The organism is Crenobacter luteus, from assembly GCF_004345725.1.
In the GTDB taxonomy this organism is placed as follows: domain Bacteria; phylum Pseudomonadota; class Gammaproteobacteria; order Burkholderiales; family Chromobacteriaceae; genus Crenobacter; species Crenobacter luteus.
In genome coordinates this window covers 164,996-221,565 of sequence record NZ_SLXG01000001.1, presented here as the reverse complement: position 1 = coordinate 221,565, position 56,570 = coordinate 164,996, and the positions used below count along the sequence as shown (strand labels likewise).

The 56,570-nt window shown below is 67.5% G+C and carries 50 protein-coding genes (2 of these 50 running past the window's edge); 23 read left to right on the top strand and 27 right to left on the bottom strand.

The annotated features are described in order from the left end of the window. Window positions 1-418: the 3' end of a pyruvate kinase gene (gene pyk, locus EV683_RS01120; protein ID WP_279432271.1), read on the top strand. The gene continues 1,028 nt to the left of window position 1, outside the view; the window shows 418 of its 1,446 coding nt (coding positions 1,029-1,446); the start codon falls outside the window, past its left edge; it ends in the stop codon at window positions 416-418. 224 nt (window positions 419-642) lie between these two features. On the opposite strand, the gene EV683_RS01115 is transcribed toward pyk, so the two are convergent. The 4 genes from EV683_RS01115 to gcl form a co-directional block, all read right to left on the bottom strand. Beyond that, window positions 643-1,935, bottom strand: coding sequence for a glycerate kinase type-2 family protein (locus tag EV683_RS01115; RefSeq protein ID WP_066611332.1), 1,293 nt, complete (start codon window positions 1,933-1,935; stop codon window positions 643-645). Window positions 1,936-2,049: 114 nt separating this feature from the next. Continuing rightward, window positions 2,050-2,937 (bottom strand): 2-hydroxy-3-oxopropionate reductase, encoded by an 888-nt coding sequence (locus EV683_RS01110; protein WP_066611324.1) that lies wholly within the window; start codon window positions 2,935-2,937, stop codon window positions 2,050-2,052. A 35-nt stretch (window positions 2,938-2,972) separates the two neighbouring features. Further along, window positions 2,973-3,752 (bottom strand): hydroxypyruvate isomerase, encoded by a 780-nt coding sequence (gene hyi / locus EV683_RS01105; protein WP_066611323.1) that lies wholly within the window; start codon window positions 3,750-3,752, stop codon window positions 2,973-2,975. Window positions 3,753-3,825: 73 nt separating this feature from the next. After that, window positions 3,826-5,571, bottom strand: coding sequence for a glyoxylate carboligase (gene gcl / locus EV683_RS01100; RefSeq protein ID WP_066611322.1), 1,746 nt, complete (start codon window positions 5,569-5,571; stop codon window positions 3,826-3,828). A gap of 337 nt (window positions 5,572-5,908) precedes the next feature. Here gcl and iclR point away from each other — a divergent pair, with 337 nt between their 5' ends. Beyond that, window positions 5,909-6,769, top strand: a complete 861-nt coding sequence (gene iclR, locus EV683_RS01095) for a glyoxylate bypass operon transcriptional repressor IclR (RefSeq protein ID WP_066611321.1) — start codon at window positions 5,909-5,911, stop codon at window positions 6,767-6,769. Window positions 6,770-6,871: 102 nt separating this feature from the next. Here the strand turns inward: iclR and EV683_RS01090 are convergent, their stop codons facing one another. The 3 genes from EV683_RS01090 to EV683_RS01080 form a co-directional block, all read right to left on the bottom strand. Then, window positions 6,872-7,753 carry a DMT family transporter gene (locus EV683_RS01090; protein WP_131861400.1) on the bottom strand — a complete coding sequence of 294 codons (882 nt, stop codon included), beginning with the start codon at window positions 7,751-7,753 and terminating at the stop codon, window positions 6,872-6,874. An 84-nt stretch (window positions 7,754-7,837) separates the two neighbouring features. Beyond that, window positions 7,838-10,474, bottom strand: coding sequence for an aminopeptidase N (gene pepN, locus EV683_RS01085; RefSeq protein WP_131861398.1), 2,637 nt, complete (start codon window positions 10,472-10,474; stop codon window positions 7,838-7,840). A gap of 28 nt (window positions 10,475-10,502) precedes the next feature. Then, complete coding sequence (locus EV683_RS01080; RefSeq protein WP_131861396.1) at window positions 10,503-12,287, bottom strand: M61 family metallopeptidase; 1,785 nt, start codon at window positions 12,285-12,287, stop codon at window positions 10,503-10,505. Window positions 12,288-12,751: 464 nt separating this feature from the next. Here EV683_RS01080 and ccoN point away from each other — a divergent pair, with 464 nt between their 5' ends. From ccoN to EV683_RS01045, 7 genes are all read left to right on the top strand, one after another. After that, window positions 12,752-14,176, top strand: a complete 1,425-nt coding sequence (gene ccoN, locus EV683_RS01075) for a cytochrome-c oxidase, cbb3-type subunit I (RefSeq protein WP_066611313.1) — start codon at window positions 12,752-12,754, stop codon at window positions 14,174-14,176. 21 nt (window positions 14,177-14,197) lie between these two features. Further along, window positions 14,198-14,812 carry a cytochrome-c oxidase, cbb3-type subunit II gene (ccoO, locus tag EV683_RS01070; protein WP_066611308.1) on the top strand — a complete coding sequence of 205 codons (615 nt, stop codon included), beginning with the start codon at window positions 14,198-14,200 and terminating at the stop codon, window positions 14,810-14,812. A 4-nt stretch (window positions 14,813-14,816) separates the two neighbouring features. Continuing rightward, entirely contained in the window at window positions 14,817-15,005 is a 189-nt protein-coding gene (locus EV683_RS01065) for a cbb3-type cytochrome oxidase subunit 3 (protein WP_066611307.1), read from the top strand. Then, window positions 15,002-15,922: a cytochrome-c oxidase, cbb3-type subunit III gene (gene ccoP / locus EV683_RS01060; RefSeq protein ID WP_131861394.1), complete on the top strand. Its 921-nt coding sequence runs from the start codon at window positions 15,002-15,004 to the stop codon at window positions 15,920-15,922. Before EV683_RS01065 ends, ccoP begins: the two co-directional genes overlap by 4 nt. Before the next feature lie 150 nt (window positions 15,923-16,072). Further along, window positions 16,073-17,521, top strand: coding sequence for a cytochrome c oxidase accessory protein CcoG (ccoG, locus tag EV683_RS01055; protein ID WP_131861392.1), 1,449 nt, complete (start codon window positions 16,073-16,075; stop codon window positions 17,519-17,521). Then, complete coding sequence (locus EV683_RS01050) at window positions 17,518-18,063, top strand: FixH family protein (RefSeq protein WP_243694691.1); 546 nt, start codon at window positions 17,518-17,520, stop codon at window positions 18,061-18,063. Before ccoG ends, EV683_RS01050 begins: the two co-directional genes overlap by 4 nt. Before the next feature lie 4 nt (window positions 18,064-18,067). After that, window positions 18,068-18,496: a YbaY family lipoprotein gene (locus EV683_RS01045; protein WP_131861390.1), complete on the top strand. Its 429-nt coding sequence runs from the start codon at window positions 18,068-18,070 to the stop codon at window positions 18,494-18,496. A gap of 55 nt (window positions 18,497-18,551) precedes the next feature. Here the strand turns inward: EV683_RS01045 and EV683_RS01040 are convergent, their stop codons facing one another. Then, complete coding sequence (locus EV683_RS01040) at window positions 18,552-19,940, bottom strand: tryptophanase (protein WP_131861388.1); 1,389 nt, start codon at window positions 19,938-19,940, stop codon at window positions 18,552-18,554. A gap of 305 nt (window positions 19,941-20,245) precedes the next feature. Further along, a complete protein-coding gene (locus EV683_RS01035; protein ID WP_131861386.1) occupies window positions 20,246-20,908 on the bottom strand; it encodes a TIGR01621 family pseudouridine synthase in 663 nt (220 codons plus the stop codon). A gap of 233 nt (window positions 20,909-21,141) precedes the next feature. Here EV683_RS01035 and EV683_RS01030 point away from each other — a divergent pair, with 233 nt between their 5' ends. Continuing rightward, on the top strand, window positions 21,142-21,795 hold the full coding sequence (locus EV683_RS01030; RefSeq protein WP_131861384.1) for a YiaD family glycine zipper/OmpA-like lipoprotein: 654 nt from the start codon (window positions 21,142-21,144) through the stop codon (window positions 21,793-21,795). 206 nt (window positions 21,796-22,001) lie between these two features. Here EV683_RS01030 and EV683_RS01025 read toward each other — a convergent pair whose 3' ends face one another. The 3 genes from EV683_RS01025 to EV683_RS01015 form a co-directional block, all read right to left on the bottom strand. Beyond that, complete coding sequence (locus tag EV683_RS01025) at window positions 22,002-22,688, bottom strand: LrgB family protein (protein ID WP_066612656.1); 687 nt, start codon at window positions 22,686-22,688, stop codon at window positions 22,002-22,004. Beyond that, window positions 22,688-23,104: a CidA/LrgA family protein gene (locus EV683_RS01020; protein ID WP_066612655.1), complete on the bottom strand. Its 417-nt coding sequence runs from the start codon at window positions 23,102-23,104 to the stop codon at window positions 22,688-22,690. Before EV683_RS01020 ends, EV683_RS01025 begins: the two co-directional genes overlap by 1 nt. 75 nt (window positions 23,105-23,179) lie before the next feature. Beyond that, the gene (locus EV683_RS01015; RefSeq protein ID WP_066612654.1) at window positions 23,180-23,377 is read right to left on the bottom strand and encodes a hypothetical protein; all 198 of its coding nucleotides are present in this window, start codon (window positions 23,375-23,377) and stop codon (window positions 23,180-23,182) included. 108 nt (window positions 23,378-23,485) lie between these two features. Between EV683_RS01015 and EV683_RS01010 the strand changes: the two genes are divergently transcribed. The 5 genes from EV683_RS01010 to EV683_RS00990 all read left to right on the top strand — a co-directional run bounded on the left by EV683_RS01010 (window position 23,486) and on the right by EV683_RS00990 (window position 29,840). Next, window positions 23,486-24,403 carry a LysR family transcriptional regulator gene (locus EV683_RS01010; RefSeq protein WP_131861383.1) on the top strand — a complete coding sequence of 306 codons (918 nt, stop codon included), beginning with the start codon at window positions 23,486-23,488 and terminating at the stop codon, window positions 24,401-24,403. A 290-nt stretch (window positions 24,404-24,693) separates the two neighbouring features. Then, window positions 24,694-26,001: a dicarboxylate/amino acid:cation symporter gene (locus tag EV683_RS01005; RefSeq protein ID WP_066612651.1), complete on the top strand. Its 1,308-nt coding sequence runs from the start codon at window positions 24,694-24,696 to the stop codon at window positions 25,999-26,001. A 144-nt stretch (window positions 26,002-26,145) separates the two neighbouring features. Beyond that, on the top strand, window positions 26,146-27,978 hold the full coding sequence (locus EV683_RS01000) for a sensor histidine kinase (RefSeq protein ID WP_207910373.1): 1,833 nt from the start codon (window positions 26,146-26,148) through the stop codon (window positions 27,976-27,978). Then, window positions 27,968-29,290 (top strand): sigma-54-dependent transcriptional regulator, encoded by a 1,323-nt coding sequence (locus tag EV683_RS00995; protein WP_066612649.1) that lies wholly within the window; start codon window positions 27,968-27,970, stop codon window positions 29,288-29,290. Before EV683_RS01000 ends, EV683_RS00995 begins: the two co-directional genes overlap by 11 nt. A 46-nt stretch (window positions 29,291-29,336) precedes the next feature. After that, entirely contained in the window at window positions 29,337-29,840 is a 504-nt protein-coding gene (locus EV683_RS00990; RefSeq protein ID WP_131861380.1) for a DNA-deoxyinosine glycosylase, read from the top strand. Between the two features lie 177 nt (window positions 29,841-30,017). Here the strand turns inward: EV683_RS00990 and adh are convergent, their stop codons facing one another. After that, entirely contained in the window at window positions 30,018-31,538 is a 1,521-nt protein-coding gene (gene adh, locus EV683_RS00985; protein ID WP_066612645.1) for an aldehyde dehydrogenase, read from the bottom strand. Window positions 31,539-31,833: 295 nt separating this feature from the next. Here adh and EV683_RS00980 point away from each other — a divergent pair, with 295 nt between their 5' ends. After that, window positions 31,834-33,717, top strand: coding sequence for a sigma-54-dependent Fis family transcriptional regulator (locus EV683_RS00980; RefSeq protein WP_131861378.1), 1,884 nt, complete (start codon window positions 31,834-31,836; stop codon window positions 33,715-33,717). A 119-nt stretch (window positions 33,718-33,836) separates the two neighbouring features. Here the strand turns inward: EV683_RS00980 and sucD are convergent, their stop codons facing one another. The 12 genes from sucD to EV683_RS00920 all read right to left on the bottom strand — a co-directional run bounded on the left by sucD (window position 33,837) and on the right by EV683_RS00920 (window position 47,630). Beyond that, the gene (gene sucD, locus EV683_RS00975) at window positions 33,837-34,724 is read right to left on the bottom strand and encodes a succinate--CoA ligase subunit alpha (RefSeq protein WP_131861376.1); all 888 of its coding nucleotides are present in this window, start codon (window positions 34,722-34,724) and stop codon (window positions 33,837-33,839) included. A gap of 31 nt (window positions 34,725-34,755) precedes the next feature. Then, on the bottom strand, window positions 34,756-35,925 hold the full coding sequence (sucC, locus tag EV683_RS00970) for an ADP-forming succinate--CoA ligase subunit beta (protein WP_066612643.1): 1,170 nt from the start codon (window positions 35,923-35,925) through the stop codon (window positions 34,756-34,758). Between the two features lie 66 nt (window positions 35,926-35,991). Continuing rightward, entirely contained in the window at window positions 35,992-37,425 is a 1,434-nt protein-coding gene (lpdA, locus tag EV683_RS00965) for a dihydrolipoyl dehydrogenase (RefSeq protein ID WP_131861374.1), read from the bottom strand. Window positions 37,426-37,560: 135 nt separating this feature from the next. After that, window positions 37,561-38,844, bottom strand: coding sequence for a 2-oxoglutarate dehydrogenase complex dihydrolipoyllysine-residue succinyltransferase (odhB, locus tag EV683_RS00960; RefSeq protein WP_131861372.1), 1,284 nt, complete (start codon window positions 38,842-38,844; stop codon window positions 37,561-37,563). Between the two features lie 28 nt (window positions 38,845-38,872). Continuing rightward, window positions 38,873-41,701: a 2-oxoglutarate dehydrogenase E1 component gene (locus tag EV683_RS00955; RefSeq protein ID WP_066612635.1), complete on the bottom strand. Its 2,829-nt coding sequence runs from the start codon at window positions 41,699-41,701 to the stop codon at window positions 38,873-38,875. Between the two features lie 142 nt (window positions 41,702-41,843). Further along, a complete protein-coding gene (gene gltA / locus EV683_RS00950; protein ID WP_066612634.1) occupies window positions 41,844-43,133 on the bottom strand; it encodes a citrate synthase in 1,290 nt (429 codons plus the stop codon). 65 nt (window positions 43,134-43,198) lie between these two features. Beyond that, complete coding sequence (locus tag EV683_RS00945; protein ID WP_066612633.1) at window positions 43,199-43,447, bottom strand: FAD assembly factor SdhE; 249 nt, start codon at window positions 43,445-43,447, stop codon at window positions 43,199-43,201. Further along, window positions 43,444-44,154, bottom strand: coding sequence for a succinate dehydrogenase iron-sulfur subunit (locus tag EV683_RS00940; protein WP_066612632.1), 711 nt, complete (start codon window positions 44,152-44,154; stop codon window positions 43,444-43,446). The genes EV683_RS00945 and EV683_RS00940 overlap by 4 nt, the downstream gene beginning before the upstream one ends. 11 nt (window positions 44,155-44,165) lie before the next feature. Further along, entirely contained in the window at window positions 44,166-45,953 is a 1,788-nt protein-coding gene (gene sdhA / locus EV683_RS00935; protein ID WP_066612631.1) for a succinate dehydrogenase flavoprotein subunit, read from the bottom strand. Continuing rightward, window positions 45,953-46,297 (bottom strand): succinate dehydrogenase, hydrophobic membrane anchor protein, encoded by a 345-nt coding sequence (gene sdhD, locus EV683_RS00930; protein ID WP_066612629.1) that lies wholly within the window; start codon window positions 46,295-46,297, stop codon window positions 45,953-45,955. The genes sdhA and sdhD overlap by 1 nt, the downstream gene beginning before the upstream one ends. Further along, window positions 46,291-46,665 carry a succinate dehydrogenase, cytochrome b556 subunit gene (gene sdhC, locus EV683_RS00925; protein WP_131861370.1) on the bottom strand — a complete coding sequence of 125 codons (375 nt, stop codon included), beginning with the start codon at window positions 46,663-46,665 and terminating at the stop codon, window positions 46,291-46,293. The genes sdhD and sdhC overlap by 7 nt, the downstream gene beginning before the upstream one ends. 242 nt (window positions 46,666-46,907) lie before the next feature. Beyond that, window positions 46,908-47,630 carry a GntR family transcriptional regulator gene (locus EV683_RS00920; RefSeq protein ID WP_131861368.1) on the bottom strand — a complete coding sequence of 241 codons (723 nt, stop codon included), beginning with the start codon at window positions 47,628-47,630 and terminating at the stop codon, window positions 46,908-46,910. Window positions 47,631-47,820: 190 nt separating this feature from the next. Between EV683_RS00920 and EV683_RS00915 the strand changes: the two genes are divergently transcribed. The 3 genes from EV683_RS00915 to lysS all read left to right on the top strand — a co-directional run bounded on the left by EV683_RS00915 (window position 47,821) and on the right by lysS (window position 51,661). After that, the gene (locus tag EV683_RS00915; protein ID WP_066612619.1) at window positions 47,821-48,801 is read left to right on the top strand and encodes a malate dehydrogenase; all 981 of its coding nucleotides are present in this window, start codon (window positions 47,821-47,823) and stop codon (window positions 48,799-48,801) included. Window positions 48,802-48,953: 152 nt separating this feature from the next. Further along, window positions 48,954-50,058, top strand: a protein-coding gene (gene prfB / locus EV683_RS00910) for a peptide chain release factor 2 (RefSeq protein WP_131861489.1) whose coding sequence is annotated in 2 segments (ribosomal slippage) — window positions 48,954-49,034 and window positions 49,036-50,058 — 1,104 coding nt in all. Because the reading frame shifts where the segments join, the coding sequence is not laid out codon by codon here. A gap of 100 nt (window positions 50,059-50,158) precedes the next feature. Beyond that, complete coding sequence (gene lysS / locus EV683_RS00905; RefSeq protein ID WP_131861366.1) at window positions 50,159-51,661, top strand: lysine--tRNA ligase; 1,503 nt, start codon at window positions 50,159-50,161, stop codon at window positions 51,659-51,661. Window positions 51,662-51,964: 303 nt separating this feature from the next. Here the strand turns inward: lysS and EV683_RS00900 are convergent, their stop codons facing one another. Beyond that, window positions 51,965-52,543, bottom strand: a complete 579-nt coding sequence (locus tag EV683_RS00900) for a phasin family protein (RefSeq protein ID WP_066612608.1) — start codon at window positions 52,541-52,543, stop codon at window positions 51,965-51,967. A 345-nt stretch (window positions 52,544-52,888) separates the two neighbouring features. On the opposite strand from EV683_RS00900, the gene minC reads away from it, so the two are divergent. Genes minC through EV683_RS00880 form a run of 4 tightly spaced genes read left to right on the top strand, consistent with a single transcriptional unit; the run spans window position 52,889 to window position 55,655 of the window. Further along, on the top strand, window positions 52,889-53,596 hold the full coding sequence (gene minC, locus EV683_RS00895) for a septum site-determining protein MinC (RefSeq protein WP_131861364.1): 708 nt from the start codon (window positions 52,889-52,891) through the stop codon (window positions 53,594-53,596). Between the two features lie 31 nt (window positions 53,597-53,627). Further along, window positions 53,628-54,440, top strand: coding sequence for a septum site-determining protein MinD (gene minD, locus EV683_RS00890; protein ID WP_066612605.1), 813 nt, complete (start codon window positions 53,628-53,630; stop codon window positions 54,438-54,440). Window positions 54,441-54,443: 3 nt separating this feature from the next. After that, the gene (gene minE / locus EV683_RS00885; RefSeq protein WP_066612603.1) at window positions 54,444-54,701 is read left to right on the top strand and encodes a cell division topological specificity factor MinE; all 258 of its coding nucleotides are present in this window, start codon (window positions 54,444-54,446) and stop codon (window positions 54,699-54,701) included. A gap of 3 nt (window positions 54,702-54,704) precedes the next feature. Then, complete coding sequence (locus EV683_RS00880) at window positions 54,705-55,655, top strand: LysR substrate-binding domain-containing protein (protein WP_066612599.1); 951 nt, start codon at window positions 54,705-54,707, stop codon at window positions 55,653-55,655. An 84-nt stretch (window positions 55,656-55,739) separates the two neighbouring features. On the opposite strand, the gene EV683_RS00875 is transcribed toward EV683_RS00880, so the two are convergent. Next, a protein-coding gene (locus EV683_RS00875; protein WP_243694690.1) for an aminotransferase-like domain-containing protein crosses the window boundary here: on the bottom strand, window positions 55,740-56,570 show its 3' portion. 342 nt of this gene lie beyond the right edge of the window; 831 of the gene's 1,173 nt are visible here — the last part of the coding sequence; its start codon lies beyond the right edge, outside the window; it ends in the stop codon at window positions 55,740-55,742.

The following is a 56,570-nucleotide window of genomic DNA, read 5'->3' as shown; positions in this document are numbered from 1 at the left end:
GAACTCCTTCGACATCGAGCTGTTGAACCGCGAACAGCACCAGGTCGACCAGTCGATCGCGATGGCGACGCTGTTTACCGCGCAGCACATCAAGGTCAAGGCGATCGCCGCGCTGACCCAGTCCGGCTCGACCGCGCTGTGGATGAGCCGCGTCGACTCCGGCGTGCCGATCTACGCGGTGACCCCGGAAGAAACCACCCGCCGCAAGGTCAGCGTGTTCCGCGACGTGTTCCCGATGAAGACCGACGCGATCGCCACCACCCGCGAGGCGGCGCTGGCGCAGGCCGAGCGGGCGCTGCTCGACGCCGGCGCGGTCGAGAAGGGCGACCTGGTGCTGATGACCGTCGGCGAACAGATGGGCAAGCCGGGCGCGACCAACAACATGCTGATCGTCCGCGTCGGCGAACTGCAGCAATAAGCGGCGCACCGGATAAGCGCGCTTCGGGCGGGGGCTTCCCCGCCCTTTTTTGTGCCCGCCCTCCCCTGCGCCGAAGTTGGCCGAGCCAGCAGGCCTTCGCCTCGGCCAAGCTCCGCCCGGACGGAGCCGCACGCGCTACGCGCAAGAAAAAACCCCGGCCGAAGCCGGGGCAACAACAAATCAAGCACGATTCGGATGCGCTTGAATTTCAGACTGTCGACGACTCAGTTCGGCAGCACCAGGATGGCGCGGAAGTCGTTGACGTTGGTGCGAGTCGGGCCGGTGACGATCAGGTCGTCGAGCGCCTGGAAGAAGGTGTAGGCGTCGTTGTTCGCCAGACGCGCCTTGGCCGATTCGCCGATCGCCTCCGCGCGCGCCAGCGTGTCCGGCGCGGTGATGCAACCGGCGTTGTCTTCCGAGCCGTCGATGCCGTCGGTGTCGCACGCCAGCGCGTACACGCCCGCCTGACCTTCCAGCGCGATGGTCAGCTGCAACAGGAACTCGGCGCAGCGGCCGCCGCGGCCGTTGCCGCGCACGGTGACGGTGGTTTCGCCGCCGGAGATGATCACGCACGGCTTGGCCGCCGGCTCGTCGAAGCCGACGATCTGGCGCACGATGCCGGCGTGCACCAGCGCCACGTCGCGCGATTCGCCCTCGATGGTGTCGCCCAGCACGATCGGCGTCACGCCGTGCTCGCGCGCGAGGCGGGCGGCCGCCTGCAGCGCGTGCTGCGGGGTCGAGATGATGTGGCCTTCGCAACGCGCCAGACGCGGATCACCCGGCTTCGGGGTCTCGTTCTGGCCCGCCTCGAGGTAGGCCTTCACCGACGCCGGCAGCTCGATGCCGTACTTGGCGATCACCTCGCGCGCCTGCGCGAAGGTGGACGGGTCCGGCACGGTCGGGCCGGAGGCGATCACCGACGGGTCGTCTCCCGGCACGTCGGAGATCATCAGCGTCACCACGCGCGCCGGGTAGCAGGCGGCGGCCAGCTGGCCGCCCTTGATCGCCGACAGGTGCTTGCGCACGCAGTTCATCTCCGAGATCTGCGCGCCCGATTTCAGTAGCGCCTTGTTGACGGCGCGCTTCTCGTCCAGCGTGATGCCGGGCACCGGCAGCGACAGCAAGGCCGAGCCGCCGCCGGAGATCAGGCAGATCACCAGGTCGTCCTCGGTCAGGCCCTTGACCGACTCGAGCACCTCGAGCGCGGCCTTCTCGCCGGCGGCGTCCGGCACCGGGTGCGAGGCCTGTACCACGCGAATGTGCTTGGTCGGCAGGTCGTGCGCGTAACGGGTGATCACCATGCCCTCGAGCGGGCCCTGCCAGTGCTGCTCCAGCGCCTGCGCCATCGACGCGGCGCCCTTGCCGGCGCCGATCACCACGGTGCGGCCCTTGGGCGGTTCGGGCAGGTACTGCGCCAGGGTGTCGTACGGCAGCGCGGCCTTGACCGCGGCGTCGAACAGGCCGCGCAGGAAGGCGCGCGCCTCGGCCGGGTTGGCCGGAACGTGGGCGTTCGACATGTCTCCTCCAGTTTTTCTTGGCGGGGCGGCGTCGCCGTCCCCGTAAATAAACAAAGTCGCCCGACCCCGACGGGGCCCAGGCGACTTTCTGTCAGATCAGGCGATCAGGCCAGATTATTCCTGGGCCGGGATCTCGTAGTTGCCCATCACTTCCAGGGCACGCACCAGGGCGCTGTGGTCCCACGCCGCGCCGCCGTTGGCCACGCAGGTGTTGAACAGCTGCTGGCACAGCGCGGTCGCCGGCAGCGCCAGACCCAGCTTCTGCGCGTTGGACAGCGCCAGGTTCAGGTCCTTCTGGTGCAGCGCGATGCGGAAGCCCGGGTTGAAGGTGCGCTTGTACATGCGCTCGCCGTGCACTTCGAGGATCTTCGACGAGGCGAAGCCACCCAGAAGAGCCTGACGAACCTTGGCCGGGTCGGCGCCCAGCTTGGACGCGAACAGCAGCGCTTCGCCGACCGCTTCGATGGTCAGCGCGACGATCATCTGGTTGGCGACCTTGGCGGTCTGGCCGTCGCCGTTCTCGCCGACGCGGGTGATGTTCTTGCCCATCAGTTGCAGGATCGGCAGCACCTTGTCGAAGGCCGCTTCCGGGCCGCCGCACATGATCGACAGCGTGGCGGCTTTCGCGCCGACTTCGCCACCGGACACCGGAGCGTCGACGTACTGGCAGCCGAGCGCTTCGACCTTCTTGGCGAATTCCTTGGTCTCGACCGGCGAGATGGACGACATGTCGACGACGATCTTGCCGGCGGACAGGCCTTCGGCGACGCCGTTCTCGCCGAACAGCACCTTGGCCACGTCCGGGGTGTCCGGCACCATGGTGATGATCACCTCGGCAGCCTGGGCCACTTCCTTGCCCGAAGCCAGCGCCTTCACGCCTTTTTCCTGCAGGAAGGCCGGCACTTCGCCGATGGTGTTCACGAACAGCTCGTGGCCGCCGTCAACCAGATGGCCCGCCATCGGGGCGCCCATGATACCGAGGCCGATAAAACCGATTTTCATGCCTAGTCTCCTAATTCGTTTGTTGTGAGTCGTGCTTAGCCGAGGTAGGACTTGGCCCAGCCGAGGCCTTCCACGGTGGTGGTCTTCGGCTTGTACTCGCAGCCGATCCAGCCGTCGTAGCCGATCTCGTCGAGGAACGAGAACAGGAACGGGTAGTTGATCTCGCCGGTGCCCGGCTCGTTGCGGCCCGGGTTGTCGGCCAGCTGGATGTGCGCGATCTGCGGCAGCTTGGCCTTGATCGTGTTGGCCAGCTCACCTTCCATGCGCTGCATGTGGTAGATGTCGTACTGGACGAAGATGTTCTGGCTGCCCGAGGCGGCGATCAGGTCCAGCGTCTGCTGGGTGCCCGACACGTAGAAGCCCGGGATGTCGAAGGTGTTGATCGCCTCGATCAACAGCTTGATGCCTTCGGCTTCGAGTTTGTCGGCGGCGAACTTGATGTTGTTCACGAAGGTGTCGCGCACGGTGTCGGCGTCGACGCCCTGCGGCGCGATGCCGGCCAGCACGTTCAGCTGGGTGCAGCCGAGGGTCTTGGCGTAGTCGATGGCACGGCCGACGCCGTCCTGGAACTCGCTCACGCGGTCCGGCAGGCAGGCGATGCCGCGCTCGCCGCCGGCCCAGTTGCCGGCCGGCAGGTTGTGCAGAACCTGTTTCAGGCCGTGCTTGTCGAGCAGCTCGGCCAACTGGTTCTTGTCGAAATCGTAGGGGAAGAGGTACTCCACGCCCTTGAAGCCGGCTTGGGCGGCGGCTTCGAAGCGCGACAGGAAGTCCACCTCGTTGAACAGCATGGTCAGGTTGGCGGCAAACTTAGGCACGTCGGTCCCTCCTGGTTTTCGATATCGGTAAAACGCCCGGACCACTGGCTGGAGCGGTCCGGGCTCGGGTCGATCAGGCCGGCAGGTCGAGGATTTCCTCGAACTCGGTCACTTTGTCGATCTCTGTACCCATGGCGATGTTGGTCACGCGCTCGAGGATGATCTCGACCACGACCGGCACCTGGAACTCGGCCATCAGCTCGCGGGCGCGGGCGAAGGCCGGCTGGATGTCGTCCGGATTGGTGACGCGGATCGCCTTCACGCCCAGGCCCTCGGCCACTTTGACGTGGTCGACGCCGTACACGCCCAGCTCCGGCGAGTTGATGTTCTCGAACGACAGCTGCACGCAGTAGTCCATCTCGAACATGCGCTGCGACTGACGGATCAGGCCCAGGTAGGCGTTGTTCACCAGCACGTGGATGTACGGCTTCTTGAACTGCGCGGCGACGGCCAGTTCTTCGATCATGAACTGGAAGTCGTAGTCACCCGAGATCGCGACGACGTCGGCGTCCGGATTGGCGGTCTTCACGCCGATCGCGGCCGGGATGGTCCAGCCCAGCGGGCCGGCCTGGCCGCAGTTGATCCAGTGGCGCGGGCCGTACACGTGCAGGAACTGGGCCGCGGCGATCTGCGACAGACCGATGGTCGTCACGTAGGTCACGTCCTTGCCGAAGAAGGCGTTCATTTCCTGGTACACGCGCTGCGGCTTGACCGGCACGTTGTCGAAGTCCGACTTGCGGTGCATGGTGGCCTTGCGCTGCTGGCACTCGGCGACCCAGCCCTCGGTGTTCTTGAGCTTGCCGGCGGCCTTCCACTCTTTCGCCACTTCGACGAACAGCTGCAGCGCCGCCTTGGCGTCGGAGACGATGCCGTAGTCCGGGCCGAACACGCGGCCGATCTGGGTCGGCTCGATGTCGACGTGGACGAACTTGCGGCCCTTGGTGAAGGTTTCCACCGAACCGGTGTGACGGTTGGCCCAGCGGTTGCCGATACCGATCACGAAGTCGGACGCCAGCATGGTGGCGTTGCCGTAACGGTGCGAGGTCTGCAGACCGACCATGCCGGCCATCAGCGGGTGGTCGTCCGGAATGGTGCCCCAGCCCATCAGGGTCGGGATCACCGGCACGTTGACGATCTCGGCGAATTCTTGCAGCAGGTCGGCCGCGTCGGCGTTGATCACGCCGCCGCCGGAGACAATCAGCGGACGGTCGGCTTCGACCAGCATCGACAGCGCCTTTTCGACCTGGGCACGGGTCGCGGCCGGCTTGTGCAGCGGCAGCGGCTCGTAGGTGTCCGGATCGAAGTCGATCTCGGCAACCTGCACGTCGAACGGCAGGTCGATCAGCACCGGGCCCGGGCGGCCGGAACGCATCAGGTGGAAGGCTTGCTGGAACGCGCGCGGCACCTGCGCCGGCTCGCGCACGGTCACGGCCCACTTGGTCACCGGCTTGGCGATCGACTCGATGTCGACGGCCTGGAAGTCTTCCTTGTGCAGACGGGCACGCGGCGCCTGGCCGGTGATGCACAGGATCGGGATCGAGTCGGCCTGGGCCGAGTACAGACCGGTGATCATGTCGGTGCCGGCCGGGCCCGAGGTGCCGATACACAGGCCGACGTTGCCGGCCTTGGCGCGGGTGTAACCCTCGGCCATGTGCGAAGCGCCCTCGACGTGGCGCGCCAGGACGTGGCTCACGCCGCCGACTTTGCGCAGCGCGGAGTAGAACGGGTTGATCGCTGCGCCCGGCACGCCGAACGCGGTATCGACGCCTTCCTTCAGCAGCACGTGGACGGCTGCTTCAACGGCGGTCATTTTTGCCATGGTGTGTCTCCTCACTCTTGAATCTGCTGGCGGAAGCGGACGGCCAAGGCCCGGTCCCGTTTCGCGCACTATCGCCGATGGCCGACAGGCTGTCAATATTTTTTGGAAATAGATTCCATTTTTCTTGATAAGGTCGGCGCGCCGTGCCGCCGCACGGTCGCCAATCGTGCAACAGCTTCATTTCAAGCATATTTTTTCGAATTGACAAGTCGCTTAGCGCGGTGCATCAATGGCGACATGGTATACTTGTCGCCACGAAGACATGGGAACAATCGAAACCGGTTTCCAAATGGAAAACCGGTTCGCAACGAAACAAGATGGGATTGAAGGATTCGGCATGGCCATCGGCAGCAGCACCCTAGACAAGCGCGGCGGAACGCGCGCCAAGACCCCCGACAGCGGCGGCAGCAGCACCGGACAGGTGCAGTCGCTGACGCGCGGCCTGATGTTGCTCGAGCGCATCGCCGAGTCGGTCAGCGGCGTGTCGCTGACCGACCTGGCCTTGCAGGTCGGCCTGCCCAACTCGACGACGCACCGGCTGCTGACGACGATGCAGCAGGCCGGCTTCGTGCAGCAGGTCGGCGACCTCGGCCTGTGGACCATCGGCGTGCGCGCCTTCACCGTCGGCAGCGCCTTCCTCGACAGCCGCGAGCTGATCACCATCGCGCACCCGATCATGCGCCGCCTGGTCGACGCCGCCGGCGAAACCGCCAACCTGACCGTGCTCGACCGCGAGGAGGGCCTCGCGGTGCTGATCGGCCAGGTCGAATGCCGCGAGATGATGCGCATGCTCGCGCCGATCGGGAACCGCATGCCGCTGCACGCCTCGGGCGCCGGCAAGGCCTTCATCGCGACGTTGTCCGACGACGAGGTCAACGAGGTGCTGCGCAAGACCGGTCTGGTGCAGTACACGCACAGCACGATCAACACGCCGGCCAAGCTCAAGGAAGAGATCGCCCGCATCCGTCGCCAGGGTTTCTCCTTCGACGACGAGGAGCACGCCATCGGCCTGCGCTGCGTCGCCGCCTGCATCTACAACGAGTACAACGAGCCGTTCGCGGCGATCTCGGTGTCCGGCCCGAAGTCGCGCATCCCGGACGAGCGCGTCGTGCACCTCGGTTCGCTGGTCGTGCAGGCCGCACAGGACATCACGCAGGCCTTCAGCGGCATCTCGCGCCCCGGCTACCCGAAGCGCTGAGCGCCGCACGACGCCAGCCAAAGCAAAGGGGCCGCATGCGGCCCCTTTCTTGTTCCTGCACCAAGGTTGGCCGAGCCCCGACAGCGGCTCGGCCAACCCTGCTCACCCCGCCTTCGGACGCCGCAGCGTCACCGCACACAAGAGGCCGAGCGACAGCGCGATCAGCGCCATGCCCGCCGACTCGGCCGCGCTCGGGATCTCGCCGAACTGCAAGGCGGCGATGCCGACCGACAAGGCCGGCACCACCAGCGCGCCGAGCCCGGTGGCGCCGGCCGACAGGCGGCCGAGCAGCACCATCCAGATCAGCCAGCCGAGGCTGTTGGCCAGCGGCCCCAGGTACAGCAGCGCCGCGCCCAGCTCCCAGCCCCACGAGGGCGGCGGCTCGCCCATCGCCAGCGCGATCGCCAGCAGCGGCCAGAAGCCCCAGAACATCTGCCAGAAGGTCAGCGCCATCACGTCGACGCGGTGATGGCGGCGCAGCGTCTTGGCGATGATCGCCGAGCTTGCCCACACCAGACCCGCGGCGATGGCCAGCCACTCGGCTAGGCGCGCGAGCTCCAGATGCCACGGCTCGACGACGGCCATCAGGCCGGCGAAGGCGAGCGCGACGCTCGCCCACTGCGCGCGGCCGAGCCGCTCGTCGAGGAAGACGCGCGCGAGGATCAGCGTCCAGAACGGCATCGTGTACGCGAGCACCGACACCTTGCCGGCGCCGCCGCTCACCAGCGCGAAGTTGGTCAGCGCGGTGAAGCCGGCGGTCTGCGTCGCCCCGAGCCAGAAGGTCGGCCAGAACGGCGTCGGCGCAAGGCGCCTGCCGGTCGCGACCAGCAGCGCGCCCAGACCGAGCACGCCGAACAGCGTGCGGTACATCGCCAGGTCGAACGGGCCGATGTACGGCAAGGCGAGCTTGGAGACGCTCCACGCGTAACTCCACACCAGCCACAGGCCGACGAGCAGGCCGAGGCTGCCGAGATGTCGTTTCATAGGGTTCCGTGATGACAAAACGACGCGCCCCGGCAAGCGGGGCGCGTCGAGCTTGGCCGGGCCCGCCAGCGCCCGGCACGGGACTTACACCGGCTCGGCGAGGTTCTTCGAGACGATCTCGTACACGTCGCGCGACAGGCCGGGTGCGGCGAGGATGCGTTCGAGCTCGGCCTTCATCCGCGCGCGCCGCCCCGCCTCGAGCTTCCGCCAGCGGTTGAAGGCCTGCACCAGACGGCTGGCGACCTGCGGGTTGAAGGCGTCGATTTCGAGCACACGGTCGGCGACGAAGGCGTAGCCGGCGCCGTCCTCGGCGTGGAAGGCGTCGAGGTTGCGCGTGAAGGCGCCGATCAGCGCGCGCGCCTTGTTCGGGTTCTTGATCGAGAACGCCGGGTGCGCCATCGCCGCCTGCACATGCTCGAGCGTGCACGGCAGCCGGCTGCTGGCGATCAGCGCGAAGTACTTGTCCATCACCAGCGCCTCGTCGGCCCAGCGTTCGGCAAAGTCGATCAGACAGTCGGTACGCACTTCGCTGTCGCGGTGCTTGACCGCCTCGAGCGCGCCGATCTGGTCGGTCATATTGTCGGCGCCCTCGAACTGCTCGCGCACCGCGTCGAGCGGCCAGTCGTCCGGCAGCCGCGCCAGCATCGCCAGCGCGAGGTTCTTGAGCGCGCGGCGGCCGGCGTCCTGCGGACGGTAGTCGTGGGTGCGGTTCAGGTCGAAGGTTTCGTGCCAGGCGCCGCGCAAGGTCTGCGCCAGCTCGGCCAACAGCCGCTCGCGCACGCGCGAAAGGCGCGCCGGGTCGACGTCGTCGGCCAATTCGAACAACTCCGCCTCGGACGGCAGCGTCAGCATCAGCGCCTTGAACGCCGGGTCGATCGCGTGGTCGGCGAGCACGGCGGCGAAACAGTCGGCCAGCGCGCCCGGCCCCTGCCACGGCCGGCCGGCCGCGTCGTCGGCGACGCGCGCGACCAGCACGCGACGCGCCAGCGTCTGCCCGGCCTCCCAGCGCGCGAACGGGTCGGCGTCGTTCGCCATCAGGAAGGCGAGCTCCTCGTCGCTATAGGCGAAGTCGAGCGTCACCGGCGCCGAGAAGTCGCGCAGCAGCGACGGCACCGGGCGCGCCGCCACGCCGGTGAACACGAAGCGCTGCTCGGCCAAGGTCACGTCGAGCACGCGCGTCGTCGCCCCCGACGACGCCGCGGCTTCGCCTTCGAGCGTCAGCGGCAGGTCGATGCCGTCCGGGCCGACCAGACCGACCGCGAACGGGATGTGGAACGGCGCCTTCTCCGCCTGCCCCGGCGTCGCCGGGCAGCTTTGCCGCACGGTCAGCGTGTAGGTCTGCGCCGCCTCGTCGTAAGCGCCCTCGACCGCCAGATGCGGCGTGCCAGCCTGGCTGTACCACAGCGCGAACTGGTCGAGATTCACGCCGTTGGCGTCGGCCATCGCGGCGCGGAAGTCGTCGCAGGTGACCGCCTGGCCGTCGTGGCGGCGGAAGTACAGGTCCATGCCCTTCCTGAAGCCGTCGCGGCCGAGCAGGGTCTGGTACATGCGCACCACTTCGGCGCCCTTCTCGTACACCGTCATGGTGTAGAAGTTGTTCATCTCGATGTAGCTGTCCGGGCGGATCGGGTGCGCGGTCGGGCCGGCGTCCTCCGGGAACTGCATCGCGCGCAGCGAGCGCACGTCGTCGATGCGCTTGACCGCGCGGCTGGTCTGGTCGGCGGTGAATTCCTGGTCGCGGAACACCGTCAGGCCTTCCTTGAGGCTCAACTGGAACCAGTCGCGGCAGGTGACGCGGTTGCCGGTCCAGTTGTGGAAGTACTCGTGGCCGATCACCGCCTCGACCGCCTCGAAGTCGAAGTCGGTCGCGGTATCCTGGCGCGCGAGCACGTACTTGGTGTTGAAAATGTTGAGGCCCTTGTTCTCCATCGCGCCCATATTGAAGTCGCCGACCGCGACGATCATATAGGTGTCGAGGTCGTACTCGAGGCCGAAGCGCTCCTCGTCCCACTTCATCGCGCGCTTCAAGGACGCCATCGCGTGCGCGACCTTGTCCTGGTCGGACGCCTCGGTCCACACCTCGAGCTTCACCTCGCGCCCGCCGGCGGTGACGAAGCGGTCGCGCAGCGCGACCAGCTTGCCGGCCACCAGCGCGAACAGGTAGGACGGCTTCTTGTACGGGTCGACCCACTTGACCCAGTGGCGCTTCCTGTCGAGCATGCCCTCGCCGACCTTGTTGCCGTTGGACAGCAGCACCGGGTAGGCCTGCTTGTCTGCGATCAGCGTGGTGGTGAACTTGGACATCACGTCCGGGCGGTCGAGGTAGTAGGTGATCTTGCGAAAGCCCTCGGGCTCGCACTGCGTGAACAGGTTGCCGCCCGAGGCGTACAGCCCCATCAGGCTGGTGTTGGCCGCCGGCTCGACCTCGGTCTCGATCTCGAGGATGAAGCCGTCCGGCGCGTCGACGATGGTCAGCGTCTCGGCGTCGGCGTCGACCCGGTAGCGCGGCTCGGCCAACCTTTCGCCGTCGAGCGTCACCGACTTGAGCGTCGCGCTGCCGTCGAGCAGCAGGTCGGCCGCCTCGCCGCCGTTGCGCCGTACCACCAGGCGCGACCTGACGGTGGTCAGCGTGTCGCGGATGTCGAAAGTGAGGTCGACCTTGTCGATCTGGAACGCCGGCGGCGTGTAGTCCTTGCGGTATTTGATCTGTGGCGTGGCCATGGTGTCTCTCTTGTTCGGGCCGAAGAAATCAGGGGTGCTGCAGCCAGCGCGCGTCGCCGCTCAGGGCCAGACGCGCGGTGTCCCGCGGCGCGGCGCCCAGCACCAACTTGGCGCTGGACAGCTCGTCGCGGCGGAAATAGTGAACGGTCACCGTGTCGCCGGGTTCGAAGCGGGCGAGCTGACGGTCGACGTCGGCGGCCTTCAGGCGGTCGATCGCGACCAGCACGTCGCCGCCCGCAAGGCCCGCCGCCTGCGCGGCGCCGCCGTCGAGCACGTGGGTGAGCCTGACGCCGGCCGGGTCGGCCGCGGTGCGCGCGCCGAGCACCGCGCGCGGCGCGCCGACCTTGGCCGAGCCGGCGAGCCCGCCCTTGTCGGACGCCGACGCGGCCGCGTCGAAAACGAGCGACACGCCCTGCGCCTTCAAGAGCTCGGCCAGCGGCAGATCGGCGGTCGAGCGCAAGGCGGCGGCGAAGAAGTCCGCCAGCTCGACGCCGGCGACCTCGGTCGCGACGCGCTCCCACTCGTCCTCGGCCAAGCCTTTGCCGTCGGCCAGCCACTTGGCCCACAAGGCGCGCATCACGTCGTCGAGGCTGCGCGCGCCGCCCGTGCGTTCGCGTATCGTCAAATCGAGCGCCAGCGCGGCGAGCGCGCCCTTGGCGTAGTAGCTGACGATCGCGTTCGGGCTGTTCTCGTCCTGGCGGTAGTACTTGTTCCACGCGGTGAAGCTCGACTCCTCGAGCGTCTGCCTGTGGCGGCCGGCGCCGCGCTCGACCGCGGTGATCGTTTTCGCCAGCAGCGCGAGGTAGCGCTCCGCATCGATCAGGCCGGCGCGCACCAGCGTCAGGTCGTCGTAATACGAGGTCACGCCCTCGAAGGCCCACAACAGGCGGGTGTAGTTCTCGGCGGACAAATCGTAGGGCGCGAACGCCGCCGGCTTGATGCGCTTGACGTTCCAGCTGTGGAAGTATTCGTGGCTGAAGAGGCCCAACAGTTGCAGGTAGCCGTCGGAAATCCCCTTGTCGCCCTTGGCCGGCAGGTCGTCGCGGCTGGCGACCAGCGCGGTCGACGCGCGGTGTTCGAGTCCGCCGTAGATGTCGCCGCCGACGTAGAGCAGGAACACGTAGCGCGCGAACGGCGCCGGCTCGCCGAACAGCCGTATCTGGTACTCGCAGATTTTCCGGGCGTCGCGCGCGAGGCGCTTGAGGTCGCCCTTGTGGCGGCCCGAGACGACGATCTCGTGCGGCACGCCGCAGGCCTTGAACGTCACCCGTTCGAATTCGCCCAGCTCGACCGGGTGGTCGATCAGCTCGTCGTAGTCGGCGGCGCCATACCGGCCGAAGCCGGTCTTCTTCCTGACATCGAGCGGGGTCAGACTGGTCGCGACGCACCAGTCGGCGTAAGCCTTGCCGTCGGGCGGCAGGATATCGACCGAGCACGGCCGCCCTTCCTGCCCCTCGACGCGCAGGAACACGCTGGTGCCGTTGAAAAAGCCGCGAGCGGTGTCGAGGTAGGCGCCGCGCACAGACAGGTCGTAGGCGTAGACCTCGACCGTCACCGTCAGCGCCTTCCTGCACGGCTCGGCCAACCATTCGTGCTTGGACAGCTGGGTGAGCGCCACCGGGCGGCCGCCCGACTCGGCGCGGATCGCGACGATCTGGCGCGCGAAGTCGCGGATCAGGTAGCTGCCGGGAATCCACGCCGGCAGCGTGAAGCGCTGGCCGGCCGGGTCGGGCGCGTCGACGGTGACGGTCGCCTCGAACAGGTGGGCTTCGGGTCGCAGCGGTCGAAGGGCGTAGCGCACGGTCGCGGTCATCTGAGGGTCCCCGGCGAGAAAAGCGCGATTCTAGCACCCGTCGCGCCCCGGAATGACACCCGCGAGCCCCCTTTGACCAAGATCAATGGGGCAGCGGGCGATGACAATACAATTCGTTACGCCGGGAACATCCGGCATTGCGCGCCAAACGCCGTGTAACGGAATGAAACCCTGGGCGGTCCAGACCGGCCTGCGTCTGGCCCCGGGGGGGCGATTGCTTTAGAATGGCGTGTTGACATCGACGGGGCGGGTGCGCCTTGCGGATGCTGAAAACCGTTTCCAAAAGCCCGCCAGACGCAGGGGAATCCTCGCGCGTGCAAGCGGTCAGACGGTCGCTTGGCGCGCCTCGCCCGCACCGCAATAAACGGTCTTGATCCGCGTGACAAGGGATATGGGGACAGCCCGTCAGGAATCAAGCCGCACGGTTTACCACGTTCTAGTTTGCAACCTTGGAGAAACCTTAAATGGAAACGCAATCCACTTATAACTATAAGGTGGTGCGCCAGTTTGCCGTAATGACCGTAGTCTGGGGCATTGTCGGCATGCTGATGGGGGTCGTGATCGCGGCCCAGCTGGTTTGGCCCGACCTGAACCTCGGTCCGTGGTTCCACTTCGGCCGCCTGCGCCCGCTGCACACCAACGCCGTGATCTTCGCCTTCGGCGGCTGCGGCCTGTTCGCCACCTCGTACTACGTCGTGCAGCGCACGTGTAATGTGCGCCTGATCTCCGACAAGCTGGCCGCCTTCACCTTCTGGGGCTGGCAGGCGGTGATCGTCGCCGCGGCCATTACCCTGCCGCTGGGCTACACGCAGAGCAAGGAATACGCCGAGCTCGAGTGGCCGATCGACATCCTGATCGCGCTGGTGTGGGTCGCCTACGCCTACGTGTTCTTCGGCACGATCGCGAAGCGCAAGATCAAGCACATCTACGTCGCGAACTGGTTCTACGGCGCCTTCATCCTGACCGTCGCGCTCTTGCACATCGTCAACAACCTGGCCGTCCCGGCCGGCTTCATGAAGTCCTACTCGATCTACGCCGGCGCCGTCGACGCGATGGTGCAGTGGTGGTACGGCCACAACGCCGTGGGCTTCTTCCTGACCGCCGCCTTCCTCGGCATGATGTACTACTTCGTGCCGAAGCAGGCCGGCCGTCCGGTGTACTCCTACCGCCTGTCGGTGGTGCACTTCTGGGCGCTGATCTTCACCTATATGTGGGCGGGTCCGCACCACCTGCACTACACCGCGCTGCCGGACTGGACCCAGTCGCTCGGCATGGTGTTCTCGCTGATCCTGCTGGCGCCGAGCTGGGGTGGCATGATCAACGGCATCATGACCCTGTCGGGCGCCTGGCATAAGCTGCGCACCGACCCGATCCTGAAGTTCCTCGTCGTGTCGCTGTCGTTCTACGGCATGTCGACCTTCGAAGGCCCGATGATGGCGATCAAGACCGTCAACGCGCTGTCCCACTACACCGACTGGACCATCGGCCACGTGCACTCCGGCGCGCTGGGCTGGGTGGGCTTCATCACCATGGGTTCGCTCTACTACCTGATCCCGCGCCTGTGGGGCCGCGAGGAAATGTACAGCGTCAAGCTGATCGAGGCGCACTTCTGGCTCGCCACCATCGGCGTCGTGCTCTACATCGCCGCGCTGTGGATCTCGGGCGTGATGCAGGGCCTGATGTGGCGCGCGCTGAACCCGGACGGTACGCTGACCTACGCCTTCGCCGAGGTCGTGAAAGCCACCTACCCGTACCACTTCGTCCGCTTCCTGGGCGGCGCGTTCTACCTGACCGGCATGTTCCTGATGGCCTACAACACCTACCGCACCGTGTTCGTCGGTCGTGCTGTCGACGCCAAGATCCCGGCGGTCTCCGCTCACGCGCACTAAACGGAAGGTCGAAAGAACAAGATGGAAAAGATCCAGAAACTGATCGAAGAACGCGTCGGCTACCTGATCGTGTTCACGCTGATCGTGATCAGCTTTGCCGGCCTCGTCGAAATCGTGCCGCTGATGTTCCAGAAGTCGACCACCGAGCCGGTGGCGGGCGTCAAGCCCTTCACCGCGCTGCAGCTGGCCGGCCGCGACGTCTACCAGCGCGAAGGCTGCTTCAACTGCCACTCGCAGATGATCCGCCCGTTCCGTTCCGAAACCGAACGCTACGGCCACTACTCGGTCGCCGGCGAGTCGGTGTACGACCACCCCTTCCTGTGGGGCTCGAAGCGCACCGGTCCGGACCTGGCGCGCGTCGGCGGCCGCTACTCCGACGAATGGCACCGCGTGCACCTGATCAACCCGCGCGACGTGGTGCCCGAGTCCAACATGCCGAGCTTCCCGTGGCTGGCGCGCAACCTGGTCGACGCCGATGCGATTCCGAAACACATGGAAGCGCTGCGCAAAGTGGGCGTCCCCTATACCGACAAGGAAATCGCCGAGGCCAAGGCCGAGGTCGAGGGCAAGTCGGAAATGGACGCGATCATCGCCTACCTGCAGGGCCTCGGCCTTGCGCTGAAGAACGTGCGCTAAGCCTATGGACTGGTCCAGTTACGGGCACTCGGCGTTCACGGTGTTCTGCCTCGTCAGCTTCGCCGTGATCCTGATCGGTGCCTACAGCAAACGTGCCAAGACCCGTTACGACGAGGCGGCCAACCTGCCCTTCCTCGGCGACGAGGACGAGGCGGCCCAATTCCGCGCAGCAGCCAACGGAGCGAAAGAATGAGTGATTTTGTAAGTGATTTCTGGAGTGTCTACATCTCCGTGATCGTGATCGCCGGCGTGGTCGGCCTCGGCTACCTGCTGTTCAGCCAGGGCAAGGCGGTGGCGCCCAAGCAGGGCGGCGAGAAGGTCGACATCACCGGCCACGTGTGGGACGGCGACCTGGTCGAGTACAACAACCCGCTGCCGCGCTGGTGGATGTGGATGTTCTACATCACGCTGGCCTTCGGCGCCGGCTACCTGGCGCTCTACCCGGGTCTGGGCAAGTTCCAGGGCCTGTTCGGCTGGAGCTCGGTCGGCCAGTACACCAAGGAGCGCAACGACGCCGAGGCGAAGTTCCAGCCGCTGTACGACCAGTTCCTGAAGCAGGACGTCAAGGCGGTCGCCGCCGATCCGAAGGCGCAGGAAATGGGCAAGCGCCTGTTCCAGACCTACTGTGTGCAGTGCCACGGCGCGGACGCGCGCGGCGCCAAGGGTTTCCCGAACCTGACCGACAACGACTGGCTGTACGGCGGCGACCCGGCCACCATCAAGACCACGATCGAGGCCGGTCGCCACGGCCAGATGCCGCCGTTCGGCGCCGCCTTCGGCGAGGAGAAGGTCAAGGACGTCGCCCACTACGTGATGTCGCTGTCGGGCAAGAAGCACGACGCCGACCGCGCGCAGCGCGGCACCGAGACCTTCAAGGCGGTCTGCGCGGCCTGCCACGGTCCGGACGGCAAGGGCAACCAGGGCGTCGGCGCGCCGAACCTGACCGACAACGTCTGGCTGTACGGCGGCACCGAGAAAACCATCATCGAGACCGTCACCAACGGCCGCAACAACCAGATGCCGGCCTGGAAAGACTTCCTCGGCGACGGCAAGGTCCACCTGCTGACCGCCTACGTCTGGGGTCTGTCCAACAATCCCAAGGCTCAGTAATCCTTGAGCCAGATCAAACTGCCCGCAGCGATGCGGGCAGTTTGCTTATCTCCCTACACTTTACAATTTGATAAAATGAAACCGCGATGCTTGCGGACAGGCCGGACGGCAACGGCGGCCTGTCCGGAACCATCTCTCCAGGGAATCCTCATGTCCGACTCGCTCAAAGACATCCCGATCAAGGTCGAACGCACCGCTCCGGGCCACAAGCCCGCGGCCGGCGAAACCGTCGCGCTCTACGAGGCGCACAAGAAAGTCTATCCGCGCGCCGTCAAGGGCGTGTTCAACAACTGGCGCGTGCTGTTCGTGCTCGGTACCCAGCTCGTCTACTTCGCGCTGCCGTGGCTGACCTGGAACGGCCGCCAGGCGGTGCTGTTCGACCTCGTCAACCGCAAGTTCTTCCTGTTCGGCCTGACCATCTGGCCGCAGGACTTCGTCTACCTCGCCGCCCTCTTGATGTGCTGCGCCTTCGGCCTGTTCGCGTGGACCACCGTCGCCGGCCGGCTGTGGTGCGGCTACTCCTGTCCGCAGACGGTCTACACCGAGATCATGCTGTGGATCGAAGCCTGGGTCGAGGGCGACCGCAACAAGCGCATCAAGCTCGACAAGGCGCCGATGAGCCTCGCCAAGCTGCGCATCAAGACCACCAAGCACGCGCTGATGATCGCCTTCTCGCTCGTCACCGGCTTCACGCTGGTCGGCTACTTCACGCCGATCCGCGAACTGGTCGCCGCCATCCCGAGCTTCGGCTTCGGCCCGTGGGAGACGTTCTGGATCTTCTTCTACGCCGGCTTCACCTACCTGTTCGCCGGCTTCCTGCGCGAGCAGATGTGCAAGTACATGTGCCCGTACGCGCGCTTCCAGAGCGTGATGTTCGACGCCGACACGCTGATCATTTCCTACGACGAGGCGCGCGGCGAGCCGCGCGGCTCGCGCAAGAAGGGCACCAAGCCGCGCGAGGCGGGGCTGGGCGACTGCGTCGACTGCACGCTGTGCGTGCAGGTCTGCCCGACCGGCATCGACATCCGCAACGGCCTGCAGATCGAGTGCATCGGCTGCGCCGCCTGCATCGATGCCTGCGACGACGTGATGGACAAGATGGGCTATCCTCGCGGTCTGATCCGCTACACGACCGAGAACGCGCTCAAGGGCGTCTACCCGGAAAGCCAGATCGTCTCGCGGCTCAAGCGTCCGCGCGTGGTGCTCTACACGCTGGTGCTGATCGCGGTGATCGCCGCGTCGGTCGGCTCCTTCGCGCTGCGCCAGCCGTTCAAGGTCGACGTGCTGCGCGACCGCGCGTCGCTGGTGCGCGAAACCGACGACGGCTGGCTCGAGAACGGCTACAGCCTGAAGATCATCAACACCTCGGAACAAAGCCAGCGCTTCCGTCTCTCAGTGAAAGGGCTGCCCGGCATCAAGCTGTCGACCGACACGCCGCAGATCACCGTCGCCGGCGGCATGAACGAGACGGTCGGCGTGCGCGTGCAGGCCGACCCGCAGTACGCGACGCGCGGCAGCCACGAGATCCATTTCGTCATCGAATCGCTCGACGACCCGTCCAAGGTGGTCGAGGAGAAATCCAGTTTCATCGGAGAATGAGCAGCATGCAGCAGGACAAGCACGCCAGGCGCCCCTGGTACAAGGAACCGTGGCCGTGGTTGCTGGCCCTCGGCCCGGTCGCCGTCGTGATCGCCGGCGTCTACACCTTCAAGCTCGCCGCCGACACCGACGACGCACTGGTGGTCGACGACTATTACAAGGCCGGCAAGGAAATCAACCTGCAGCTCAAGCGCGACGAGAAGGCCGCTGCGCTCGGGCTGGAGGCGCAGGCGCTGTTCGCGCCCGACCTGCGCACCGTGCGGCTGATGGTCAAGGGCAGCGCGCCGACGCTGGCGCTGCCCGATGCGCTGACGCTACGGCTCTTGCACCCGACGCTGTCGGAACGCGACGCGACCGTCATCGCCCGCCGCATCGCCCCGGGCGTTTACGAAAGCCCGGTCAAGATCGCCGCGGCCGAGCACTGGTACGTGCGGCTCGAGGACCCGGCCGCCGGCTGGCGCATCCAGGGAGAGTGGAAACCCAAGGCCGGGCCCGTCGCGCACCTCGACCCGATGCTGCCGGCCAGCGACGCCAAACGCTGAGTCCATGACCCGCCCCCGCCTGCCCCGCCGCGGCGCGCTCGCGCTCCTGAGCTGCGTCGTCCTCTCCGCCTGCGCCGGCCTCGGCCAACCGGTTTATACGCCGCGCACGCTCGAAGGCCGCGTGCTGCCGGCCGACCCGTCGGCGCCGCTCGCCGCCGGCAGCCATGTCAGCGTGCGTCTGCTCGACGTCGGCCGCGCCGGCGCGCCGTCGACGGTGTTGGCCGAGCAGATCGTCGAATCGCCGCGCGCCTTCCCGGTCCGCTTCTCGCTGTGCTACGACCGGGCAGCGCTGCAAGGCGACGGCCGTTACGCGCTCGACGCGCGCGTCTTCGTCGACGGCGAACTGCGCATGATCGGCGAGCGCGCGCTCGCCGCCCCCGCAGCCGACCCGCCGCCGCACCCCGACGTCGTCGTCACCGCCCTGCCGCGCTGAGCCGGGGCGAAAAAAACGGGGCCGTCGGCCCCGTTCTTTTCGTGCGCGGACAGGCTCACGCCGGCTTCAGCCGCGCGGTGAAGTGGCGCAGCACCGGCGGCTCGTAGTCGAAGGCCAGCCCGCGCACCGTGGCCGCGCGCTCCTTGACCGCGATCAGGCAGTCGGCGACGTAGTCCATATGGTCGTTGGTATAGACGCGGCGCGGGATGGTCAGCCGCATCAGTTCGAACGGCGATGGCTCCTGCGCGCCGGACTGCGGATTGCGCCCCAACAGCAACGAGCCGATCTCGACCGCCCTCACCCCGCCTTCCAGATACAGCTCGCACGCCAGCGCGTGCGCCGGGAACTGCTCGGGCGGAATGTGCGGCAGCAGCTTTTTCGCGTCGACGAACACCGCGTGGCCGCCGGTCGGCGTCTGGATCGGCACACCGCCGTCGGCCAACCTTTGGCCGAGGTAGGCGACCTGGCCGATCCGGTAGGCCAGATAATCCTCGTCGAGCCCTTCCCTCAGCCCCACCGCCAGCGCCGCCATGTCGCGGCCGGCCAGGCCCCCATAGGTGACGAAGCCTTCCATCGGCACGCAGCGCACCTGCACCGCGCGGAACAGCTCCTCGTCGCCCTTGAAGGCGCACAGGCCGCCGATGTTGACGAGGCCGTCCTTCTTGGCCGACATGGTGAACATGTCGCCGCAGGCGAACTGCGCGCGCACGATCTCGGCCAACGTGGCGTCGCGCCAGGCCGGCTCGCGCTGTTTGATGAACCAGGCGTTCTCGGCGAAGCGCGCGGCGTCGATCACCACCGGCACGCCGTGCTTTTTTGCCAGCGCGCTGGCGCGCTGCAGGTTCTCCAGCGATACCGGCTGGCCGCCGGCGCTGTTGCAGGTGACGGTCAGGATCAGCGCCGCGACGTTCTTGCCGTGCGTCTCGAGCGCGCCGGCCAGGCCTTCGAGGTCGACGTTGCCCTTCCACGGGTGGGGCGTCGTCGTGTCGAGCGCCGCCGGCGTCAACAGATTGATCGCGCGCGCGCCGGCGAGCTCGACGTGCGCCTTGGTGGTATCGAAATGGTAGTTGGACAGGAACACCGGCTGCCCGTCCCCCTTCACCCGCTTGACGAGCTCGGGGAACAGGATCTGCTCGGCGCCGCGCCCCTGGTGGGTCGGGATCACGTGCGGATAGCCGGTGACGTCGCGCACTGCGTCGACCAGCTGGTAGAAGTTGCGGCTGCCGGCGTAGGCCTCGTCGCCGGTCAACAGCGCGCCCCATTGGGCGTCGCTCATCGCGCCGGTGCCGCTGTCGGTCAGAAGGTCGATGTAGACGTCGTCGGCGCGCAACAGGAAGGGGTTCCAGCCGGCGGCCGCCAGCGCCGCCAGGCGCTCGTCGTGGCTCGTCTGACGGATCGGTTCCACCATCTTGATGCGGAACGGCTCGGGAATGCGTCGGGTCATGGTCGTGCTCCTGCCGGCACGCGCGGACGCGCCCGTGGCGCGCGATGGATGCGGCCGGCGATCGGTGTTCGATAAGGATGGAGACGGGCGGCGGAGTGCCGCGTGATTCAGACGCGCGGGAAGTCGTCGGCGAGAACGACGTCGAGGGTGTACCAGCTTTGTGGCAGACCGGGCGAGCCGGTCCGCAGGTGGGAAGCGATCATGCTGCGTGTCCGGTGGGTTGGCAAACGGGGCGCAGACGCGCGCCCCTTTTTACAGGCTAGGGCTTTGCGGCCGCCGGCACAAGAGGGACGCGCGCGGCGCGCTTACAGTAGCGCCCAGGGTTGGCCGAGCTCGGCCAAGCTTGCCGCGCATTCGGGCGTCAGGAACTCGGCGCCGACGCTCGGCGGGCAGACGAAGGCGTACGACTCGCCGAACAGGTCGAACGACAGCGCGTAGGCGTGCAGGTAGACGCGATCGGCGGCGGTGCCGCCGTACAGCGCGTCGCCGAGAATCGGCGCCGACACGCTCTTCATCGCGACGCGCAGCTGGTGGGTGCGGCCGGTGAACGGCGCCAGGAGGAACAGCCGGCGGCGCGGCGCCAGCGAGAACGACAAAAAACGGGTGATGGCCGGCTTGTCGGCGCTGTGCGCCAGACGCCACGCGCCGCCGCGCGCCTTGACCATGTCGCCCTTGACCCAGCCCTGCTTCTTGGCCGGCGCGCGGTCGGACAGCGCCAGATAGAACTTGCGCAGGCGGTGCCCGGCCAGCGCGTCGGACAAGGCGCGCGCGGCCGCCTCGGAGCGAGCGAACAGCATCAGGCCGGAGGTCGGCTTGTCGAGCCGGTGCACCGGCCACAGCGCCGGCTCGGCCAAGGCGTCGCGCACGGCGTCGATCAGCGCCGGCGCGTCGTCCTCGCGGTGGAAACCGACGCCCGGCGCCTTGTCGATCACGATGAAATGCGCGGTGCGGGCAAGCAGGCTGAACAAGACGGACTCCTCGAAACGGCGGGCATTCTAGCACGCGGCGCGCCACCGCCCCGCGCGCCGGCCGAGTCATTTGCAATGGCTGACCGGGCCGGTACTACGCGCTTTGATTCACAAAGATTAATCGTTATCTTGATAACAGCGACGATCATGCCGCTACCATGTCGGCACGGGCGGCCCGCTCCAGCCTGGCCCCGCCCCCCAGACCGACCCTAACCGACAAGAAGGAACCCGTTATGGCCCAACGCTTCAAGTTCGCCACCGTCGCCGCGCTCGCGGCGGCGCTGGCCGCCAGCGCCTGCACGACCAACCCGCAGACCGGTCAGCAGGAAATGAGCAAGACCGCCATGTACGGCCTGGGCGCCGCCGCGACCTGCGGCATCGTCGGCGCGCTGACCCACGGCGGCAAGGGCGCGCGCAACGCCGCGCTCGGCTGCGGCGTGGTCGGCGCCGGCGTCGGCGCCTACATGGACCACCAGGAAAAGCTGCTGCGCGAGAAGCTGGCCGGCAGCCAGGTCCAGGTCAGCCGCGACGGCGACCAGATCAAGCTGGTGATGCCCGACAACATCACCTTCGCGCTCAACAGCGCCGAGCTGCGCCCGGACGTGCGCAAGACGCTGGACGACGTCGGCCGCGTGCTCGCGCAGTACACCGACACCAGCATCACCGTGGCCGGCCACACCGACAGCACCGGCACGCTGCAACTGAACCAGGCGCTGTCCGAACGCCGCGCGTCGTCGGTCGGCAACTACCTGCAGGGCCAGGGCGTCGCCGCCGCGCGCATCCGCACCGTCGGCTTCGGCCCGAACCAGCCGGTGGCGAGCAACACCACCGCCGAGGGCCGCGCGAAGAACCGCCGCGTCGAGATCAACATCACGCCGAAAACCTGACGCCCGCTCGTCCAGACACCATCCGTCGCGCCCGGCCCCGGCCGGGCTTTTTCGTGCCCGCGACGCGCGAGGCGCGCGCCGTGGAACGGGCGCGGAAAGAAAAATGGGCCGGCGACGAGGCCGGCCCCAAAGCATGTATGCAACACCATGCACAGAGGAGAAAACTGCAGAAACATGCCGGTTGGGGACCGGCGGCCCTGGGAAATCTACACGTAGCCGGCGACCAGCGGTGCGGCGAGCACCGTGGCGAGGCCGCCGAACATCATCGTCAGGCTGGCGACCACGCCCTCCTCGGCGCCGATCTCGCGCGCCTTGGCGGTGCCGACGCCGTGCGCCGCGGCGCCGAACAGCGCGCCCTTGGCCAGCCGGGAACGCACCGGCAGCACCGCCAGCATCGCCTCGCCGATCAGCATGCCGCACACGCCGGTCAGCACGACGAACACCGCAGCCAGTTCGGGCTGCCCGCCGAAGCTCGGCGCCGCCGCCAGCGCGAACGGCGTGCTGACCGAACGGGTCGCCAGCGTGTTCTGCAACAGCTGCGGCAGGCCCAGCTCGCGCGCCAGCCAGATCGAGCTGACGACGGCGACCGGCATACCGACCAGCACGCCCGAGGCGAGCGACAGCCAGTGGCGGCGGATCAGCGCGCGGTGCTCGTAGATCGGCACCGCGAAGGCGACGGTCGCCGGGCCGAGCAGCCAGGTCAGCCAGCGCGTGTCGTGGAAATAGGTGTCGTACGGGATGCGCGCGCCGACCAGCACGGCGATCAGCGTCAGCGGCACGACGATCATCGGCGAGCTCCACCAGGTCCCGAGGCGGGCGTTCAGCCGCTTGCTCGCCAGATAGAGCGCGACGGTCAGCGCGAAGCAGGCCAGCGCGACGAATTCGTTGCCCATCACACCCCCCTCGCGCGCTGGCGGCGCTTGAGCGCCAATTCGAGGCGGTAGAAGCCGTCCACCGTCAGCGAGGTGGCCGTCATCACGATGCCGGTCGAGACCACGATCACCAGCAGGATCTTGGCGCCGGCGCTGACGATCAGCTCGGGGTACTGCACCACCGCGACCACCACCGGGATGAAGAACAGCAGCATCTCGGCCAACAGCCAGCGCGCGCCGCTCTTGAACAGGTCGAGCGGCAGCCAGCCCTTGATCAGGCCGATCAGCACCACCGCCATGCCGAGCACGCCACCCGGCACCGCCGGCACGACGTGCAGGCTCAGTTGCGTCGCCGCCCACCAGACCGCCGACAGCAGCGCGACCTGGCCCGCGATGCGGAGGACCGGTTGGGCGTGTTGGCGTGCTGCGCGGGTCATGATCGTTTCCTTGGCAGGTGGCGGCGCGATCGACTGAGTCGAGTATAGGTGGCCGTTTTTAATTCTTAAAATGAATTAAAGGAACGGATACCATGCAAACATCGAATATTTACGCGAGGCCGACTCGGCCTTATTCTGCTTCGGCGCCGACATCGCGGCGTAGAACGGCATCAGCAGGCCGTCGTTGAACACTTCTTTCTTCTTGGCCGCGGTCTCGGGCTTGGCAAAAACGGCTTGCGGCGACTTCAGCGCCAGGGTGGCTGCGAATTTCATATTCATCTCCTTTTCAATCACTTGCATTCGTTGAGTGGAGTATATGGCTTCCCTTTGAATGAATAAAATGAATTAAAATAATTTGAAACATTCTAAAATGGAATCAAAATGGACATCCGCGGATTACGCTATTTCACCGAGGTGGTGAGGCGCCAGAGCTTCACCCGCGCCGCCGAGGCGCTGTTCGTCACCCAGCCGACCATCAGCAAGATGGTGCGCCAGCTCGAGGACGAGCTGGGCATGCCGCTGCTGATCCGCGAAGGCCGGAGCTTCCGGCTGACCGACGCCGGCCGCGTCGCCTTCGAGCGCGGCCAGGACGTGCTCGCCGCGATGCAGCGGCTGAACAACGAGTTGGCCGACCTGACCGCGCTCGAGCGCGGCGAGCTGGTGGTCGGCGTGCCGCCGATGATAGGCGCGATCTTTTTCGCGCCGGTGGTCAGCGCCTTCCACGCGCGCTACCCCAAGGTCGAGCTCAAGCTGATGGAGGACGGCGCGACCGCGGTCGAGAACGCGGTGCGCTCGGGCCAGCTCGAGATCGGCGTCGCGGTGCTGCCGGTCGACGAGACGGTGTTCGACCACTTCGGCTTCGTGTCCGACCGGCTGTGCCTGGTCGCGCCGTCCGGCTCGCGCTGGAAGGGGCTCGCGAGCGTCGCGCTGACCGACATCGCCGACGAGCCCTTGATCCTCTACCCCGAGGACTTCACGCTGTCGCACCGCGTGGCCGACGCCTACCGGCGCGACGGCCTGACGATGAAGGTCGCCGAGCGCAGCGGCCACTGGGACTTCATCGTCGCGCTGGTCGCCGCGCGGCTCGGCGTCGCGCTGCTGCCCGAGCGGATCACGCGTCGTATCGACCGCTCGCTGTTCGACATCGTGCCGCTGAACGACGCCGAGCTGGTCTGGCACCTCGGCCTGATCTGGCGACGCGATACCTACCTGTCGCACGCGACCCGCGCGTGGATCGACATCACGCGCGAAATGCTCGCCCCCGCCGAGGACGACGAGCACAGCCACACCGGCGACTGAAGCCCCGCCGTCCGGATTTCCGGACGGTTTTTTTTCGCCCGTTCGGCCAACCGAACGCCGCGCCGCCATGCGCACGACATCGCCCTGTTTTCATTGACGTTTTCGATGCCCTTTGCGCCTGCAAAGCTGGCACGCCTTGTGCATTAGCAGAAGACGACGAGACGGCCCGGAGCGCCCGACCGGCGGCATCGCGCGATGTCCGACCGAGAAAAGCACGCGCCCCGGCCGCGCGTCCTCTACACGGCACAAACGCTTGCCCCGCCGAGCGCGGCGGGGTCCAGGAGAAACGCATGAAACTGAACAAGCTCACCACCGCCATCGGCGTCGCGATGCTCGCCGGCATCGCCGTCGGCAGCCTCGCCCACCATCTGGCCGACGGCCCCGAGGCGGCCCAGACGATCGCCGGCTACTTCTCGATCTTCACCGACGTGTTCCTGCGGATGATCAAGATGATCATCGCGCCGCTGGTGTTCGCGACGCTGGTCGCCGGCATCGCCGGCATGGACGACAGCCGCTCGGTCGGCCGCATCACGATGAAGGCGATGGGCTGGTTCCTCATCGCGTCGATCACCTCGCTGCTGATCGGCCTCGTGATGGCCAACGTGCTGACGCCGGGCGTCGGCCTGAACCTGCCGCTGCCGGACGCGGGCGCGACGACCGAACTGAAGACCGGCGCGCTGAACCTGAAGGACTTCATCACCCACATGATCCCGAAGAGCTTCGCCGAGGCGATGGCGGGCAACGAGATCCTGCAGATCGTGGTGTTCTCGATGTTCTTCGGCTTCGCGCTGGGCGCGCTCAAGGATGGCCCGGGCAAGCCGGTGCTGGCCGCGATCGACGGCCTGGCGCACGTGATGCTGAAGGTGACCGGCTACGTGATGCTGTTCGCCCCGGTCGGCGTGTTCGCCGCCATCGCCGCGGTAATCACCAAGCAGGGCCTCGGCGTGCTGGTGGTGTACGCGAAGCTGCTGGGCAGCATGTACCTGTCGCTGGCGTTGTTGTGGCTGGCGCTGATCGCCGGCGGCTTCGTCTTCCTCAAGGGTGACGTGTTCCGCCTGATCGGCCAGCTGCGCGCGCCGCTGCTCCTGGGCTTCGCGACCGCCAGCAGCGAATCGGCCTATCCGAAGGTGATCGAGCAACTGGGCAAGTTCGGCGTCAAGGAACGCATCTCCGGCTTCGTGCTGCCCTTGGGCTACTCGTTCAACCTCGACGGCTCGATCATGTACACTTCGTTCGCCGCGTTGTTCATCGCGCAGGTCTACGGCATCGAGCTGACGCTGAGCCAGCAGATCACCATGCTGCTGGTGCTGCTGGTGACCTCCAAGGGCATCGCCGGCGTGCCGCGCGCCTCGCTGGTGGTGGTCGCCGCCGTGCTGCCGATGTTCGGCCTGCCCGAGGCCGGCATCCTCTTGATCCTCGGCGTCGACCACGTGCTCGACATGGGCCGCACCGTGACCAACGTGCTGGGCAACGCGATCGCCACCACCGTGGTCGCCAAGAGCGAGGGGGCGATCGGCGCGCCGCGCGACGACGACGACGTGATCGACGTCGAACTGCCGGAAGCGGCCAAGCCGGAACCGGCCTACGCCGCCAAGTAAGTCCTGCGCCGCCGCCGGCCCTCGCGCCGCGGCGGCAGCGCCCCATCCTCGGCCAACCTCATGCGGGTTGGCCGAGCCTTTTGTGGTAGAAACAAGCCGGGAAGCTTGCCGACCGTGAACCCCGTCCTCGCCATGAACCGACCCGTGCGCCCCCCGTCCCGCCGCCCCGTCACCGTCCTCGCCGCCGCGGCGCTGGTCTGTGCCGCCGCCTGGGCCGGCCACCACGCCAGCCGCGTCGCCGCGCTCGAGCGTCAGGGCGAGCGCGGCCAGCAGCAGTTGCGGCTCTACAGCCAGACGCTGGCCAGCGAACTGGCGCGCTACGACTACCTGCCGGGCCTCTTGGGGCTGGACGACCGCGTCGGCGCGCTGTTCGCGCCGGGTGACGACGCGGCGCGCGTCGCCTCGGCCAACCTCTACCTCGCGGCGCTGAACGAGCGCGCCGGCACCCGCGCGATCTACGTGCTCGACCGACAGGGCCGCGTGCTCTCGACCAGCAACTGGCAGCGCACCGACAGCTATCTGGGCGAGCAGCTCGGCTACCGTCCCTACTTCCGCCAGGCGATCGCCGGCAACAGCGGCCACTTCTACGGCGTGGGCACCACGCGCGGCGAGGCCGGCTACTACCTGTCGGCGCCGATCGGCAACCGCCGCAACCCGATCGGCGTCGCCGTGGTCAAGGTCGGACTCGAGGCGCTCGAGGTCAACTGGCAGGATGCCAACTCGCGCGTCCTGCTCGCCGACGAGAACGACGTGGTCATCCTCGCGTCGAACCCGACCTGGCGGCTGTCGGCGCTCAAGCCGCTCTCCGCGGCCGAGCGCGCGCGCTTCGCGCGGACGCGCCAGTACAACCTCGCACCGCTGCGGCAGATCGAGATGACGACGCTCGAAGTGCTGACCGGCGGCGAAGCGCTGGTCCGGCTGGAAGGCAGCCCGCCGCTGCTGGCGCAGACGCTGGCCCAGCCGGGCACGCCGTGGCGGCTGACGCTGCTGTCGCCGACCGCCGAGGTGGCGCGCGCCGCGCAGGGCGGCGCGCTGCTCGCCGGCACGCTGGCGGCGCTCGCGCTCAGCGTCGCGGTCGCGCTCAACAGCCGCCGCCGCCGCATCGCCGAGCGGCTGGCCGCGCGCGCCGCGCTCGAGGCCGCCAACGACGAACTCGAACGCAAGGTGATCGAGCGCACCGCCGACCTGTCGGCCGCCAACCGGCAATTGCAGGCCGAGGTCGCCGAGCGCATCCGCGCCGAGGCCAACCTGAGGAAGACGCAGGACGACCTGTTGCAGGCCGGCAAGCTCGCGGTGATCGGCCAGATGTCGACCGGCATCGCGCACGAACTGAACCAGCCGCTGGCGGCCTTGCGCACGCTGTCGGGCAATACGCAGAAATTCCTCGCGCGCGGCGACCTGGCGACCGCCTCGGCCAACCTCACCACCATCAACCAGCTGGTCGAGCGCATGGGCCGCATCACCGGCGCGCTCAAGTCGTTCGCGCGCAAGAACGGCGGCGGACACAGCGTCGCCGTGCTCGGGGGCGCGCTCGAGACCACGCTGTTCCTGCTCGAGCCGCGCCTCAAGGGCCTCAAGCCCGAGCTGGTGCGCGAGCTCGACCCGTCGCTGACCGTCGCCTGCGACGCGAACCGGCTCGAGCAGGTGCTGGTCAACCTGATCGGCAACGCGCTCGACGCGGTCGCCGGCCTCGACGCGCCGCGCGTCGAGGTCCGCGCGTGGCGCGACGGCGACACGGTGTCGCTGTCGGTGCGCGACAACGGCCCCGGCCTGCCCGACGACGTGCGCGCGCGGCTGTTCGAGCCCTTCTTCACCACCAAACCGGTCGGCCAGGGCCTGGGGCTGGGGCTGACGCTGTCGGCCGGCATCGTCGGCGACTTCGGCGGCACGCTTGCCGCCGACAACCACCCGGACGGCGGCGCCTGCTTCACGCTGACGCTGCCGGCCGCCAAGGAGACTCTCACCCATGCTCGATAAGCTGACCGCCCTGATCGTCGAGGACGACCCCGCGGTGCGCCTCGGTTGCGAACAGGCGCTCGCGCTCGAAGGGATTCCGACGCGCGGCCTCGACAGCGCCGAGGCGGCGCTCAGGGAAGTCGGCGCCGGCTTCGCCGGCATCGTGGTGTCCGACATCCGCCTGCCCGGCGTCGACGGCATGGCGCTGATGCGCGAACTGAAGAACCGCGACGCCGCGCTGCCGGTGGTGCTGATCACCGGCCACGGCGATGTCGCGCTCGCGGTGCAGGCGATGAAGGACGGCGCCTACGACTTCCTGGAAAAACCGTTCTCGCCCGAACGGCTGGTCGAGGTCGCGCGCCGCGCGCTCGAGCAGCGCAGGCTGGCGCTCGAGGTCGAGGCCTTGCGCGGCCGGCTGGCCGCGCGCGATACGCTGGAGGCGCGCCTGATCGGCGTCTCGCCGGCCATCGAGCGGCTGCGACGGCTGATCGCCGACGTCGCCGACACCTCGGCCAACGTGCTGATCCACGGCGAGACCGGCACCGGCAAGGAGCTGGTCGCGCGCTGCCTGCACGAGGCGAGCGCGCGCCGCCGGCAGCACTTCGTCGCCATCAACTGCGGCGGCCTGCCCGAAAACCTGTTCGAGAGCGAGATCTTCGGCCACGAGGCCGGCGCCTTCACCGGCGCGAGCAAACGCCGCGTCGGCAAGATCGAGCACGCCGCCGGCGGCACGCTGTTCCTCGACGAGATCGAGTCGATGCCGGTCGGCATGCAGATCAAGCTCTTGCGCGTGCTGCAGGAGCGCACGCTCGAGCGGCTCGGCTCGAACGCGTCGATCCCGGTCGACACCCGCGTCGTCGCCGCGACCAAGGCCGACCTGAAGGCCATGGGCGAGGCGGGCCGCTTCCGCTCCGACCTCTACTACCGGCTCAACGTCGTGTCGCTCGAGCTGCCGCCGCTTCGGGAGCGGCGCGAGGACGTGCCGATCCTGTTCGAGCACTTCGTCGCGCAGGCGGCGCTGCGCTTCGAGCGCGACGCGCCGCCCATCGCACCGGCCGACGTCGCCGCGCTGCTCGCCTACCCGTGGCCGGGCAACGTCAGGGAGCTGCGCAACCTCGCCGAGCGCCACGTGCTCGGCCTCGGCTGCCGCCCCGGCGAAACCTTGGCCGAGCCGGTGGCGCTGCCGCTGGCGCAGGCGGTCGAGCAGTTCGAGCGCGCGCTGATCGCCGAGGCGCTGCGCCGTCACGACGGCAACCTGACGCGCACCAGCGAGGCGCTGAAGATCGCCAAGACGACGCTGTTCGACAAGGTCAAGAAATACGGCCTGCAGTAGACGCCGCCGGCGGGCTCGTCCGCCGCCGCGTTATCATCGTCCCACCATGACCCCGCCCGACTCCCATCCCGTCCGCGAAGGGCTGCCGCCGGTGGCCCGCCCCGACGCGCGGCTGCTGATCCTCGGCAGCCTGCCCGGCGAGGCGTCGCTCGCCGCCGCGCAGTACTACGCCCACCCGCGCAACGCCTTCTGGCCCATCATGGCGGCGCTGACCGGCGAGGACCTCGTCGCGCGCGCCTACCCGGAGCGTCTGGCCGCGCTCGTTTCGCACCGCGTCGCGCTGTGGGACGTGGTCGGCCGCGCGCGCCGCCGCGGCAGCCTGGACGCGCACATCAAGGACGCCTCGGCCAACCCCTTGGCCGAGCTGATCGCCACGCTGCCGCGCCTCGAGGCGGTCTCCTTCAACGGCGCGACCGCGGCTCGGCTCGGCCAACCCTTGCTGCCGGAGGGCCTCGCCGTCTACGCGCTGCCGTCGACCAGCCCCGCTCACACGATGGCCTTCGCAGCCAAGCTCGCCGCCTGGCGGGCGCTCGCGCCGCACCTGGGCTGAGCCTCTCTCCGGCCTCGCCTCCGCTGCGCCGCCAACGCCGGGCCGGATACCCGCGGCGCGGCTCGCGCGCAGAAAAAAAGGACCTCCCGCGGGAGGTCCAAAGCCGGAATCACCATCGACGAGCGATGGCGGACAGCGCGACCGGGCGGGAGGAATGCCCGGCCGACGGGTGCGGGATCAGAAGAAGCCGAGCGCGTCCTCCGAGTAGCTGACCAACAGGTTCTTGGTCTGCTGGTAGTGCTCCAGCATCATCTTGTGCGTCTCGCGGCCGATGCCGGACTGCTTGTAGCCGCCGAAAGCCGCGTGCGCCGGGTAGGCGTGGTAGCAGTTGGTCCACACCCGGCCGGCCTCGATGTGGCGGCCCATGGTGAAGGCGGTGTTGATGTTGCGCGTCCACACGCCGGCGCCGAGGCCGAACAGCGTGTCGTTGGCGATCGCCAGCGCCTCCTGCGCGTCCTTGAAGGTGGTCACCGACACCACCGGGCCGAAGATCTCCTCCTGGAAGATGCGCATCTTGTTGTGACCCTTGAACACGGTCGGCTGGATGTAGAAGCCGTCCTCCAGCCCGCCGCCCAGCATCGCGCGCTGGCCGCCGGCCAGCACTTCGGCGCCCTCTTCCCGACCGATCGCGAGGTAGGACTGGATCTTGTCCATCTGCTCGAGCGAGGCCTGCGCGCCGATCATGGTGTCCGGGTCGAGCGGGTTGCCCTGGCGGATCGCGGCGACGCGCTCGAGCGCCTTTTCCATGAAGCGTTCGTACATCGACTCCTGGATCAGCGCGCGGCTCGGGCAGGTGCACACCTCGCCCTGGTTGAGCGCGAACATCACGAAGCCCTCGACCGCCTTGTCGAGGAAGGCGTCGTCGCGCTCGGCGACGTCGGCGAAGAAGATGTTCGGCGACTTGCCGCCCAGCTCCAGCGTGACCGGGATCAGGTTCTGGCTGGCGTAGCCCATGATCTGGCGGCCCACCGGGGTCGAACCGGTGAAGGCGATCTTGGCGATGCGCTTGGACGTCGCCAGCGCCTTGCCGGCCTCGGTGCCGAAGCCGTTGACGATGTTGAGCACGCCCGGCGGCAGCAGGTCGCCGACCAGCTCGGCCAACAGCAGGATGGACAGCGGCGTCTGCTCGGCCGGCTTGAGCACCACGCAGTTGCCGGCCGCCAGCGCCGGCGCGAGCTTCCACGCCGCCATCAGGATCGGGAAGTTCCACGGGATGATCTGGCCGACCACGCCCAAGGGTTCGTGGAAGTGGTAGGAAACGGTGCTCGAATCGATCTCGCCGAGGCTGCCCTCCTGCGCGCGGATGCAGGACGCGAAGTAGCGGAAATGGTCGATCGCCAGCGGGATGTCGGCGGCGCGCGTCTCGCGGATCGGCTTGCCGTTGTCCCAGGTCTCGATCGTCGCCAGGAGTTCGAGGTTTTCCTGCATGCGGTCGGCGATGCGGTTGAGGATCAGCGCGCGCTCGGTGACCGGCGTGTGGCCCCAGCGCGCCTTGGCGGCGTGCGCGGCGTCCAGCGCCAGTTCGACGTCCTGGTCGTCGGAGCGCGGGATCTCGCACAGGGTCTTGCCGGTGATCGGGGTGACGTTCTCGAAATAGCGGCCGTTGACCGGGGGCACCCACCGTCCGCCGATATAGTTGGCGTAACGGGACTTCAGTTGCAGCGGATAGCCGATCTGGCCGGGTACGAGCTGAGTCATGGCGTGTCTCCTGGTGCGCAAGTGGGGTTGATCGCCCGGCGACGCCGCGCCGGAACCTGTTTACCACAGTGCACGGATCGTGCCAGCGCACGGCCCATCTTGCGGCGCAGCAGCGTGAGCGCACACGAAATCGCTTGTTCGCCTACCGACGATTTTTGCATCGCAGCAGACTTCGCCCGCCAGGCGCCGTTTGCCGGACGCTCCGGCGCGGCCATAATCGACGCATCGACCCCGTCCGCACTGTCGCGCCGTGACACAGCTGTCGCGCGACAGTCGGCACAGCCGGAACACGCGCATGAACCGTCCCTTCGCCCTGCCGCTGTCCGAGGCCCGCCGCCGCTTCTTCGACGGCGAGGCCCTGCCGCAAGACGCGCTGCCCTCCTCCATCCTGCATTCCTGGCAACGCTGCCTCGGCCTCGGCCTGCCCGTCTCGGGCCGGCGGCACGAGCGGCTCAGCGACGCGGCGCTCGCCGAACGGCGCGACGCCAACGCCGACTGGCTGGCCGTGGCGCGCCCCTACGTCGAAACGCTGTTCGAGCAGGTGGTCGACGGCGGCCACGTGGTGGTGCTGGCCGACCGCGACGGCCTGATCCTCGACGAGATGGGCAACGCCGGCTTCCTCGACAAGGCCGAGCGCGTCGCGCTGACGCCCGGCATGGACTGGGGCGAGGGCGTGCGCGGCACCAACGCCATCGGCACCGCGCTGACGTTGGCCGAGACGGTACGGGTGCGCGGCGGCGAACACTACCTGGAATGCAACCGGCTGCTGTCGTGCACCGCCAGCCCGCTGCTCGACCCGACCGGCCGGCCGGTCGGCGTGCTCGACGTGTCCGGCGCGCCGCGCAAGCTCGGCCCGGACGAGACGGCGGCGGTCGACGCCACCGCGCGGCTGATCGAGCGGCGGCTGTTCGACGCGCACGCGCAGGGCGCGCGCGTGCTGCTGCTGCATCCTGACCCGGCGCAGCTGGCGACGCCGCGCGCCGCGCGGCTGGCCTTCGGCGACGACGAGACGCTGATCGGCGCCGACCGCGCCGCGCTGTCGCTGCTGGCGCGGGGCTGGGGCGCGGTCGGCCGCGCGCGCTTTACCGAGCTGTTCGGCGAGACGCTCGATCACTGGCAATCGCGCGCCGGCCACGGCGTCGCCCTGCTCGCTCCCGCCGCGGGACGCCCGCTCTCGGCCCGCCTGCTCTCGCCGGCGCGCCCCGCCACTGCGCCGCCCCCGGCGCCGCAACAGGCTCGGCCAACGTCGTCGCCCCCGGCCAAAGCCCCCGCCCCCGAAGCGGCCGAGGCCGACGTCGCCGGCCTGCCGCCGGCGCTGCTCGAGACCGCGCGCAAGCTGCTGGAAGCCGACATCCCGGTGCTGGTGCTGGGCGAGACCGGCACCGGCAAGGACCGCTTCGCGCGCGCGCTGCACGCCGCCAGCTCGCGCCGCCACGCGCCCTTCGTCGCGGTCAACTGCGCGGCGATTCCCGACGGCCTCGTCGAGGCGGAACTGTTCGGCTACGAGGAAGGCGCCTTCACCGGCGCGCGCCGCCAGGGCAGCCGCGGCCGGCTGCGCGAGGCGCACGGCGGCGTGCTGTTCCTCGACGAGATCGGCGACATGCCGCTGACGCTGCAGGCGCGGCTGTTGCGCGCGTTGCAGGAACGGGTGGTCACGCCGCTGGGCGGCGGCCAGCCGCAGCGCGTCGACGTGCGGCTGGTGTGCGCGACGCACCGCGACCTGCGCCGCATGGTAGACGAAGGCGCCTTCCGCGCCGACCTCTACTTCCGCCTCGGCCATTACCCGCTGCGCCTGCCGCCCTTGCGCACGCGCGGCGACGTCGCGGCGATCGCGCAGCGCCTGCTGGACGCGCAAGGGGCGGCGCGGCGCGGCATCGCGCTGGCGCCCGAGCTGGCCGCCGCGATCCGTCGCTACCCGTGGCCGGGCAATCTGCGCGAGCTGGACAACCTGCTGCGCACGCTGCTGGCGCTGGTCGACGACGGCACCCTGCTCGGCCCCGAGCACCTGCCCGAGACGCTGCGCGAGGACATGGGGCTGCGCGAGGCGGGCGCGCAAGAGCCGGACGACGCGACCGCCCAGCTGCTCGCCCGCTTCGGCGGCAACGCCAGCGCCGCGGCGCGCGCGCTCGGCATCAGCCGCAGCACGCTGTACCGGCGGCTGCGCAAGAACGGCCGCTAGCCTCGGCCAACCTTGGCCGAGCCCCGCCCGCGCGCCTTTCCACGCCGGGAACGGCGCGCATAAAAAACGCCCCGCATGCGCGGGGCGTCGTCTTGGCCGGATGGGACCGGGGCGCGGTTTTACAGCATGCCCTTTTCTTTGAGCAGAGCCTGCAGCGTCGAGCCGAGTTCGGCCGGGCTGCGGGTGTAGGCGATGCCGGCACGCTCGAAAGCGGCGAACTTTTCTTCGGCCGTGCCCTTGCCGCCGGAGATGATCGCACCGGCGTGGCCCATGCGCTTGCCCTTCGGCGCGGTCACGCCGGCGATGTAGCCGACGATCGGCTTGGTCACGTAGTCCTTGGCGAACTCGGCCGCTTCTTCCTCGGCCGAACCGCCGATCTCGCCGATCATGATGATCGACTCGGTGTCCGGATCGTCCTGGAACAGCTTGAGCGCGTCGATGTGGCTGGTGCCCGGGATCGGGTCGCCGCCGATGCCGATGCAGGTCGACTGACCCAGACCCAGCTTGGTGGTCTGCGCGACGGCTTCGTAGGTCAGCGTGCCGGAACGCGACACGATGCCGACCTTGCCCGGCAGGTGGATGTGACCCGGCATGATGCCGATCTTGCACTCGCCCGGGGTGATGATGCCGGGGCAGTTCGGGCCGATCAGGCGCACGCCGCCGGTGGTCTCGATGTAGCGCTTGGCCTTCAGCATGTCGAGGGTCGGCACGCCTTCGGTGATCACGACGATCAGGCTCACGCCGGAGTCGACGGCTTCGACGATGGAATCCAGCACGAACGGGGCCGGCACATAGATGACCGACGCGTCGGCGCCGGTTTCGCGCACGGCTTCCTTCATGGTGTTGAACACCGGCTTGCCCAGGTGCAGGCTGCCGCCCTTGCCCGGGGTCACGCCGCCGACCACCTTGGTGCCGTAGGCCAGCGCTTGTTCGGAGTGGAAGGTGCCGTTCTTGCCGGTGAAACCCTGCACCAGCACCTTGGTGTCTTTGTTAACGAGTACGCTCATTGTTCGAGGCTCCTGTGAGTGCGGGGCGGGATCAGGCGCGGGCCAGGGACGCGACCACCTTCTGGGCGGCGTCGGCCAGGCCTTCGGCGGAGGTCAGTTGCAGACCGGATTCGTTCAGCAGCTGGGCACCCAGTTCGGCGTTGTTGCCTTCCAGACGCACCACCACCGGCACGGTCACGTTCACTTCCTTGACGGCGGCGATGATCGCCTCGGCGATCATGTCGCAGCGGACGATGCCGCCGAAGATGTTGATCAGCACGGCTTCGACGCTCGGGTCGGCCAGGATCAGCTTGAACGCTTCGATCACGCGCTCCTTGGTCGCGCCGCCGCCGACGTCGAGGAAGTTGGCCGGCTGGCCGCCGTACAGCTTGATGATGTCCATGGTGGCCATCGCGAGACCCGCGCCGTTCACCATGCAGCCGATATTGCCTTCGAGCGCCACGTAGTTGAGGTCGAATTCCGACGCCTTCAGCTCGCGCTCGTTTTCCTGCGACTTGTCGCGCAGCGCGGCGATTTGCGGCAGGCGGTACAGCGCGTTGGAGTCGATGCCGATCTTGGCGTCGACGCAGGCGAGCGAACCGTCGCCGCGCACGGCCAGCGGGTTGATCTCGAACAGCGCGAAGTCGTTCTCGATGAAGGCGTCATAGGCGCCCAGCATCAGCTGGGTGAACTGCTTGATCTGGTCGCCCTTCAGGCCCAGCGCGAAGGCGACTTCGCGCGCCTGGCACGGCTGCATGCCGACCAGCGGGTCGACGGTGACCTTCAGGATCTTTTCCGGGGTTTCCTCGGCGACCTTCTCGATCTCGACGCCGCCTTCGGTCGAGGCCATGAAGGTGACGCGACGGCTGGAGCGGTCGACGACGGCGCCCAGGTACAGTTCGCGCTCGACCGGGTACATGTCTTCGCAGACCAGCACCGAGTTGACCGGCTGGCCGTTGGCGTCGGTCTGGTAGGTCACCAGGTTGGTGCCAATCAGGCTTTTCGCCAGCTCGGCGGCTTCTTCGCGGCTTTTCACCACTTTCACGCCACCGGCCTTGCCACGGCCACCGGCGTGGACCTGAGCTTTTACGACGGCGAATTTGCCGCCGAGCGAATCATAGGCAGCAGCGGCTTCTTCCGGGCTCGCGGCCAGGATGCCCTGTTGCACCGGCAGGCCGTACTTGGCCAGAAGCGCTTTTGCTTGGTATTCGTGCAGGTTCATGTGTATTTCCTCACTTGGGTGTGAAGGGATGAGGGGCGGGTCCGACGCCCGCCCGATTTTATTGGCTTAGCCGTGCAGCGCGCGCTTGTCGGCGGCCAGCGCAGCTTCGTGGATCACCTCGGCGAGGCTCGGGTGGGCGTGCACGATGCGCGCCAGGTCTTCGCTGGCGGCTTTGAATTCCATCGACACCACGCCTTCGGTCACCAGCTCCGACACCATCGGGCCGATCATGTGCAGGCCGAGAATGCGGTCGGTCTTGGCGCACGCCAGGATCTTGACGGTGCCCTGCGCCTGGCCCAGGCCCAGCGCGCGGCCGTTGGCGGCGAAACCGGAGGTGCCTTTCTTGTACTCGACGCCTTCGGCCTTGAGCTGCTCCTCGGTCTTGCCGACCCAGGCGATTTCCGGCGAGGTGTAGATCACCCACGGGATCACGCCGAAGTCGACGTGCGGCTTCTGGCCGGCGATGCGCTCGGCGACCGCGACGCCCTCTTCGGACGCCTTGTGCGCCAGCATCGGGCCGCGCACCACGTCGCCGATCGCCCACATGTTCGGCAGGTTGGTGTGGCAGTGCTCGTCGACGACGACGAAACCGCGTTCGTCCATCTGCAGGCCGACCGCTTCGCCGTTCAGGCCGGCGGTGTTCGGCACGCGGCCGATCGACACGATCAGCTTGTCGAATTCGACGGTCTTGGCTTCGCCGTTCAGCTCGTAGGCGACCGACACGCTCGCGCCCTTGTTCTCGATCGCGCCGATCTTGACGCCGAGCTGGATGTCCAGGCCGGTGTCGCGGGTCAGCGTCTTGAACGCTTCCTTGGCGATCTGCTGGTCGGCGGCGGCGAGGAAGGTCGGCATCGCCTCGAGGATGGTGACCTCGGCGCCGAGACGCTTCCAGACCGAACCCATTTCGAGGCCGATCACGCCGGCGCCGATCACGCCGAGACGCTTGGGCACCTCGGTCAGCGCCAGCGCGCCGGCGTTGTCCAGCACCGTCACGTTGTCGACCGGCAGACCCGGCAGCTGGCGCGGGCTGGAACCAGTGGCGATGATCACGTGGGTCGCTTCGAGCGTGTCGACCACGGCGCCGTTGTCCGACACCTCGATCACCCACTTCTCGCCTTCGCGGCCCTTCAGCGACGCGAGACCGTGGACGTTGGCGACCTTGTTCTTCTTGAACAGGAAGGCGATGCCGCCGGCGTTCTTGGTGATGATGTCTTCCTTGCGCTTGAGCATCGCGGCGACGTCGATCTTGGCGTTCTCGACGCTGATGCCGTGCTTGGCGAAGTCGTGCTGGACGGCGTGGAAGTTTTCCGACGACTGCAACAGCGCCTTGGACGGGATGCAACCGACGTTCAGGCAGGTGCCGCCCAAGGACGGCTTGCCTTCCGGATTCTTGAAGGCGTCAACGCAGGCGGTGGAAAAACCGAGCTGGGCCGCGCGGATGGCCGCGACGTAGCCGCCGGGACCGCCGCCGATCACGACGACGTCGAACTGTTGGCTCATGACACTTCCTTTACAGCACCGCCGGGATCGCCGGCGGGCACAAGCTTTCGGGGGCTGCAGGCTTGGCCGGACCTTGGGCTCGGCCAAGCCTGGGCGACAAATCGAGCGGGCCCGGATGACGGGCCCGCAAGCGCATTACAGGTCGAGGATCAGGCGCGCCGGATCTTCGATCGCGTCCTTGATCGCGACCAGCGACAGCACCGCCTCGCGGCCGTCGATGATGCGGTGGTCGTAGGACTGCGCCAGGTACATCATCGGGCGCACCACCACCTGGCCGTTCTCGACCACGGCGCGCTCCTTGGTGGCGTGCATGCCGAGGATGGCCGACTGCGGCGGGTTGATGATCGGGGTCGACATCATCGAGCCGAAGGTGCCGCCGTTCGAGATGGTGTAGGTGCCGCCGGTCAGCTCCTCGACGGTCAGCTTGCCTTCCTGCGCACGCTTGCCGAAGTCGGCGATCTGCTTCTCGATCTCGGCGATCGACAGCTGGTCGGCGTTGCGGATCACCGGCACCACCAGACCGCGCGGGCTGCCGACGGCCACGCCGATGTCGAAGTAGCCGTGGTAGATGATGTCGTTGCCGTCGACCGACGCGTTCAGGATCGGGTACTTCTTCAGCGCGGCGACCGCGGCCTTGACGAAGAACGACATGAAGCCGAGCTTGACGCCGTGCTCCTTCTCGAACTTGTCCTTGTACTTCGCGCGCAGGTCCATCACCGGCTTCATGTTCACTTCGTTGAAGGTGGTGAGGATGGCGTTGGTCTGCTGCGACATCACCAGACGCTCGGCGACGCGCTGGCGCAGGCGCGACATCGGCACGCGCTGCTCCGGACGGCCGGCCAGCATGCCGGCGACGTCGACGGCGGCCGGGGTCGAGGCGAGCGCGGCGCCGCCCTTGGCGGCGGCCGGCGCGAGCACCGGGCCGGACTGCACCGGCGCGGCCGGTGCGGCGGCGGCGGCCTGCACGTCTTCCTTGAGCACGCGACCGCCGCGGCCGGAGCCGGCGACGTCGGCGAGGTTGACGCCGGTTTCGGCGGCCAGCTTGGCGGCGGCCGGCATCGCGACGGCGTCGCCCTCGGCGCGCGCCGTCACGGCGGTGCCAAAGCCGATCGCCGAGGCCGGCACGCCGGCTTCGGCCGCGGCGGCGGCGACACCGTTGTCGGCGGCGGCACCCGGCTTGGCCTCGGTGTCGATGTGGGCGATCAGCTGGTTGCTGACGACGGTGGCGCCGTCGGCCTCGACGATCTTGACGATCACGCCGGCCTGCGGCGCAGGCAGCTCGAGCACGACCTTGTCGGTTTCCAGGTCGATCAGGTTCTCGTCGCGATTGACGAACTCGCCTTCCTTCTTGTGCCAGGTCATCAGCGTGGCTTCAGACACCGACTCCGGGAGTTGCGGGACTTTGACTTCGATCAGCATTTTTTTCTCCGTTTGCGGATACGGGCACTTACTTGGCGAGGTTCATGGCTTCTTCGACAAAAGCCTTCAGTTGAGCAACGTGCTTGCTCATGTAGCCGACGGCCGGCGAGGCCGACGACGGGCGACCGGAGAACAGCAGCGTCTGCTTGGCGCCCAACAGGCCCTCGAGACGGTGGCGGATCTGGTACCAGGCGCCCTGGTTCTTCGGCTCTTCCTGCACCCACATCACTTCCTTGACGTGGGCGTAGCGGGCCAGCTCGGCGGCCAGCTGCTCGGTCGGGAACGGGTAGAGCTGCTCGATGCGGACGATCGCGATCTCCTCCTCGACGCCGCGCTCCTTGCGACCGTTGACGAGGTCGTAGTAGACCTGGCCGGCGCACAGCAGCACGCGCTTGACCTTCTTCGGATCGGTGATCGACGCGTCGCCGATCACCGGACGGAAGCCGCCGCTGGTGAAGGCGTCGATCGGGCTCATCGAGTCCTTGTAGCGCAGCAGGCGCTTGGACATGAACACGACCAGCGGCTTGCGGTAGGGGCGCAGCACTTGGCGGCGCAGCACGTGGAACATCTGCGCGGCCTCGGACGGCATCACGATCTGCATATTGTGCTCGGCGCACAGTTGCAGCCAGCGCTCGAGGCGGGCGGACGAGTGCTCCGGACCCTGGCCGTCGTAGCCGTGCGGCAGGAACACGGTCAGGCCCGACAGGCGGCCCCATTTGGTCTCGCCCGACGAGATGAACTGGTCGATCGCGACCTGGGCGCCGTTGGCGAAGTCGCCGAACTGCGCTTCCCAGATCACCAGCTTGTCGGGCGCCGCGCACGAATAGCCGTACTCGTAGGCCAGCACCGCTTCCTCGTTGAGGATCGAGTCGATCACCAGGAAGTCGCCCTGGTTGTCGGACATATTGCGCAGCGGCACGTAGGCGCCCTGGTCCCAGCGCTCGCGGTTCTGGTCGTGCACGACGGCGTGACGGTGGCTGAAGGTGCCGCGGCCGGAGTCCTCGCCCGACAGGCGCACGCCGAAGCCGTTGGTGACCAGCGACGCGTAAGCCAGCGTCTCGGCCATGCCCCAGTCGACGCTCTGCTCGCCGGCAGCCATCGCGCGGCGCGCGGCCAGCACCTTCTGCACGGTCGGGTGCGGCTTGAAGTCGGCCGGGATGGTGGTGAACTTCTCGGTCAGGCGCTGGATGTCGGCTTGCGGCAGCGCGGTGTCGACCGGGTGCGCCCAGTGGGTGCCCAGGTAAGGCGTCCAGTCGACCGCGTGTTCGCGGCGATAGTTGGTCAGCACGGTCTGCTCGACGTGCTCGCCCTTGTCGAGCGCGTCGCGGTAGGCGCGGATCAGCCCCTCGGCCTCCTCGGCCTTGAGCACGCCCTCGGCGACCAGACGCTCGGCGTACAGCGCGCGGGTGCCCGGGTGCTTGGCGATCTTCTTGTACATCATCGGCTGGGTCAGGAAGGGGTCGTCGCCCTCGTTGTGACCCAGCTTGCGGTAACAGACGAGGTCGATCACCACGTCTTTCTTGAACGTCATGCGGTAGTCGAGCGCCGCCTGCATCGCGTAGCACACCGCCTCCGGATCGTCGCCGTTCACGTGCAGGATCGGCGCCTCGATCATCTTGGCGATGTCGGTGCAGTAGATGGTCGAGCGCATGTCGCGCGTGTCGCTGGTGGTGAAGCCGACCTGGTTGTTGATCACGATGTGGATCGTGCCGCCCGTGCCGTAGCCGCGGGTCTGCGACAGGTTGAAGGTGCCCTGGTTGACGCCGAGGCCGCCGAAGGCGGCGTCGCCGTGGATCAGCACCGGCAGCACCTGCTTGCGTTCGGTGTCGTTGCGGCGCTCCTGGCGCGCGCGCACCGAACCCTCGACCACCGGGTTGACGATTTCGAGGTGGGACGGGTTGAACGCCAGCGAGATGTGCACCGGACCGTTGGCGGTCGGGATGTCGGACGAGAAGCCCATGTGGTACTTCACGTCGCCGGACGGCAGCTCGACCATCGGCTTGCCTTCGAACTCGGCGAACAGGTCGCGCGGCAGCTTGCCCAGCGTGTTCACCAGCACGTTCAGGCGGCCGCGGTGGGCCATGCCGATGATGATCTCCTGCACGCCCTGGCCGGACGAATTCTGGATCAGCGTATCCAGCGCGGCGATCGCCGCCTCGCCGCCCTCGAGCGAGAAGCGCTTCTGGCCAACGTACTTGGTGTGCAGGTAGCGCTCGAGCGTCTCGGCGGCGGTGATCTGCTTGAGGATGCGCTTCTTGGTGTCGGCGTCGTAGCGCGGCGTCGACAGGTCGCCCTCGAAGCGCTTCTGGATCCAGCGCTTTTCCTCGGAGTCGAGGATATGCATGTATTCGAGGCCGAGGTTGCCGCAGTAGGTCTGCTTCAGGCGCGCGATGATCTCGGACAGCGGCAGCTTCTGCGGGCCGACCAGCGAGCCGACGTTGAACTGCACCGCCATGTCGGCGTCGGTCAGGCCGTGGGTGGCCGGGTCGAGCTCGGCCAACGTTTCCTGGTCCATGCGCTTGAGCGGGTCGAGGTTCGCGTGGCGCGAGCCGAGCACGCGGTAGGCCGAGATCAGCTTGAGCACCGCGACCTGCTTTTGCATCGCCTCCCATTCGGTCGCCGCGCTGGCGCGCTGGCCGGGCACGCCCTTCTTGGCCAGCTGGATGAACGACTCCTGGATCGGCTGGTGCGGCACGTCGCGCTCGGCGGCGCCCGGCGCCTGCGCGAGCTTGTCGAAATAGGTTCTCCATTCGGCCGGTACCGCGTTCGGGTCGGCGAGGTACTGTTCGTACAGTTCCTCGATGAACGGCGCATTCCCACCGAACAGGTAGGAATGACTGACCATGGCTTGCATCATTGTTCGGCCCCTTTGTCTCTGGGTGCGTGGCAAAAAGCGCTATGAGCATGGGGCTTGTGGCCCCATCGTCATAACGCCCTTATCGGGCGTTTCAGTCCGGCTTGGCCGAGCCTTGCTCGGCCAAGCCGGACGCGGGTGCGACTTAGCGCTTGTCGGTGGCGACGTAGTCGCGGCGCGGCGAACCGGTGTACAGCTGGCGCGGGCGGCCGATCTTCATCGCCGGGTCGGCGATCATCTCGGCCCAGTGGCTGATCCAGCCGACGGTGCGCGCGAGCGCGAAGATCGGCGTGAACATCGACACCGGGATGCCGATCGCCGACAGCACGATGCCCGAGTAGAAGTCGACGTTCGGGTACAGCTTGCGCTCGATGAAGTACGGGTCGGACAGCGCGATCTTTTCCAGCTCCATCGCGAGCTTGAACTTCGGATCGTTGTGCAGGCCCAGCTCGTTCAGCACCTCGTCGCAGGTCTGCTTCATGATCGCGGCGCGCGGGTCCATGTTCTTGTACACGCGGTGGCCGAAGCCCATCAGCTTGTAGCGCTTGTCCTTCACGCCCTGCATGAACTCGGCGACGTTCTCGACGCTGCCGATCTCGTCCAGCATCTTCAGCACCGCCTCGTTGGCGCCGCCGTGCGACGGGCCCCACAGGCAGGCGATGCCGGCGGCGATGCACGCGAACGGGTTGGCGCCCGACGAGCCGGCCAGACGGACGGTCGAGGTCGACGCGTTCTGCTCGTGGTCGGCGTGCAGGATGAAGATGCGGTCGAGCGCGCGCGCCAGCACCGGGTTGACCTTGTACTCTTCGCACGGGGTCGAGAACATCATGTGCAGGAAGTTCTCGGCGTACGACAGACCGTTCTTCGGATAGCTGAACGGCAGGCCCTTGTTGTAGCGGTAGGCCTGGGCGGCGATGTTCGGGATCTTGGCGATCAGGCGGTGCGCCGACACCTCGCGGTGGTGCGCGTCGCTGATGTCGAGCGAGTCGTGGTAGAAGGCGGACAGCGCACCGACCACGCCGACCATCACCGCCATCGGGTGCGCGTCGCGGCGGAAGCCCTTGAACACCGTCAGGATCTGGTCGTGCAGCATGTTGTGACGCAGCACCTTGCGGTCGAAGTCGGCCTTCTGCTCGGCCGTCGGCAGTTCGCCGTTCAACAGCAGGTAGCAGGTCTCGAGGAAGTCGGACTCCTCGGCCAACTGTTCGATCGGGTAGCCGCGGTAGTACAGCTGACCGAGGTCGCCGTCGATGAAGGTGATCTTCGACTCGCACGAGGCGGTGGCCAGAAAGCCCGGGTCGAAGGTGAACATGCCGGTCTTGCCGAACGAGCGAATGTCGACCACGTCCGGACCGAGGGTGCCCTTGAGCACCGGCAGTTCGAGCGCCTCTTCGCCTTCTTTGTAGTTGAGCGTCACGTTGCGGTTGGTTTCCACAGCAATACTCCCAATCAAGTTTTTGTGGTCTTTGTAATGGTGTGTGCGTGTCCGCACCCTGCCGCCTACAGACCGCGCAGGATCTCGACGATGCCCGCCAGCTCCGGGTCGTCGATCTCGGCCTTGCCGTTGACGACGTCGAGGAAGTCGGTGTCGGGCAGGTCGAGCAGGCGCCGGTAGGCGTCAAGTTCCGCTGGCGTGAGCGAATCGAAGTGCTGCGCGAGGAATTTCGTCAGCACCAGATCCAGCTCGAGCAGGCCCCTACGCGAGCGCCAGCGAATCCGCTTGAGTTCAACGGGATCGAACTCGTTCATACCGCACGCTTGACCATCAGGTCCTTGATCTTGCCGATCGCACGAGTCGGGTTCAGGTGCTTCGGGCAGACGTCCACACAGTTCATGATGGTGTGGCAGCGGAACAGACGGTACGGGTCTTCCAGGTTGTCCAGACGCTCGTTGGTGGCGGTGTCGCGGGTATCCGCGATGAAGCGGTACGCGGCCAGCAGGCCGGCCGGACCGACAAACTTGTCGGGGTTCCACCAGAACGAGGGGCAGGAAGTCGAACAGCACGCGCAAAGGATACACTCATACAGACCATCGAGCTCCTTGCGGTCTTCCGGCGACTGCAGGCGCTCCTTCTCGGGCGGCGGCGTGTCGTTGACCACGTAGGGCTTGATCGAGTGGTACTGCTTGAAAAACTGCGTCATGTCGACGATCAGGTCGCGGATCACCGGCAGGCCCGGGATCGGACGCAGCTCGATCGGCTGCTTCAGGTCTTTCAGGTCGGTCAGGCAGGCCAGACCGTTCTTGCCGTTGATGTTCATCGCGTCGGAACCGCACACGCCTTCGCGGCAGGAACGGCGGAACGACACGGTCTCGTCCTTCACCTTCAGCTTCACCAGCGCGTCGAGCAGTTTGCGATCGGTCGAGTCGACCTCGACGCTGATGTCCTGCATATAGGGTTTGGCGTCCTTGTCCGGGTCGTAGCGGTAGACGCGGAACTGGATCGTTTGGGTCGTCATCGTCGTTCCCCTTAGTAGGAGCGGGTCTTGAGGGCGATCGTCTCGACGGTCAGCGGGGTCAGGTTGACCGGCTTGTATTCGAGGCGGTTGCCGTCACGGTGCCAGAGGGTGTGCTTCAGCCAGTTCTTGTCGTCGCGGCCGTTCGGGGTTTCCGGGGTGTCCGGCGCGTCGTCGCGCACGTGGGCGCCGCGCGACTCGGTGCGCGCGTTGGCCGAGATCATGGTCGCCTTGGCGACTTCGATCAGGTTCTCGAGCTCGAGCGCCTCGACGCGCGCGGTGTTGAACACCTTCGACTTGTCGGCGATCTCGCAGCGCTTGACCATCTTCTCGACCTCGAGGATCTTGTCGACGCCCTCGGCCAACATGTCCTTGAAACGGAACACGCCGCAGTGGTTCTGCATCACGCGCTGCATGGCGCTGCGCGCCTCGTGCACGTTGGTGCCGTTCTTCTGCTCGTCGAGGCGCTTGACGCGGGCGATCGAGCGCTCGACGTCGGCCATCGCCAGTTCCGGCAGCTCGGCCGGCTCGCTCTTGATGAACTCGATCATCGAGTTGGCCGAGCTCTTGCCGAAGACCAAGAGGTCGAGCAGCGAGTTGGTACCGAGGCGGTTGGCGCCGTGCACCGACGCGCACGCGACCTCGCCGGCGGCGTAGAAGCCCGGCACGACCGCCTTGTGGTCGCCGTCCTTCGGCACCACGACCTCGCCCTTGTAGTTGGTCGGAATGCCGCCCATCTGGTAGTGGCAGGTCGGCACGACCGGGATCGGCGCCTGAATCGGGTCGACGCCGGCGAACTTGATCGAGATCTCGCGGATGCCCGGCAGCTTGGACTTGATCACCTCGGGGTCGAGGTGGGTGATGTCGAGCAGCACATGGTCCTTGTTCGGGCCGCAGCCGCGACCTTCGTTGATCTCGGTCACCATCGCGCGCGACACCACGTCGCGCGACGCGAGGTCCTTGGCGTTCGGCGCGTAGCGCTCCATGAAGCGCTCGCCCTGCGCGTTGCGCAGGATGCCGCCTTCGCCGCGCACGCCCTCGGTGATCAGCACGCCCGCGCCGGCCACGCCGGTCGGGTGGAACTGCCAGAATTCCATGTCTTCGAGCGGAATGCCGGCGCGCGCCGCCATGCCCAGGCCGTCGCCGGTGTTGATAAAGGCGTTGGTCGACGAAGCGTAGATGCGGCCGGCGCCGCCGGTGGCAAACAGCGTGGCCTTGGCCTGGAACACGACGATGTCGGAGGTTTCCATTTCCATCGCGACGACGCCCTGCACGCGGCCTTCGGCGTCGCGGATCAGGTCGAGCGCCATCCACTCGACGAAGAAGTGCGTGTTGGCGCGCACGTTGCGCTGGTACAGCGCGTGCAGCATCGCGTGGCCGGTACGGTCGGCGGCGGCACAGGCGCGGCGCACCGGCTTCTCGCCGAAGTTCGACATGTGGCCGCCGAACGGGCGCTGGTAGATGGTGCCGTCGGCGTTGCGGTCGAACGGCATGCCGAAGTGTTCGAGTTCGACGACGACCTTCGGCGCCTCGCGGCACATGAATTCGATCGCGTCCTGGTCGCCCAGCCAGTCAGACCCCTTGACGGTGTCGTACATATGCCAGTGCCAGTGGTCCGGCTCGGAGTTGCCGAGGCTGGCGGACACGCCGCCCTGCGCGGCGACGGTGTGCGAACGGGTCGGGAACACTTTGGACAGCACGGCGGTCTTCAGGCCGGCCTCGGACAGTTGCAGCGCGGCGCGCATGCCCGCACCGCCCGCCCCCACGATTACCGCATCGAAATGACGAACAGGTACGCTCATTACAGCCCCCACACAACTTTAACCGAGTAGATGAAACAGGACGCGAGCCACACGATGGTGAAGCTGTGCAGCGCCAGGCGCACGCCCACCGGCTTCACATAGTCCATCCACACGTCGCGGATGCCGACCCACACGTGCAGCAGCAGCGCGACGATGGTCGTCTGCGTCAGCACCTGCACCCAGGTGCTCTTGAAGAAGGACTGCCACGCCTCGTAGCTGGACGGGGCGGTCAGCAGGAACAGGACCAGCGCCACGGTGTAGAGCGCCATGATGACGGCGGTCACGCGCTGCATGACCCAGTCGCGCAGGCCGTAGCCGGCGCCGACGACGATGCGGTTTACCATAGGAACACCCCCAGAACGACGGTCAGCGCCAGGCTCACGCCGAGGACAACCTTGGCGGTCGCGCGGGCGGTTTCGAGCTCCAGCCCTTTGTGCACGTCGAGGAACAGAAAGCGGATACCCGCACAGAAGTGATGCAGGTAGGCCCACATCAGACCGATCAGCACCAGCTTCATCAGCGGGTGCGCGACGACGGCGCGGTAGCTGTCGAACGCTTCGGCCGAGCTCAGCGAGCCGGCCAGAAGGTAGATCAACAAGGGGAGAGAGAGGAACAGCGCCACCCCACTGACCCGGTGCAGGATCGAGACGATGCCCGGCAAGGGCAGTCTGATCACCGTCAGGTCCAGGTGCTTCGGTCGTTGCTTCTGCATACTGGCTTCCTTGGACAAAAAATACCAAGCGATTGAATCCGGCTTTCTTTGCCGGCCGGTGACAGCCGAAAAAGAGAACCGCCTGAACGCCGCGGACGAGCTCCCCCGTCCGCGTCATCCAACGCCGCCGCCGTGCCGACCCTTCGGCACAGTCCGGCGGTGGATCTCGCCGGGACGGCCTGCGCGGGCCGTCCGCCTGTTGTTCTGGCGCGTCGTCGCGCGCCTTCTTGCGTATGTATGTTTCAGCGCAGGTGGGTGTAGGCCACCTGCTGGGTGAGGCAGTAGCGCATCCGCCACTCGACCGGCTCGCCCTCGATCGAAACCGACAGCCGGGTCACCGCCAACGCCGGGGTATCGGTCGTCACCAGCAGCAGCTGGGCCTCCTCGCGCGCCAGCGTCGCGACGCGCATCTGCTCCATCACCGTCTTGGGGCGCACGCCGAAACGGCGCTGCAGCGTGGCGTACACGCCGCCGGCCTGCCGCAGCCAGCGCGCCTCGAGCCCTTCGAAACGCTCGGCCGGCAGGTAGACGTCGTCGAGCGCCACCGGCTGGCCGCCGAGCCGCCACAACTGGCGCACCCGGATCATCGGCACCAGGCGGCGCAAGCCCATCAGCTCCGACACCTCCTCCGGCGCGTTCGCCTTCCAGCAACCGAGCAGCTCCTGCATCAGCGCCTCCTGGCGACCGGCGCGGGTGCCGATGGTCTGCAGCCTCGCCTCGCCCCAGTCGCTGGCCGCCTCGGCGACGAAGGTGCCGCGCCCCTGGTGGCGGTAGAGCACGCCCTCGCCGACCAGCTCGGTCAGCGCCTTGCGCACGGTACCCTGGCTGACCGACAACTCCTCGGCCAACTCCCACTCGCTGGGCAACGCCGCGTGTTCCTGCCACTCGCCTTCGGCGATACGGCGCAGCAGCAGCTGCTTGATCTGCTCGTAAAGCGGCTGGCGGCGGAGCTTGTTGCTGGTCATGGCGGACTTTTTACCACCATCGGCCAAGGGGCGTAAACCAAGTCTTATATAAGACACATATATGGATAACCCTAGGCCGCCGCACGCATTTGCCGCGCCGCACAACCCCCGGAACGCGTGTTACACTCGGGCGCACAGCACGACACCATCCCGTTGTTCCAAAGGGCAGCCACGAAAGGAGAACGCCACGATGAAAGCCCCCGTACGCGTCGCAGTGACCGGTGCCGCCGGTCAGATCGGTTACAGCCTGTTGTTCCGCATTGCCAGCGGTGAAATGCTCGGCAAGGACCAGCCGGTGATTCTGCAACTCCTGGACCTGCCGCAAGCCCAGGCCGCCGTCAAAGGCGTGATGATGGAACTGGAAGACTGCGCCTTCCCGCTCCTGGCCGGCATGATCGCGACCGACGACCCGAACGTGGCGTTCAAGGACGTCGAAGTCGCCCTGCTCGTCGGCGCCCGCCCGCGCAGCAAGGGCATGGAGCGCAAGGACCTCTTGGAGGCCAACGGCGCCATCTTCACCGTGCAGGGCAAGGCGCTGAACGACCACGCCGCCCGCAACGTCAAGGTGCTGGTGGTCGGCAACCCGGCCAACACCAACGCCTGGATCGCGATGAAGTCGGCCCCGGATCTGAACCCGAACCAGTTCACCGCGATGTTGCGCCTGGACCACAACCGCGCGCTGTCGCAGATCGCCGCCAAGACCGGCAAGCCGGTGTCGTCGATCGAAAAGCTGGCGGTGTGGGGCAACCACAGCCCGACCATGTACGCCGACTACCGCTTCGCCACCATCGACGGCGAGTCGGTCAAGACCCTGATCAACGACGAAGCCTGGAACCGCGACGTGTTCCTGCCGACCGTCGGCAAGCGCGGCGCCGCCATCATCGAGGCGCGCGGCCTGTCGTCGGCCGCCTCGGCCGCCAACGCCGCGATCGACCACATCCGCGACTGGGTGCTGGGCAGCAACGGCAAGTGGGTGACCATGGGCATCCCGTCCGACGGCTCCTACGGCATTCCGGAAGGCGTCATGTACGGCTTCCCGGTAGTGTGCGAAAATGGCGAGTACAAGATCGTGCAGGGCCTGGAGATCGACGAGTTCAGCCGTGAACGCATGAACTTCACCCTCGCCGAGCTCGAAGAGGAACGCGCCGCCGTCGCGCACCTGTTCGGCTAAGCGAAGCATCGCCGGCCACGCAAAAGCGCACCCTGCGGTGCGCTTTTGCATTTGTCCCGGCCGCTGTCGGGGCGCGGTTCGCGCCCGCAAGCCGCGCCCCGACAGCCGCCCGGCACGCCCGAATCCCCATTGCAGACTGGAGAACCCCCATGATCGAAGCCGAAATCCTCAACCAGATCGACGCGACCCTCAACGACCTGGCTCAGCGCAGCCAGGATATTCGGGGGTATCTTTGACTACGCCGGCAAGAAGGACCGGCTGGAAGAAGTCTCGCGCCTGACCGAAGACCCGGACATCTGGAACGAGCCCAAGAAGGCGCAGGAACTGGGGCGCGAGAAGAAGCAGCTCGAGGACGTGGTGCTGGTGCTCGACGCCATCGGCCAGACGCTGGCCGACAGCCGCGACCTGCTGGACATGGCCAAGGAAGAGGACGACGTCGACACCGTCGAGGCGGTCAGGGCCGACCTTGACAGCGTCGAGGCCAAACTCGCCCAGCTCGAGTTCCGCCGCATGTTCAGCCACCCGATGGACCCGAACAACTGCTTCATCGACATCCAGGCCGGCGCCGGCGGCACCGAGGCGCAGGACTGGGCCGGCATGCTGCTGCGCATGTACCTGCGCTACGCCGAGCGCAAGGGCTTCAAGGTCGAGGTACTCGAGGAATCCGAGGGCGAAGTCGCCGGCATCTCGAGCGCGACGATCAAGGTCGACGGCGAGTACGCCTTCGGCATGCTGCGCACCGAGACCGGCGTGCACCGCCTGGTGCGCGTGTCGCCGTACGACTCGAACGCGCGCCGTCACACCTCGTTCGCGTCGGTGTTCGTCTACCCGGAGGTCGACGACTCGATCGAGATCGAGATCAACCCGGCCGACCTGCGCGTCGACACCTACCGCGCGTCCGGCGCCGGCGGCCAGCACATCAACAAGACCGACTCGGCGGTGCGCATCACGCACAACCCGACCGGCATCGTCGTGCAGTGCCAGAACGACCGTTCGCAGCACCGCAACCGCGACGAGGCGATGAACATGCTGCGCGCCAAGCTGTTCGAGCTCGAGATGAAGAAGCGCAACGAGGCCAAGCAGGCGCTCGAGGACAGCAAGACCGACGTGGGCTGGGGCCACCAGATCCGCTCCTACGTGTTCGACCAGAGCCGCATCAAGGACCTCAGGACCAGCCACGAGGTCGGCAACATCAAGGCGGTGATGGACGGCGACCTCGACGGCTTCATCGAGGCCAGCCTCAAGCAGGGCGTCTAAGCCCCTCCCCCATCGACGACCACGTTGGCCGAGCCCGCCGCCGCGCGCCTTCCGGCTCGGCCAACCGCACGATTCCAGAATAAAGACCCCGGAGTGTTTCATGTCTGAACAAGACCAGGCCCTGCCGCAACAGGACGAAAACCAGATCATCGCCGAGCGCCGCGCCAAGCTCAAAGCGATCCGCGAGGCCGGCGTCGCCTTCCCGAACGACTTCAAGCGCGAGCACCAGGCCGGCAGCCTGATCGCCCAGTTCGGCGACAAGAGCAAGGAAGAACTCGAAGGCCTGAACATCGAGGTCGCCGTCGCCGGCCGCATGATGCTCAAGCGCGTGATGGGCAAGGCAAGCTTCGCCACCGTACAGGACGGCACCGGCCGCATCCAGTTCTACATCAACGACCAGGGGGTCGGCGCCGAAACGCACGCGGCGTTCAAGCACTGGGACATGGGCGACATCCTCGCCGCGCGCGGCGTGCTGTTCAAGACCAACAAGGGCGAGCTGTCGGTCAACGTGACCGAGCTGCGCCTGTTGTCCAAGTCCTTGCGTCCGCTGCCGGAGAAATTCCACGGCCTGGCCGACCAGGAACAGAAGTACCGCCAGCGCTACCTCGACCTGATCACCAACGAATTCTCGCGCGACACCTTCGTCAAGCGTTCGAAGATCGTGCAGGGCGTGCGCGAGTACATGGTCGCCGAGGGCTACCTCGAAGTCGAAACGCCGATGATGCACCCGATCCCGGGCGGCGCCACCGCGAAACCGTTCGTCACCCACCACAACGCGCTCGACATGGCGCTCTACCTGCGCATCGCGCCGGAGCTGTACCTGAAGCGCCTGGTGGTCGGCGGCATGGAGCGCGTGTTCGAGATCAACCGCAACTTCCGCAACGAGGGGATGAGCACCCGCCACAACCCCGAGTTCACCATGATGGAGTTCTACGAAGCCTACGCCGACTACCAGCGCATGATGGAGTTGACCGAGGGCGTGATCCAGTCGGTGGCGCGCGCGGTGTGCGGCAGCCTGCACATCCAGTACCAGGGCAAGCCGGTCGACCTGTCCCGCTTCGAGCGCCTGACCATCGTCGAGGCGATCAAGAAGTACAACCCGCACTACAGCGACGAGCAACTGTCCGACCGCGCCTGGCTGAAGGAAGAGATCGTGCGCGCCGGCGGCAAGCCGGTGCTGACCGACGGCATCGGCGGCCTGCAGCTGTCGCTGTTCGAGGAAGTCGCCGAGAGCCAGCTGTGGAACCCGACCTTCATCGTCGACTACCCGGTCGAAGTGTCGCCGCTGGCGCGCGAATCCGACCAGCACAAAGGCATCACCGAGCGCTTCGAGCTGTTCGTGGTCGGCCGCGAGCTGGCCAACGGCTACTCCGAGCTGAACGACCCGGAAGACCAGGCCGAACGCTTCCTGTCGCAAGTCGCCCAGAAGGACGCCGGCGACGACGAGGCGATGCACTTCGACGCCGACTACGTGCGCGCGCTCGAATTCGGCATGCCGCCGACCGGCGGCTGCGGCATCGGCATCGACCGCCTGGTGATGCTGCTGACCGACGCGCCGTCGATCCGCGACGTCATCCTGTTCCCGCAGATGCGCCACGAGTGAGCGCCTCAGCGCCGGCCCCGACCGCCCTCCCCGCCCTTGCGCGGGGATTTTTTCCGCCCGCGCCCGCCCGCTTCGCGCCAAGCCAAGCGCGCTGCGCCCTTGCTTGCGCGGTCGCCGGCATCGGCGGTGCGCGGGGCCGCGCATCCGGCTTGTGACCCACGCCTCACGCCGGGCTCCCTTCGCGGCGGCGCGTCGGCAAACGTCAAAAGGGACGCCGCCGGCGCCCCTTCCCTGCGCAGGCGACAAAAAACCCGCCGGGGGACGACCAGTCCCGGGCGGGTGAAGCGCCTGCGAGAAAACCGCTTAGGCGGCGCCGTTGGCGCCGGATGCGACCGGCTTCTTGCGCGCGACGGCGGCGGTGGCAGCCTGAGCCGAATGGGTCGCGGCTTCGACGCCGGCCTCGGCCAACTCGGCACCGACCTTCTTGGCGGTCTTGGACACGCTCTCGAAGGCGGCGTTGGTGGTGTTGATGAAGCTCTTCACCGCGTTCACCGCGACGTCGGAGCCGGCCGGCGCGTTCTTGGCGAAGCGGTCCAGACCGCCGATCACGTTCTTGTTCAGCTCGGCGACCTGCTCTTCGAGGAAGGCGGCGATTTCGTTCTGGGTCGCCACCGAGGCGTCGTACACATTACGCGCCACCGAGAAGGCCTGGTCGATGGTCGGCTGCGCCTGCGCGGACTGCCATTCGGTCAGCGACTTGGCGTCCTTCACTTCGGCCAGCGACTTGATCGCCTGCGCGTTGTCGGCCAGCAGCTTGCGCGACAGGTCCAGCTGCAGTTGGGCAAAGCGCTCGACGCTGCCCAGCAGGATGGAGGAGAAACGGACGGCCTTGTCCAGTTGTGCGTGGCCGAGGGCGGAAAATTCTTGTTGATTGATCGACATGTTTGACACTCCTCACTTATTTGGCACGACTCGATTGCTGATCGGAACCGCTTTGTTGCATTGCACAATCGCATGGTAGGTAGGCGGCCGGGCGATGTCAAATGTTTTTTGCATCGCACCATTCACTAAACCACTCTGTTTATTGGCATTTTTACCACACAAGATTGCATTGTCATGAATTTTGCGCAATAAACTGCTGCGGCGCAACTGCGGCATTGGCGAAGCACTGCGACACGCGTACATAGCGCACGCGACAAAGCCGCCGCCAGCCGTTGAAAGCGCCCCGGCAAGGCTTTAAACTCGCGGCATATTCATTGAAGAAATCTATCCAACGGCTAGCCCATCATGAGCCCAACGGCGACCGCCTTCGACATCAAATCCGCCAGCCTCGACCTGCTGGCCCTCCTTCTGAAGACCGCCGACGCCGACACGCTGAACGCGGCGCTCGAGGCCCGCTTCGCCGTCACCGAGTCGCCCGAGCCCTTCGTGCTCGACCTCGAGGCGCTGCCCGAGCCCGAGGCGCTCGACCTCGGGCGCCTGCTGCCGATGTTCGCGCGCCGCGGGGTGCGCGTGGTGGCGCTGCGCCACCCGGACGAGGCGTTCGCCGCGCTCGCGCGCCGCTACGGCCTCGCCTTTGCGCCGGCGTCGAGCGCGCGCCTGGCCGAGCCTGCCGCGCCGGCCGCCGTCGAGCCGCCGCGCGCGCCCGAGCCGCCCGTGGCGAACACGCTGATCGTCGACAAGCCGGTGCGCGCCGGCCAGCAGATCTATGCCCGCGGCGGCGACCTCGTCGTGCTGTCGATGGTCAGCGCCGGCGCCGAGCTGATCGCCGACGGCAGCATCCACGTCTACTCGCACTTGCGCGGCCGCGCGCTGGCCGGCGCGCGCGGCAACACCGCCGCGCGCATTTTCACCCTGGCGATGGAGGCCGAGCTGCTGTCCATCGCCGGCGTCTACCGCACCATCGAGCAGGCTTTGCCGGCGAGCATCGCCGGCCGCCCGACCCAGGTCTACCTGGAAAACGAGCGGCTCGTGATGAGCGCGCTGGGCGACTGACCGTATTCAACAGCATTCTGAGGAAACCAACGTGGCAAGAATCATCGTTGTAACGTCCGGCAAGGGCGGCGTGGGCAAGACCACTACCAGCGCGAGCTTCGCCTCCGGGCTTGCGCTGCGCGGCCACAAGACCGTCGTGATCGACTTCGACGTCGGCCTGCGCAACCTCGACCTGATCATGGGCTGCGAGCGCCGCGTCGTGTACGACCTGATCAACGTCGTCAACCAGGAGGCCAGCCTCAACCAGGCGCTGATCAAGGACAAGCACTGCGACAACCTGTTCGTGCTGCCGGCCTCGCAGACGCGCGACAAGGACGCGCTGACCGAGGACGGCGTCGAGCGGGTGCTCAAGGACCTGGCCGACATGGGCTTCGACTACATCGTCTGCGACTCGCCGGCCGGCATCGAAAAGGGCGCGCTGATGGCGCTGCACTTCGCCGACGAGGCGCTGATCGTCACCAACCCGGAGGTCTCGTCGGTACGCGACTCCGACCGCATCCTCGGCATCCTGGCGTCCAAGTCGCGCCGCGCCGTCAACGGCGCCGAGCCGGTCAAGGAGCATCTGCTGATCACCCGCTACGCGCCGGGCCGCGTCGACAAGGGCGAGATGCTGTCGGTCGACGACGTCAAGGAAATCCTGCGCGTGCCGCTGCTGGGCGTGGTGCCCGAGTCGCAGACCGTGCTGCAGGCGTCCAACGCCGGCACGCCGGCGATCCACATGAACGGCAGCGACGTGTCCGAGGCGTACAAGGACGTCGTCGCGCGCTTCCTCGGCGAAGACCGGCCGATGCGCTTCCTCGACGCGCCCAAGGTCGGGCTGCTCAAACGACTGTTCGGAGGTTAAGCCATGTCCCTGATCGACATGCTCTTCGGCAAGCGCAAGAAAACGGCCGACATCGCACGCGAACGCCTGCAGATCATCCTCGCGCACGAACGCGGCCGCAACGGCGCGCCCGACTACCTGCCGGCGCTGCAGAAGGAGCTGATGGAGGTCATCTCCAAGTACGTCAAGGTCAACCACGAGGACATCAAGGTCCAGCTCGAACGCCAGGACAACTTCGAGGTGCTCGAGGTCAACATCGTGCTGCCGGAGAACCAGCGCTAGACCATGACGCTGACCGAACTGCGTTACATCGTCGCGGTGGCGCGCGAGCGCCACTTCGGCCGCGCCGCGCAGCGCTGCTACGTCAGCCAGCCGACGCTGTCGATCGCGATCAAGAAGCTCGAGGACGAACTCGGCGTGATGCTGTTCGAACGCGGCGGCGCCGAGGTCGCGGTCACCGAGATCGGCGAGCGCATCGTCGAGCAGGCGCAGCGCGTGCTCGAGGAGGCCGACGCGATCAAGCGGCTGGCCGGCGAGCACCAGAACGAACTGGTCGGCCCCTTGAAGCTCGGCGTGATCTTCACCATCGGACCGTACCTATTGCCCAAGCTGATCCCGGCGCTCAGGGTGCTGGCGCCGGACATGCCGCTCTACCTCGAGGAGAACTACACCGCGAGGTTGGCCGAGATGCTCAAGCGCGGCGAGGTCGACGCGATCATCGTCGCCGACCCGTTCGACGAGCCCGGCACGCTCGCCTACCCGCTGTACGACGAACCCTTCGTGGTTGCGACGCCCAAGGGCCACCCGTGGGAAAAGCGCGCCGCGGTGAAGGCGCAGGAGCTCGGCGACGAGGGCGAGAGCGTGCTGCTCCTGACCCAGGGCAACTGCTTCCGCGACCAGGTGCTCGCCTCGTGCAGCGAGCTGGCCAGCCGCCAGGCGCAGCACGGCGGCCTCGCCGGCATGCTGCAGGGCAGCTCGCTGAACACCATCCGCCACATGGTCGCCAGCGGCATGGGCATCACCGTGCTGCCGACCACCTCGGTCGGCGCGAACGACGCCGCGCTGTTCTCGGTGGTGCCGTTCGCCGACCCGACGCCGCTGCGCCGCGTGATGCTGGTGACCCGCAAGCAGTTCTCGCGCAAAAAGGCGATCGAGACGCTGCAGCAGGCGGTGTTCCGCTCCGGCCTCGAAGGCGTCACCATGCTCGAGGAGGAGGCCGCCGGCCAGCCGTCCTGAGCCGGCCCGTCCCGCCAACAGCCCGGCCCTGCGCCGGGCTTTTTCATGTCGACGCTCGGCCAACGTTGGCCGAGCCGTCCGCGCTCAGGCGCCGGCGGCGCGCAGGATGGCGGCCAGCCGCGCGATTCCCTCGTCGATGCGCGCATCCGGCGCGTGGCTGAAGTTGAGCCGCAGATGGCCGATGCCATCGTCGGGTTCGGCGAAGAAGGGTTCGCCCGGCATGAAGGCGACGTCGGCCTCCAGCGCCGCGGGAAGCAGCGTGCGGGTGTCGACGCGGCGCTTGAGCCGCAGCCAGAAGAACAGCCCGCCTTCGGGCGTGTTCCAGTCGGCCAGCTCGGCGAAGTGGCGCTCGAGCGCGGCCTGCATCGCGTCGCGTCGCCCGCGGTAGAAGCCGATCAGCCCGTCGACATGCTCGGCCAACCTCTCGCTGCCGAGCCACTGCTCGGCCTGCCACTGCGCGTGGCGGCAGCTGTGCAGGTCGGCCGCCTGCTTGAGCTTGACGAGATAGGGAAACAGCTCGGGCGAGGCGACCAGGAAGGCGTCGCGCAGCCCCGGCGCCAGCACCTTGGACAGCGTGCCGGTGTAGATCCACGGCGCCTTGTTCAGCCGCGCGGCGATCGGCGTCGCCGTTTTGCCGTCGAACGACAGCTCGCGGTAAGGCTCGTCCTCTAGCAGCGGCACCTCGTAGCGGTCGAGCAGCGCGGCGACCGCGTCGCGCGTCGCCTCGTCGTAGCGCGCGCCGGACGGATTCTGGAAGGTCGGGATCAGGTAGGCCAGCGCCGGCCGGCGCGCCTGCAGCCTTGCCTCGAAGGCGGCCAGATCGATGCCACGCGGCGTCAACGGCACGCCGAGGCAGTCGGCGCCGAACAAGCGGAACACCTGCAGCGCCGCCAGATAGGTCGGCTGCTCGACCAG

What these genes read in the sequence shown, in the direction of transcription:
- EV683_RS01115 (WP_066611332.1), bottom strand. Translation starts at nt 1,935, where the DNA reads ATGTCGAACGCCCACGTTCCGGCCAACCCGGCCGAGGCGCGCGCCTTC.
- EV683_RS01110 (WP_066611324.1), bottom strand. Translation starts at nt 2,937, where the DNA reads ATGAAAATCGGTTTTATCGGCCTCGGTATCATGGGCGCCCCGATGGCG.
- gcl (WP_066611322.1), bottom strand. Translation starts at nt 5,571, where the DNA reads ATGGCAAAAATGACCGCCGTTGAAGCAGCCGTCCACGTGCTGCTGAAG.
- iclR (WP_066611321.1), top strand. Translation starts at nt 5,909, where the DNA reads ATGGCCATCGGCAGCAGCACCCTAGACAAGCGCGGCGGAACGCGCGCC.
- EV683_RS01090 (WP_131861400.1), bottom strand. Translation starts at nt 7,753, where the DNA reads ATGAAACGACATCTCGGCAGCCTCGGCCTGCTCGTCGGCCTGTGGCTG.
- pepN (WP_131861398.1), bottom strand. Translation starts at nt 10,474, where the DNA reads ATGGCCACGCCACAGATCAAATACCGCAAGGACTACACGCCGCCGGCG.
- EV683_RS01080 (WP_131861396.1), bottom strand. Translation starts at nt 12,287, where the DNA reads ATGACCGCGACCGTGCGCTACGCCCTTCGACCGCTGCGACCCGAAGCC.
- ccoN (WP_066611313.1), top strand. Translation starts at nt 12,752, where the DNA reads ATGGAAACGCAATCCACTTATAACTATAAGGTGGTGCGCCAGTTTGCC.
- ccoO (WP_066611308.1), top strand. Translation starts at nt 14,198, where the DNA reads ATGGAAAAGATCCAGAAACTGATCGAAGAACGCGTCGGCTACCTGATC.
- EV683_RS01065 (WP_066611307.1), top strand. Translation starts at nt 14,817, where the DNA reads ATGGACTGGTCCAGTTACGGGCACTCGGCGTTCACGGTGTTCTGCCTC.
- ccoP (WP_131861394.1), top strand. Translation starts at nt 15,002, where the DNA reads ATGAGTGATTTTGTAAGTGATTTCTGGAGTGTCTACATCTCCGTGATC.
- ccoG (WP_131861392.1), top strand. Translation starts at nt 16,073, where the DNA reads ATGTCCGACTCGCTCAAAGACATCCCGATCAAGGTCGAACGCACCGCT.
- EV683_RS01050 (WP_243694691.1), top strand. Translation starts at nt 17,518, where the DNA reads ATGAGCAGCATGCAGCAGGACAAGCACGCCAGGCGCCCCTGGTACAAG.
- EV683_RS01045 (WP_131861390.1), top strand. Translation starts at nt 18,068, where the DNA reads ATGACCCGCCCCCGCCTGCCCCGCCGCGGCGCGCTCGCGCTCCTGAGC.
- EV683_RS01040 (WP_131861388.1), bottom strand. Translation starts at nt 19,940, where the DNA reads ATGACCCGACGCATTCCCGAGCCGTTCCGCATCAAGATGGTGGAACCG.
- EV683_RS01030 (WP_131861384.1), top strand. Translation starts at nt 21,142, where the DNA reads ATGGCCCAACGCTTCAAGTTCGCCACCGTCGCCGCGCTCGCGGCGGCG.
- EV683_RS01025 (WP_066612656.1), bottom strand. Translation starts at nt 22,688, where the DNA reads ATGGGCAACGAATTCGTCGCGCTGGCCTGCTTCGCGCTGACCGTCGCG.
- EV683_RS01020 (WP_066612655.1), bottom strand. Translation starts at nt 23,104, where the DNA reads ATGACCCGCGCAGCACGCCAACACGCCCAACCGGTCCTCCGCATCGCG.
- EV683_RS01015 (WP_066612654.1), bottom strand. Translation starts at nt 23,377, where the DNA reads ATGAAATTCGCAGCCACCCTGGCGCTGAAGTCGCCGCAAGCCGTTTTT.
- EV683_RS01010 (WP_131861383.1), top strand. Translation starts at nt 23,486, where the DNA reads ATGGACATCCGCGGATTACGCTATTTCACCGAGGTGGTGAGGCGCCAG.
- EV683_RS01005 (WP_066612651.1), top strand. Translation starts at nt 24,694, where the DNA reads ATGAAACTGAACAAGCTCACCACCGCCATCGGCGTCGCGATGCTCGCC.
- EV683_RS00995 (WP_066612649.1), top strand. Translation starts at nt 27,968, where the DNA reads ATGCTCGATAAGCTGACCGCCCTGATCGTCGAGGACGACCCCGCGGTG.
- EV683_RS00990 (WP_131861380.1), top strand. Translation starts at nt 29,337, where the DNA reads ATGACCCCGCCCGACTCCCATCCCGTCCGCGAAGGGCTGCCGCCGGTG.
- adh (WP_066612645.1), bottom strand. Translation starts at nt 31,538, where the DNA reads ATGACTCAGCTCGTACCCGGCCAGATCGGCTATCCGCTGCAACTGAAG.
- EV683_RS00980 (WP_131861378.1), top strand. Translation starts at nt 31,834, where the DNA reads ATGAACCGTCCCTTCGCCCTGCCGCTGTCCGAGGCCCGCCGCCGCTTC.
- sucD (WP_131861376.1), bottom strand. Translation starts at nt 34,724, where the DNA reads ATGAGCGTACTCGTTAACAAAGACACCAAGGTGCTGGTGCAGGGTTTC.
- sucC (WP_066612643.1), bottom strand. Translation starts at nt 35,925, where the DNA reads ATGAACCTGCACGAATACCAAGCAAAAGCGCTTCTGGCCAAGTACGGC.
- lpdA (WP_131861374.1), bottom strand. Translation starts at nt 37,425, where the DNA reads ATGAGCCAACAGTTCGACGTCGTCGTGATCGGCGGCGGTCCCGGCGGC.
- odhB (WP_131861372.1), bottom strand. Translation starts at nt 38,844, where the DNA reads ATGCTGATCGAAGTCAAAGTCCCGCAACTCCCGGAGTCGGTGTCTGAA.
- EV683_RS00955 (WP_066612635.1), bottom strand. Translation starts at nt 41,701, where the DNA reads ATGATGCAAGCCATGGTCAGTCATTCCTACCTGTTCGGTGGGAATGCG.
- EV683_RS00945 (WP_066612633.1), bottom strand. Translation starts at nt 43,447, where the DNA reads ATGAACGAGTTCGATCCCGTTGAACTCAAGCGGATTCGCTGGCGCTCG.
- EV683_RS00940 (WP_066612632.1), bottom strand. Translation starts at nt 44,154, where the DNA reads ATGACGACCCAAACGATCCAGTTCCGCGTCTACCGCTACGACCCGGAC.
- sdhA (WP_066612631.1), bottom strand. Translation starts at nt 45,953, where the DNA reads ATGAGCGTACCTGTTCGTCATTTCGATGCGGTAATCGTGGGGGCGGGC.
- sdhD (WP_066612629.1), bottom strand. Translation starts at nt 46,297, where the DNA reads ATGGTAAACCGCATCGTCGTCGGCGCCGGCTACGGCCTGCGCGACTGG.
- sdhC (WP_131861370.1), bottom strand. Translation starts at nt 46,665, where the DNA reads ATGCAGAAGCAACGACCGAAGCACCTGGACCTGACGGTGATCAGACTG.
- EV683_RS00920 (WP_131861368.1), bottom strand. Translation starts at nt 47,630, where the DNA reads ATGACCAGCAACAAGCTCCGCCGCCAGCCGCTTTACGAGCAGATCAAG.
- EV683_RS00915 (WP_066612619.1), top strand. Translation starts at nt 47,821, where the DNA reads ATGAAAGCCCCCGTACGCGTCGCAGTGACCGGTGCCGCCGGTCAGATC.
- lysS (WP_131861366.1), top strand. Translation starts at nt 50,159, where the DNA reads ATGTCTGAACAAGACCAGGCCCTGCCGCAACAGGACGAAAACCAGATC.
- EV683_RS00900 (WP_066612608.1), bottom strand. Translation starts at nt 52,543, where the DNA reads ATGTCGATCAATCAACAAGAATTTTCCGCCCTCGGCCACGCACAACTG.
- minC (WP_131861364.1), top strand. Translation starts at nt 52,889, where the DNA reads ATGAGCCCAACGGCGACCGCCTTCGACATCAAATCCGCCAGCCTCGAC.
- minE (WP_066612603.1), top strand. Translation starts at nt 54,444, where the DNA reads ATGTCCCTGATCGACATGCTCTTCGGCAAGCGCAAGAAAACGGCCGAC.
- EV683_RS00880 (WP_066612599.1), top strand. Translation starts at nt 54,705, where the DNA reads ATGACGCTGACCGAACTGCGTTACATCGTCGCGGTGGCGCGCGAGCGC.